At 37.1% G+C, this 57,671-nt stretch carries 58 protein-coding genes, 5 pseudogenes and 1 riboswitch (1 of these 64 cut by a window edge); of the genes and pseudogenes, 15 read left to right on the top strand and 48 right to left on the bottom strand.

The genetic code is table 11. The features are described from left to right. Positions 1-14: 14 nt before the first annotated feature. The 20 genes from AC4QJR_RS10530 to AC4QJR_RS10435 form a co-directional block, all read right to left on the bottom strand. Complete coding sequence (locus tag AC4QJR_RS10530; protein WP_496526120.1) at positions 15-812, bottom strand: hypothetical protein; 798 nt, start codon at positions 810-812, stop codon at positions 15-17. A gap of 100 nt (positions 813-912) precedes the next feature. Beyond that, positions 913-3,291: a polyprenyl synthetase family protein gene (locus AC4QJR_RS10525; protein WP_496526119.1), complete on the bottom strand. Its 2,379-nt coding sequence runs from the start codon at positions 3,289-3,291 to the stop codon at positions 913-915. 130 nt (positions 3,292-3,421) lie between these two features. Further along, positions 3,422-4,345, bottom strand: a complete 924-nt coding sequence (locus AC4QJR_RS10520) for an AEC family transporter (protein ID WP_496526118.1) — start codon at positions 4,343-4,345, stop codon at positions 3,422-3,424. A gap of 82 nt (positions 4,346-4,427) precedes the next feature. Next, positions 4,428-5,720: a CitMHS family transporter gene (locus AC4QJR_RS10515; protein ID WP_496526654.1), complete on the bottom strand. Its 1,293-nt coding sequence runs from the start codon at positions 5,718-5,720 to the stop codon at positions 4,428-4,430. A gap of 154 nt (positions 5,721-5,874) precedes the next feature. Beyond that, positions 5,875-6,561, bottom strand: a complete 687-nt coding sequence (locus tag AC4QJR_RS10510; RefSeq protein WP_251463439.1) for a response regulator — start codon at positions 6,559-6,561, stop codon at positions 5,875-5,877. Then, entirely contained in the window at positions 6,554-8,200 is a 1,647-nt protein-coding gene (locus tag AC4QJR_RS10505; protein ID WP_496526117.1) for an ATP-binding protein, read from the bottom strand. The genes AC4QJR_RS10510 and AC4QJR_RS10505 overlap by 8 nt, the downstream gene beginning before the upstream one ends. A 102-nt stretch (positions 8,201-8,302) precedes the next feature. After that, a complete protein-coding gene (locus AC4QJR_RS10500) occupies positions 8,303-9,262 on the bottom strand; it encodes an aldolase catalytic domain-containing protein (protein ID WP_098575207.1) in 960 nt (319 codons plus the stop codon). A 163-nt stretch (positions 9,263-9,425) separates the two neighbouring features. After that, positions 9,426-10,793, bottom strand: a complete 1,368-nt coding sequence (locus AC4QJR_RS10495; protein ID WP_496526116.1) for an FAD-binding oxidoreductase — start codon at positions 10,791-10,793, stop codon at positions 9,426-9,428. 276 nt (positions 10,794-11,069) lie between these two features. After that, entirely contained in the window at positions 11,070-12,287 is a 1,218-nt protein-coding gene (locus AC4QJR_RS10490) for an MFS transporter (RefSeq protein WP_496526115.1), read from the bottom strand. A gap of 250 nt (positions 12,288-12,537) precedes the next feature. Next, a complete protein-coding gene (locus tag AC4QJR_RS10485) occupies positions 12,538-12,891 on the bottom strand; it encodes a hypothetical protein (protein WP_098575204.1) in 354 nt (117 codons plus the stop codon). Between the two features lie 32 nt (positions 12,892-12,923). Further along, positions 12,924-14,300, bottom strand: coding sequence for an amino acid permease (locus AC4QJR_RS10480; protein ID WP_496526114.1), 1,377 nt, complete (start codon positions 14,298-14,300; stop codon positions 12,924-12,926). Positions 14,301-14,455: 155 nt separating this feature from the next. Next, positions 14,456-14,535: riboswitch (glycine riboswitch) on the bottom strand. Positions 14,536-14,777: 242 nt separating this feature from the next. Beyond that, positions 14,778-15,038, bottom strand: coding sequence for a hypothetical protein (locus tag AC4QJR_RS10475; protein WP_496526113.1), 261 nt, complete (start codon positions 15,036-15,038; stop codon positions 14,778-14,780). 67 nt (positions 15,039-15,105) lie between these two features. After that, the gene (locus tag AC4QJR_RS10470) at positions 15,106-15,594 is read right to left on the bottom strand and encodes a hypothetical protein (RefSeq protein ID WP_496526112.1); all 489 of its coding nucleotides are present in this window, start codon (positions 15,592-15,594) and stop codon (positions 15,106-15,108) included. 38 nt (positions 15,595-15,632) lie between these two features. Continuing rightward, positions 15,633-16,394: a YybI family spore inner coat protein gene (locus tag AC4QJR_RS10465; RefSeq protein ID WP_496526111.1), complete on the bottom strand. Its 762-nt coding sequence runs from the start codon at positions 16,392-16,394 to the stop codon at positions 15,633-15,635. Between the two features lie 258 nt (positions 16,395-16,652). Beyond that, positions 16,653-17,450 (bottom strand): DUF2935 domain-containing protein, encoded by a 798-nt coding sequence (locus AC4QJR_RS10460; protein WP_496526110.1) that lies wholly within the window; start codon positions 17,448-17,450, stop codon positions 16,653-16,655. A 215-nt stretch (positions 17,451-17,665) separates the two neighbouring features. Next, entirely contained in the window at positions 17,666-19,105 is a 1,440-nt protein-coding gene (glgA, locus tag AC4QJR_RS10455; RefSeq protein ID WP_496526109.1) for a glycogen synthase GlgA, read from the bottom strand. Between the two features lie 6 nt (positions 19,106-19,111). Beyond that, positions 19,112-20,128 carry a GlgC family sugar phosphate nucleotidyltransferase gene (locus AC4QJR_RS10450; RefSeq protein WP_098575198.1) on the bottom strand — a complete coding sequence of 339 codons (1,017 nt, stop codon included), beginning with the start codon at positions 20,126-20,128 and terminating at the stop codon, positions 19,112-19,114. 30 nt (positions 20,129-20,158) lie between these two features. Then, positions 20,159-21,289, bottom strand: a complete 1,131-nt coding sequence (locus tag AC4QJR_RS10445; protein ID WP_496526108.1) for a glucose-1-phosphate adenylyltransferase — start codon at positions 21,287-21,289, stop codon at positions 20,159-20,161. Beyond that, positions 21,237-23,171 carry a 1,4-alpha-glucan branching enzyme gene (gene glgB, locus AC4QJR_RS10440; RefSeq protein WP_496526107.1) on the bottom strand — a complete coding sequence of 645 codons (1,935 nt, stop codon included), beginning with the start codon at positions 23,169-23,171 and terminating at the stop codon, positions 21,237-21,239. The genes AC4QJR_RS10445 and glgB overlap by 53 nt, the downstream gene beginning before the upstream one ends. A gap of 125 nt (positions 23,172-23,296) precedes the next feature. Beyond that, positions 23,297-23,563 (bottom strand): hypothetical protein, encoded by a 267-nt coding sequence (locus tag AC4QJR_RS10435; RefSeq protein WP_098575195.1) that lies wholly within the window; start codon positions 23,561-23,563, stop codon positions 23,297-23,299. A gap of 169 nt (positions 23,564-23,732) precedes the next feature. On the opposite strand from AC4QJR_RS10435, the gene AC4QJR_RS10430 reads away from it, so the two are divergent. Beyond that, positions 23,733-24,512, top strand: a complete 780-nt coding sequence (locus tag AC4QJR_RS10430; protein ID WP_496526106.1) for a DUF5995 family protein — start codon at positions 23,733-23,735, stop codon at positions 24,510-24,512. 210 nt (positions 24,513-24,722) lie between these two features. Here the strand turns inward: AC4QJR_RS10430 and ftsZ are convergent, their stop codons facing one another. Next, positions 24,723-25,871: a cell division protein FtsZ gene (gene ftsZ / locus AC4QJR_RS10425; RefSeq protein ID WP_496526105.1), complete on the bottom strand. Its 1,149-nt coding sequence runs from the start codon at positions 25,869-25,871 to the stop codon at positions 24,723-24,725. Between the two features lie 482 nt (positions 25,872-26,353). Then, positions 26,354-26,512 (bottom strand): YuzK family famiily protein, encoded by a 159-nt coding sequence (locus AC4QJR_RS10420; RefSeq protein WP_483861185.1) that lies wholly within the window; start codon positions 26,510-26,512, stop codon positions 26,354-26,356. A 386-nt stretch (positions 26,513-26,898) separates the two neighbouring features. Between AC4QJR_RS10420 and AC4QJR_RS10415 the strand changes: the two genes are divergently transcribed. Beyond that, positions 26,899-27,474, top strand: coding sequence for a MerR family transcriptional regulator (locus tag AC4QJR_RS10415; RefSeq protein WP_496526104.1), 576 nt, complete (start codon positions 26,899-26,901; stop codon positions 27,472-27,474). Positions 27,475-28,067: 593 nt separating this feature from the next. On the opposite strand, the gene hxlR is transcribed toward AC4QJR_RS10415, so the two are convergent. Then, entirely contained in the window at positions 28,068-28,433 is a 366-nt protein-coding gene (gene hxlR / locus AC4QJR_RS10410) for a transcriptional activator HxlR (RefSeq protein WP_098575191.1), read from the bottom strand. A gap of 150 nt (positions 28,434-28,583) precedes the next feature. Here hxlR and AC4QJR_RS10405 point away from each other — a divergent pair, with 150 nt between their 5' ends. Further along, on the top strand, positions 28,584-29,573 hold the full coding sequence (locus AC4QJR_RS10405) for an NADPH:quinone oxidoreductase family protein (RefSeq protein ID WP_251455819.1): 990 nt from the start codon (positions 28,584-28,586) through the stop codon (positions 29,571-29,573). A 46-nt stretch (positions 29,574-29,619) separates the two neighbouring features. Here AC4QJR_RS10405 and AC4QJR_RS10400 read toward each other — a convergent pair. The 10 genes and pseudogenes from AC4QJR_RS10400 to AC4QJR_RS10355 form a co-directional block, all read right to left on the bottom strand. Continuing rightward, positions 29,620-29,781: pseudogene (locus AC4QJR_RS10400) on the bottom strand (ribose-5-phosphate isomerase A); the annotation flags it as partial. Positions 29,782-29,792: 11 nt separating this feature from the next. Further along, positions 29,793-30,128: pseudogene (locus AC4QJR_RS10395) on the bottom strand (DUF3231 family protein); the annotation flags it as partial. 78 nt (positions 30,129-30,206) lie between these two features. Next, a complete protein-coding gene (locus tag AC4QJR_RS10390) occupies positions 30,207-30,923 on the bottom strand; it encodes an SDR family oxidoreductase (RefSeq protein ID WP_496526103.1) in 717 nt (238 codons plus the stop codon). A 92-nt stretch (positions 30,924-31,015) separates the two neighbouring features. Further along, a pseudogene (gene yraA / locus AC4QJR_RS10385) lies at positions 31,016-31,279 on the bottom strand (cysteine protease YraA); the annotation flags it as partial. Between the two features lie 153 nt (positions 31,280-31,432). Continuing rightward, the gene (locus AC4QJR_RS10380) at positions 31,433-31,732 is read right to left on the bottom strand and encodes an iron-sulfur cluster assembly accessory protein (protein WP_192654929.1); all 300 of its coding nucleotides are present in this window, start codon (positions 31,730-31,732) and stop codon (positions 31,433-31,435) included. A gap of 140 nt (positions 31,733-31,872) precedes the next feature. After that, complete coding sequence (locus AC4QJR_RS10375) at positions 31,873-32,895, bottom strand: LLM class flavin-dependent oxidoreductase (RefSeq protein WP_496526102.1); 1,023 nt, start codon at positions 32,893-32,895, stop codon at positions 31,873-31,875. 37 nt (positions 32,896-32,932) lie between these two features. Next, positions 32,933-33,898, bottom strand: coding sequence for a TIGR03571 family LLM class oxidoreductase (locus AC4QJR_RS10370; RefSeq protein WP_496526101.1), 966 nt, complete (start codon positions 33,896-33,898; stop codon positions 32,933-32,935). Between the two features lie 11 nt (positions 33,899-33,909). Beyond that, positions 33,910-34,257, bottom strand: coding sequence for an ArsR/SmtB family transcription factor (locus tag AC4QJR_RS10365; RefSeq protein WP_101647966.1), 348 nt, complete (start codon positions 34,255-34,257; stop codon positions 33,910-33,912). Between the two features lie 234 nt (positions 34,258-34,491). Next, complete coding sequence (locus AC4QJR_RS10360; protein WP_496526100.1) at positions 34,492-34,776, bottom strand: putative quinol monooxygenase; 285 nt, start codon at positions 34,774-34,776, stop codon at positions 34,492-34,494. 263 nt (positions 34,777-35,039) lie between these two features. Continuing rightward, entirely contained in the window at positions 35,040-35,558 is a 519-nt protein-coding gene (locus tag AC4QJR_RS10355; protein WP_496526099.1) for a DJ-1/PfpI family protein, read from the bottom strand. A 148-nt stretch (positions 35,559-35,706) separates the two neighbouring features. Here AC4QJR_RS10355 and AC4QJR_RS10350 point away from each other — a divergent pair, with 148 nt between their 5' ends. Beyond that, the gene (locus tag AC4QJR_RS10350) at positions 35,707-36,096 is read left to right on the top strand and encodes a winged helix-turn-helix transcriptional regulator (RefSeq protein ID WP_496526098.1); all 390 of its coding nucleotides are present in this window, start codon (positions 35,707-35,709) and stop codon (positions 36,094-36,096) included. A gap of 180 nt (positions 36,097-36,276) precedes the next feature. After that, positions 36,277-37,374 carry a zinc-binding alcohol dehydrogenase family protein gene (locus tag AC4QJR_RS10345; protein WP_496526097.1) on the top strand — a complete coding sequence of 366 codons (1,098 nt, stop codon included), beginning with the start codon at positions 36,277-36,279 and terminating at the stop codon, positions 37,372-37,374. Between the two features lie 463 nt (positions 37,375-37,837). On the opposite strand, the gene AC4QJR_RS10340 is transcribed toward AC4QJR_RS10345, so the two are convergent. After that, complete coding sequence (locus tag AC4QJR_RS10340; protein ID WP_496526096.1) at positions 37,838-37,969, bottom strand: hypothetical protein; 132 nt, start codon at positions 37,967-37,969, stop codon at positions 37,838-37,840. A 54-nt stretch (positions 37,970-38,023) separates the two neighbouring features. On the opposite strand from AC4QJR_RS10340, the gene AC4QJR_RS10335 reads away from it, so the two are divergent. Continuing rightward, on the top strand, positions 38,024-38,269 hold the full coding sequence (locus AC4QJR_RS10335; protein ID WP_285850867.1) for a VanW family protein: 246 nt from the start codon (positions 38,024-38,026) through the stop codon (positions 38,267-38,269). Positions 38,270-38,331: 62 nt separating this feature from the next. Here AC4QJR_RS10335 and AC4QJR_RS10330 read toward each other — a convergent pair whose 3' ends face one another. Next, positions 38,332-38,907, bottom strand: a complete 576-nt coding sequence (locus AC4QJR_RS10330; protein WP_496526095.1) for a helix-turn-helix domain-containing protein — start codon at positions 38,905-38,907, stop codon at positions 38,332-38,334. Positions 38,908-38,998: 91 nt separating this feature from the next. On the opposite strand from AC4QJR_RS10330, the gene AC4QJR_RS10325 reads away from it, so the two are divergent. Further along, on the top strand, positions 38,999-40,228 hold the full coding sequence (locus AC4QJR_RS10325) for a benzoate/H(+) symporter BenE family transporter (protein WP_251455856.1): 1,230 nt from the start codon (positions 38,999-39,001) through the stop codon (positions 40,226-40,228). 95 nt (positions 40,229-40,323) lie between these two features. On the opposite strand, the pseudogene AC4QJR_RS10320 reads toward AC4QJR_RS10325, so the two are convergent. Then, positions 40,324-41,293, bottom strand: a pseudogene (locus AC4QJR_RS10320) (LLM class flavin-dependent oxidoreductase). Positions 41,294-41,378: 85 nt separating this feature from the next. Continuing rightward, positions 41,379-41,753 (bottom strand): ArsR/SmtB family transcription factor, encoded by a 375-nt coding sequence (locus tag AC4QJR_RS10315; protein WP_496526094.1) that lies wholly within the window; start codon positions 41,751-41,753, stop codon positions 41,379-41,381. Between the two features lie 127 nt (positions 41,754-41,880). Between AC4QJR_RS10315 and AC4QJR_RS10310 the strand changes: the two genes are divergently transcribed. Then, positions 41,881-41,991 carry an IS3 family transposase gene (locus AC4QJR_RS10310; protein WP_396953629.1) on the top strand — a complete coding sequence of 37 codons (111 nt, stop codon included), beginning with the start codon at positions 41,881-41,883 and terminating at the stop codon, positions 41,989-41,991. Positions 41,992-42,811: 820 nt separating this feature from the next. Beyond that, on the top strand, positions 42,812-44,839 hold the full coding sequence (locus tag AC4QJR_RS10305) for a sigma-54-dependent Fis family transcriptional regulator (protein ID WP_496526093.1): 2,028 nt from the start codon (positions 42,812-42,814) through the stop codon (positions 44,837-44,839). 266 nt (positions 44,840-45,105) lie between these two features. Here AC4QJR_RS10305 and AC4QJR_RS10300 read toward each other — a convergent pair whose 3' ends face one another. The 6 genes and pseudogenes from AC4QJR_RS10300 to AC4QJR_RS10275 all read right to left on the bottom strand — a co-directional run bounded on the left by AC4QJR_RS10300 (position 45,106) and on the right by AC4QJR_RS10275 (position 49,533). Next, positions 45,106-46,131, bottom strand: a complete 1,026-nt coding sequence (locus AC4QJR_RS10300) for an NAD(P)-dependent alcohol dehydrogenase (protein ID WP_375376179.1) — start codon at positions 46,129-46,131, stop codon at positions 45,106-45,108. Positions 46,132-46,154: 23 nt separating this feature from the next. Then, complete coding sequence (locus tag AC4QJR_RS10295) at positions 46,155-46,841, bottom strand: iron-sulfur cluster assembly protein (protein WP_257148553.1); 687 nt, start codon at positions 46,839-46,841, stop codon at positions 46,155-46,157. 31 nt (positions 46,842-46,872) lie between these two features. Beyond that, complete coding sequence (locus AC4QJR_RS10290) at positions 46,873-47,889, bottom strand: amidohydrolase family protein (RefSeq protein WP_098575180.1); 1,017 nt, start codon at positions 47,887-47,889, stop codon at positions 46,873-46,875. Positions 47,890-47,946: 57 nt separating this feature from the next. After that, positions 47,947-48,495, bottom strand: a complete 549-nt coding sequence (locus AC4QJR_RS10285) for a DJ-1/PfpI family protein (RefSeq protein WP_098575179.1) — start codon at positions 48,493-48,495, stop codon at positions 47,947-47,949. A gap of 611 nt (positions 48,496-49,106) precedes the next feature. Then, positions 49,107-49,229: pseudogene (locus tag AC4QJR_RS10280) on the bottom strand (LLM class flavin-dependent oxidoreductase); the annotation flags it as partial. A 22-nt stretch (positions 49,230-49,251) separates the two neighbouring features. Then, positions 49,252-49,533 (bottom strand): DUF3219 family protein, encoded by a 282-nt coding sequence (locus AC4QJR_RS10275; protein WP_251455883.1) that lies wholly within the window; start codon positions 49,531-49,533, stop codon positions 49,252-49,254. 423 nt (positions 49,534-49,956) lie between these two features. Here AC4QJR_RS10275 and AC4QJR_RS10270 point away from each other — a divergent pair, with 423 nt between their 5' ends. The 4 genes from AC4QJR_RS10270 (at position 49,957) to AC4QJR_RS10255 (ending at position 52,588) form a co-directional block, all read left to right on the top strand. Continuing rightward, complete coding sequence (locus AC4QJR_RS10270; RefSeq protein ID WP_180230166.1) at positions 49,957-50,115, top strand: hypothetical protein; 159 nt, start codon at positions 49,957-49,959, stop codon at positions 50,113-50,115. A 448-nt stretch (positions 50,116-50,563) separates the two neighbouring features. After that, the gene (gene hxlA, locus AC4QJR_RS10265) at positions 50,564-51,196 is read left to right on the top strand and encodes a 3-hexulose-6-phosphate synthase (RefSeq protein WP_098575177.1); all 633 of its coding nucleotides are present in this window, start codon (positions 50,564-50,566) and stop codon (positions 51,194-51,196) included. A gap of 8 nt (positions 51,197-51,204) precedes the next feature. Continuing rightward, positions 51,205-51,762, top strand: a complete 558-nt coding sequence (gene hxlB / locus AC4QJR_RS10260; RefSeq protein WP_496526092.1) for a 6-phospho-3-hexuloisomerase — start codon at positions 51,205-51,207, stop codon at positions 51,760-51,762. Positions 51,763-51,868: 106 nt separating this feature from the next. After that, a complete protein-coding gene (locus AC4QJR_RS10255) occupies positions 51,869-52,588 on the top strand; it encodes a 3-ketoacyl-ACP reductase (RefSeq protein WP_496526091.1) in 720 nt (239 codons plus the stop codon). A 256-nt stretch (positions 52,589-52,844) separates the two neighbouring features. Here the strand turns inward: AC4QJR_RS10255 and AC4QJR_RS10250 are convergent, their stop codons facing one another. From AC4QJR_RS10250 to phaQ, 5 genes are all read right to left on the bottom strand, one after another. Further along, positions 52,845-53,765 carry a patatin-like phospholipase family protein gene (locus AC4QJR_RS10250; protein ID WP_098575174.1) on the bottom strand — a complete coding sequence of 307 codons (921 nt, stop codon included), beginning with the start codon at positions 53,763-53,765 and terminating at the stop codon, positions 52,845-52,847. A 277-nt stretch (positions 53,766-54,042) separates the two neighbouring features. Further along, on the bottom strand, positions 54,043-54,219 hold the full coding sequence (locus AC4QJR_RS10245; RefSeq protein ID WP_496526090.1) for a hypothetical protein: 177 nt from the start codon (positions 54,217-54,219) through the stop codon (positions 54,043-54,045). A 105-nt stretch (positions 54,220-54,324) separates the two neighbouring features. Next, positions 54,325-54,501 carry a sporulation histidine kinase inhibitor Sda gene (sda, locus tag AC4QJR_RS10240; RefSeq protein WP_098575173.1) on the bottom strand — a complete coding sequence of 59 codons (177 nt, stop codon included), beginning with the start codon at positions 54,499-54,501 and terminating at the stop codon, positions 54,325-54,327. 196 nt (positions 54,502-54,697) lie between these two features. Further along, positions 54,698-55,342, bottom strand: coding sequence for a polyhydroxyalkanoic acid inclusion protein PhaP (gene phaP, locus AC4QJR_RS10235; RefSeq protein WP_496526089.1), 645 nt, complete (start codon positions 55,340-55,342; stop codon positions 54,698-54,700). Next, positions 55,323-55,763, bottom strand: coding sequence for a poly-beta-hydroxybutyrate-responsive repressor (gene phaQ / locus AC4QJR_RS10230; protein WP_098575171.1), 441 nt, complete (start codon positions 55,761-55,763; stop codon positions 55,323-55,325). Before phaQ ends, phaP begins: the two co-directional genes overlap by 20 nt. A gap of 478 nt (positions 55,764-56,241) precedes the next feature. Here phaQ and AC4QJR_RS10225 point away from each other — a divergent pair, with 478 nt between their 5' ends. Next, positions 56,242-56,811: a biotin transporter BioY gene (locus AC4QJR_RS10225; RefSeq protein WP_098575170.1), complete on the top strand. Its 570-nt coding sequence runs from the start codon at positions 56,242-56,244 to the stop codon at positions 56,809-56,811. Positions 56,812-56,921: 110 nt separating this feature from the next. Then, positions 56,922-57,671 (top strand): IS3 family transposase gene (locus AC4QJR_RS10220; protein WP_496523681.1). Its coding sequence is split into 2 segments (ribosomal slippage): positions 56,922-57,567 and positions 57,567-57,671, totalling 1,557 coding nucleotides; it runs 806 nt beyond the window's last position; the frame shifts between segments, so codons are not numbered across the junction.

The raw sequence follows: 57,671 nt of genomic DNA, 5'->3' as shown, positions 1-57,671 counted from the left end.
TGTATCCTTAGAAACTATTTCATATTGATACTATGTTTAAATTGATCATAATCCGTTTTAATAAAATGAAAGGCTGAAGCGTTTCCGCCGTGATCGGGGTGAGTTATTTTTAATAATTTTTTATACCTTGTTAAGACCTCTTTATCGCTCGCCATTTTTGAAAGTCCCAATTTTTGACGATAATCAATTGTGTGAGAAGGAGAAGGTGTATGGACTTTTTCTTCAAATTCAGGGTCTTTTTGTTTTCCTTTAAATAGTTCACCTTTTATTTTTAGCAGTTCATTCGTCAAATCAATATTCTCTTTTAGCAATTTCTTAGTTTCCATTTGAAATTCACTTTTCTCTTTTTCCAGTTTCATCAAATCTTTTTTTAAGATGTCTATTTGCTGGATTAATCTAGCTATTGAGGTTTGATGGAGATGTTCGATTCCTTTTATATGTTCATCCTGTGCCTTTAATTTTACTTTTAATTGACGGATCATCATATCCACATCGGAAGGACGATTAGTTAACGGTTTTGATGCTGATTCTTTAAGCGGATAGGTAGGTTTCTGTATTCCACTGCCCACTTTTTCAATCTGTCCTTCACGAAGCATTCGACGAACGATTTGAACAGCGGTGCTATCGGCAACCCCTGCGTCCTTTAATAAATGAAAGGCTTGATCTGTATTGTTAAGTATGTACCCCGTATCCTGTCCTGATCCCTTATAGGTAATCTTTCTTTCACGAAACCAACGTCTAACGGTTTGAATACTAGTATCTTCAGTGACTCCTGCTTCTATTAACAACTCGAAAGCTTGATCTGTGTTCAAAATGTTCCCCTTCATTCTCACTTTTTTATCATTATTTTATATGAGGAAATTTATAATGTGAATGGATAAAAGAGACTATCATTTTCGACAAAGACCACTATCAATGGTCACGATTTACTATATAATTTAATAAATGCTTTAAAAAAGAAATATTGCGCGGTATCTCCTGCAATGATTCCATCGCCTGACAGTAATGTTCCCACATTTCTTTTCTAGCCCCTTCAGAACCTAGAATAGACACAAAAGTCGAGTTATTGTTTTCTGCATCCTTACCAATGGGTTTTCCTAATAAATTCGTATCCCCTTCAACATCAAGCAGATCATCCTTTATCTGGAAAGCAATTCCGGCATGATGGGCGAATTTTTTTAAAGCGGCTATTTCGGACTCCTGCACTCGGGCAAGAATAGCAGGCATGATCAACGATGCTTCGAATGCTAAACCCGTTTTATAAAAGCACATTGTATTCAATTGTTCCAACGTCAATTGTTTCCCTTTAGAATCCAAGTCCATCGCTTGACCTTTACACATAACTGCCGTCATCTCTGCCGAATAGTGGATTAATTGAAGGACAATGTTTGAATCAAATTGGTCAAGAGATGCTTGTTCCTCAATAGCTTTCTGAGTCAGGAAGAGGCCCGTTAACTCCGCGATCGAAACGTTAAATACCTGATGAAGAGTTGGGCGCCCTCTACGGGTAGAGGCATTATCCTGGGATGGTAAATCATCGAAGATTAAGGAAGCCGTATGCATATATTCTAATGATTTCAAAAGCGGCACGATGGCAGACCTATTTAATCCATATTCGTTTACTCCCATAACCCAAGTCATGATGGGCCTTAATCGCTTTCCATCCCCTTCTAGACTGTAATTGGCAGCATCAATTAGTGGCTCAACGTCCTTAGTTTTATGGATTTTCAAGAATTGATTGATCTCACTGCGAATGGATTCAACCGTATCTTTAAAAATTTCCTGCTCGTTTCGTTGATTCCTCAGCGTTATTATCATATGGTCTCGGAGTAGTTTATCAAAGAAATCAACATCATCCGCTTTACGCACCATTTTTTGAATGACACGATTAAATCCAGGATTCCCAGCAGCAAAAAGCTGCATCACTTCTTTATATTTATTTCTGCCCATACGTTCTTTATAGCGCTTAAGGCCGTTTATTGCCCGATCGAGAATCACCTCACAGGCCTTGCTATCTGAATGATACACCTCATGGATCAAGTTGGAAATAACAGTCCAGTATAATTCAAACGGGTTAATCAAATCGGCACGTTGATCATGATATTTTAAATAATAGGTATAGGGTGTTACCCTGCCATCTTTCAAGTCTTCATACATATCAGCAAAATCATCCGCAAGCTGGTTGTAAATACCGTAAAAAAAGGTGCGATTATCAATGCCTTCATCTTCTGGAGCATTAATGACCGAGCGAACAATCAATCGAGATGAAGAGGATTTTAAAATGACTGGTATATATAATTCTTCATTTGTATAAGTTGGATTGGATAAATCCTTTATACGGTCTACTTCCTGAGAATGAAAAAACACGTAGGCCAGCTCGAAAAACTTCTGTCTAGTTTCTAGTCGCAGACTAGATGTTATGTACTCAAAGGCATCCCGAAGTTCGGAATGAATAAATCGGATCAGATTCACATTTTTTCCTGTCCAATTACCTAATTTAGGAACGATTCCTGTAATGAGACTGGTGCGTATCAAATTGGAATACTGTTTTTCCTCTTCTATAGATAAGATTCCTGCATCAAGAAGGTCGTCAATAAAGGGATAGGTCAAACCATAGGAATATCCTAGTCTAATTGCATCAGCAAGTTTCTGTGAGCGCTCTTCAGCTGATAACTCATCCCCCATTTCTTCCATTTCATTCATGAATACCCCAGCGATGATTTTAATGAGCTTGCGCTGAGCATTTTCAGCATCCATCCCGTTTGGAATATTAGCAGAGACAGTCTTGAGTTTGTTAAATACCCAAATCAGTGTGGATTCAATGCCCTCCTTTTGGGCCATACGGTATAATCCCGCCATACTAAACATCTCATTATTTGTCTTTCGTTTTGGAGAACCTGAATGAATCAGTTGATTTTTCAAGTTGTCAACAACACGTTTGACTCTTGTCTGTGTCTCTGGAGAATCAAGGGCCTTTCCTAAATCGCGCATGAAAATATAAGAAATGCTCCGATCTAAGTAATTATCTAATTTACCAGTGTAATTTAGCCATTGGATATAATTGTGGTAAGCTCGAGAATCAGGTTTTCCCTTGCCACGAGAAATGAAGGATAATATAGAGTGATGGATATGGTTACGTTTCCAGGATTGAATATCTTTTGTGATCGTCTGAACATAGCTTTTTTCTACAACTTGTTTATAAAGTGAATGAAAATAATGAGCAGCTTTCTGCTCAGCAATCTGATAGCTTAAATTTGGGTTTTTTATTAACTCCTTATTCATACATTCCATTACCCTCTTCTTAAGGTTGTTTTATTCTAATTAACTATCAAACTATTCTAATTATATTTAATGTTATAGAGTTTAACAATATAGTTATTAAATAACGAGACCGTTTAAATAATAAACGGTCTTCAAAAAGTTAAAATAAAATTGTCGATAAAAATACAACTGTGGTTACTGTAATCGCGCTAAGTAAAGTAGATAACAAAACAACTTGTGCAGCATATTCTGGATGATTCCCATATTCTAATGCGAACAAAGCACTATTCCTTGATGTTGGAAACGAGCTTGCTATAAACAACGCCTGTGCTGTAGTTCCATCCAGTTTTAAAGTTAAAATAATAATAAATGCAATGGCTGGAGATAAGATTAAACGACCAAATATACTTAAAAACAGCGGTAAAGAAAAACGACTGATTTTTATATAAGCACTTTGTGCCCCTAATGTAATTAGCGCCACTGCCAAAAATGCATTGGAAGTATTGTTTATTGGAGTCCATAGAAAAGTTGGGACGTCGATATGATACATATGGAGGAACAATCCTAATAAAAAGGCATATATGACAGGGTTTTTTAGAAACTCCTTCATTGCTTTCAATCCATTTTGATCAACGGAAACAGAATTCAGTAATCCATATGTGTAGGTAAGCAAATTTTGAAAAATCATGACAACAATTTGTATGGATGCACCCAATGGGTTATGTTGAAAAACGAGCTGACTGACAGGTAAACCAAAGTTTCCAGAATTATTTAGGACGACACTATTTTTAAAAGTGGAAGACAGTCCGTTATCAAATCTTGCCACTTTAGATATTAGACTACTTATAATCATTAAGCATGAACATTGTATTACTAAAAAGCCAAGAATATGCAATAGTGTTTCCCCGCCAACATTATTTTGATAAATATTGACAAAACTGACACAAGGCATGAGAAAGTATGTATTTAGCTTTGATAAAGTGTTCATATCAAACTTAAATTTCCGATGGAGAAAGATACCAGCTCCTATTAAGGCAAATACAGGCAAAATGACATTTAATACAATAAGTAAGAATACTTCCATAAAACTCTCCTTTATTCTACTCCCTTAAAATCAAATTTAGTCCAAAAACTCTTATATGAGTCTTTGGACCATGATCTAACTTTTAGATTGGAATAATTGACAATAGAACCGCAACTAAAATCATCACCGCAGTTGATCCGCATGCCCATTTTAGAAATGTGCGCTGAAGATCGCCGAAATCTTCTCCAACCATACCAACTAATAAATAAGTGGACGGTACTAATGGGCTTAATAAATGAACCGGTAATCCTAATAGTGATGCTCTTCCAATCATTGCTGGATCAATTCCATACACACTTGCCGCTTTAGCAAGCAATGGTAAAACTCCATAATAAAAGGCATCATTGGACATAAAAAATGTAAATGGAGCACTGGCTATTGCTGTAATGAGAGCAAAATGGGAGCCCAAAACATCTGGAATATGAGTAATCATCGAATGTGCCATGGCATCCACCATTTTCGTCCCTGAAAGAATACCCGTAAAAATCCCTGCAGCAAATACCATGGAAACAACAGATAATGCATTATCCGCGTAGTGCATGATTCGTTCTTTTTGTTCATTTATATTTGGATAATTAAGCGTAATCGCAATGGCAAAACCTATCATAAACAATACGGTAGAAGGCAGTAATTCTTGGATTAAAGCAACTAAAAGTAGAATAGTTAATAGATAGTTTACAAGAATTAGTTTTGGACGTTTTAGATAAGCATCCTCAGAAGTAGCTGCCATCATTGACATCGTGCTATAATCTATTTCTGCAACTCCTACACGTTTGCGCTCTTTTCTACCAAGGCAATAAGCCATAAATAATACAAACAACACGCCGCCTATCATGCTTGGGATTACCGGTGTAAAGATATCCCCCATCTCAAGATGAAGTGCTGTCATTGCTCTAGCAGTTGGTCCTCCCCATGGAAGTAGGTTCATCACACCTGAAGAAGATACAGCAATTCCTGCCAGGACCAGAGGTCTCATGCCAATACGTTTATACAAAGGAAGCATTGCTGAAATGGTAATCATATATGTAGTCGTTCCATCACCATCAAGGGAAATTAATAACGCAAGGACTGCTGTTCCAATCGCTATTTTTACAGGATCCCCTTTTACGACTTTCAAGATTGTCGAGATGATCGGATCAAATACACCTGCATCTATCAAAATTCCAAAAAAGAGAATGGCAAAAAGAATCATGATTCCTGTTGGTGCTACGCTTCTTATCCCCTCAAGCGCCATTGGTCCTAATTCTCTTCCAAATCCACCTATTAATGCAAATACAACCGGCACCACCATTAAAGCGATCATAGCTGATAGACGTTTTGTCATAATAAGTATCATAAAAATAAAAATCATTAAAAATCCTAAAGTTGCCAGCATCATCTTCACCCCTTTTGTTAGTAAATTAATAATAATCTAAATATTCTAAGGTGAAAACGTTTCCAAAATAAAGTTATTATCGTACATTATTCTATATTTAGTTCATTTTGTTCACGGCTATCATAACACGCAAAAAGGATGCCAATTAGCATCCTCACTTAACAGAATAATATTTTCTCTCTGGCCTCCCGACAATTCCATACACCACTTCCGCTTTTGCCTCTTTTATAGAGGAAAGATATTCAAGATATCTCCGTGCTGTAATTCGAGATGCACCAATTTCCTTTCCCACTTCTTCAGCAGAAAGACCCTGGTTTTTCAATTGAAGAGTGTTTTTCACCTTTTCAAGGGTAATTTCATCAATTCCTTTAGGTAATCCAGTACCCTTCCCCAACTTTTCAGTCGTATTTTTACCGAACAGAAGGTCAACATAATTCTGGTCAACCTCTTGGCCTGACGATAGGATAGAGTGTTTTTTAATAAATTCTAAGACCACTTCTTCAAATCTTTCTCTATTTACAGGTTTAATTAAATAATTTTCTACTCCGTAGCTTAAAGCTTTTTCGAGGAAAATCTTATCAGTCGCAGCTGTGACCATAATAATGCTTATCTTTGGGAAACGCTCTCGAATGATGGGAAGCAAATCAGACCCTAGCATATCTGGCATATAGACATCAAGAATCAATAAGTCGGGGATTTTCTCCTTTAGCAGGTCTAGAGTTTGCTCACCATTTAATGACTTTCCCACCACCTCGATTTCCTTAAACTTATTTAAAAATTTTTCATGGATATCGGCTATTCGGAAATCATCTTCTGCAATCGCTACTTTTATCCTATTCAAGTTTTTCACTCCTCTCAATTTCCTTCGGCAGGTATACGGTAAAAATAGTTCCACTTTCCTTGGTACTCTGCACCTCAATCATACCATTCATTTCCAACACAGCATCCTCTGCATTGGATAGGCCAAATCCCCTCGGCTCAGACCCTTCTTTAGATGTAAACCCTCTTGAAAAAAGGAGTGGAATTTCCACATCAGTTATTCCTTTCCCATTATCCGAAATCTCAAATATGATATCACTGCCAATATCTGTAGCGAAGAATTTTACCGTGGGAGAATCCACACCATAAACAGCTTCAAATGCATTGTCAATTAGGTTTCCAAGAATTACAATTAAGTTCGAAAGTTTAAAATGGGATGGCAATTCCTTTAAAAAGCTATCAGAAATGATCTCAAACTTTATTTTCTTTTCAGAAGCCTTACCCAATTTTCCTAACAGAATAGCTTGGACTTTCGTGTCTTTGATATGGTTAAAAACAATAGAATTCTGAAATTGCAACACCTGTGTTTCAGATTGGAGCATTTCAATGGCCTGTTCGGTTTCTCCTAGCTGCAGCAGTCCTAATAACACATATAACTTATTGGTATATTCATGTGTTTGCGCACGAAGATCTTCCGAATAGCTATTTACTTCTGATAGGGTGTTTAACATTTGCTCAATTTCTGTTTTATCACGAAAAGAAGCAACCACTCCACTTACGCCAGACTCTTCAAAGAGTGGAGTACAGTTGACAATAACAGTTTTATCTTTCCAGACCATTTCTTTATCAACTTGTGGGTTTCCTGATTTTAAAACTTCATATAAATAATCAGAAGGAAACAGGCCATCTACTTTTATATGACGGACTGACCCGTTTATTTGTAATAGTCTTTTAGCAGGCTGATTCATCATCGTGATGAATCCCTCTTTATTAATAGCTAAAATCCCTTCTTTCACTCCATGAAGTACAGCATTCTTTTCTTTATATAGTGCAGCAATTTCAAAAGGTTCTAGCCCCATGGTATCTTTGCGAATATTTTTTCCCAGAAGGATACTTCCAAAAAGAGAAACCAAAAATGCGAAAAGAGATACAAGAAGTACCTTGTTAAGATTATTTATAATTTGCTGATGGACATCTTCAAGCAAAAAACCTACAGAAACGATTCCGATCACTTCACCCTTTTTATTAAAAATAGGTGATTTCCCTCTTATTGAAGGCCCGAGTGAACCCTTAGCCTTAGACACATAATATTCCCCTTGCTTAATTGCCCTCTCGTTATCTCCACCTTTCATTTTCTTACCAATCATCGATGGTAAAGGATGCGAAAATCTTGTCCCCTCTTTGTTTCCGATGACAACAAACTCTGCACCGGTTTCATTCCGAATCTTCTCTGCTAAAGGCTGTATTGTTTTGGATGGATCACTTGTCTGAACCGAAGAAATAATCGTGGGTATAAAAGAAACCGTTCTTGAAATTTCAAGCGCCATCCTGCCCCTGTTTTCCTCTATTTGTTTACTTTCCATATAACTGAAAAATACTGTTAACAAAATGATTAAAAATAACCCTAGTAATAGAACAAGCCCAAATATTTTTATCTGTAGCGATATGTTTTTGGATTTCAGGTGGCATACCTCCTTATTGAACTGCGTGGAATCGCACAAAATTCATTATATCCTTTTAAGGCTCAGATTTCTTTGTGGAAGTTGCCGTTAGTAAAAATAAAAAAAGTACCCCTACGAAAGAGGTACATTGAGTAATTTAAACTATTTTAAAGTTGTAGCCACTGTACTTTCGGGTGATGTTACTTTGTCATAAAAATCGACGAATTTATCACGGTCGGCACTGTCACGGTAAGCCATAGCCACACGTGGATGTTCATTCAGTACACCTGAAATCATATAAGGAATGATATAGCCCCACTCCCACTTTTCACGCATTTCAAGCATATGTTTCTCAATAACTCCAAGAACTGGTTTAATCTCATAGCTTGATTTTTGGATGTAGCTAACGAGAAGTTCTGTATTACAGTTACCTGCTGCCCGGCCCATGCCATATACAGACGAATCCAAGTAGGTAACCCCATTTCTAAGTGCAGTTAAAGTATTGGCAAAGGCTAACTGCATATTGTTATGTGTATGGATTCCCAGTTGTTTGTTAGGGATCATCTCTTTGAATTTCTTTACTTGATGCTCAATATCTACTGGGTCTAGACTACCAAAAGAATCAACAATATAGACCACATCAACAGGGCTTTGCTTCACCAATTCAAACGCTTTAATCAGCTGTTGTTCAGGTACACTTGATAATGCCATAATGTTAAGGGAAGTTTCATAACCCAAATCATGGAACATCTGGACAAGTTCTAAGCCCTTATCCACTTCACGGATATAGCAAGCCACACGAATCATATCTAGAACACTTTGTTCACGAGGGAGAATATCGTTGGGATCTACACGCCCAATATCTACTAGAGCTGATAGCTTGGTGAACTTTTTCACAGGGATAATTTCCTTCAAGAAGTTATCATCAAGAAATCTCCATGGATTTGGCTCGGTCGCATTAAGAAGTTTAGGAGAATTTTTGTAACCAATCTCCATGTATTCAACACCTGAAGCACTTAGACCTTCATACAAGTCTTGAACAAATTCGACACTAAAGTCCCAATTGTTAACTAGCCCTCCATCTCGAATGGTACAGTCTAAAATTTTGCTACTTTGTTCCATAATCGTATTTCCCCCTGTATATTTCACTTTTTCAATATTATTTCACACTTTTATGCTTTTAAGCGCTAAAATTTCTTATTGTGTTTATATCACGGTTTGTCCAACGATGTCAACCTAATTTCCGAAAATTCGTAAAATCTTTGAATATATCAATATATTAGCCCTACTTTGATTTAAACATTTTCCCAGGATTTAATATACCAAGTGGATCAAATTGGTCTTTTATCATTTTCATTAGATGAATAGTACTAGCATGTTCTTTATATAGATAGTCAATTTTTCCAAGTCCAATTCCATGTTCGCCTGTAGCTGTTCCGCCACATTCAATCGCAAATTCTACAATTTTTTGGTTAACAGTATGTGCCATATCTGACTCAACATGGTCCTTCGGATCAATCATAATTAATGCATGAAAGTTTCCATCTCCTACATGCCCTACGATACCGCCAATCAATCCATACTCTTCAAGTAACGAACTTGCATGAGAAATGGCATCCGGAAGCTTAGATAATGGTACACACACGTCCGTACTCATATTTTTCTTCGCTGGATAACCATGTTTAAAGGCATATGCAAGGGTATGACGTGCCTCCCACAACTTCGCTTTTTTCAGAGAGTCTGTTTCGTATTCAAATTGAGAACAACCTTCTAAGTCTGCTAATTCTTTCGCAAATTTAACATCTGCCTTTATCCCTTCTTCATTTCCGTGGAACTCCATAAATAGAGTTGGCTGCTCAGGGTATATAGTTTCGTTATGTATATTTACTTGTTTCATAGAACGAGCATCTACAAGTTCAATACGGGCTATGGGGATGCCTGATGAGACCATAGCATTCGCGGCCTTAATCGCATGATCGACAGAAGGAAAGACAGCTCTGCAAGCAAGTGTCGCTTCCGGAATTCCAAGAACTTTTAAAGTGATTTCAGTAAAAACTCCTAATGTTCCTTCTGAGCCAACAAATAAAGGTGTTAAATTATATCCTGAAGAAGATTTTGCCGCTAACCCGCCTAGGTTTACTATTTCCCCATTTGCTAAAACTACTTCAAGTCCTCTAACTACATCTTTCATGGCACCATATTTAACAGTGGTTGTACCTGAGGCATTCGTACTCGTCATCCCGCCAATCGTCGCATCTGCACCAGGGTCAACGGGAAAGAAGAGACCATACTTTTTGAGTGCCTTATTTAATTGTTTACGAGTAACACCCGGTTGCACCTTTATAAGAAGGTCCTTTTCCCTAACTTCAATGATATGATTCATGAATTGAAAATCCATTGAGATTCCGCCTGAAACAGGGATTGGATGTCCTTCTAGGCTGGAACCTGCCCCAAAAGGGACAACTGGTATTTTATACTTATATGCTATTTTCATAATTTCTGAAATCTCTATTTTACTTTTAGGGAAAACCACGATATCTGGTTTTACAGGTTGATGATACGATTCATCCTTGCTATGATGTTCTAAAATGGTAGGATTTTCACTTATTTGTTCATCAGGCAGAAGGTCTCTCAGAGCTTTTTTCCATTCCAAAGATTATACATCCTCTCATCGTAAGTAATTATTAATTCATTATTACTCTATTATTATCTTTTTACAAATAATTCACACAATTCTCCGCAATGTTTTTCTATAATCCAAATAGATTATGAAAAAACAGTGTTATTTTATCTTATGTTTACTGGTCTAATTGTTTGGAGGCGACCAACTAATATAAAGGTAAATGTTAACGAATAATTTGCTATTAGACTAGTTGAAAAAGGCATTGGATTTTAAAATCCCAATGCCTGAATGTTTCCTTCTTTCATTTTAAACTGCTTTAGATAAGCTAATGTCTTGTACTTCAGTAGTTTTTCCTTTTTTCAAGCTAATCATTGCGATAAAGGAGATACAGTAGAGTAGTGCGAGATATCCCATTGCTGCCGTAACATTAGCATGCTGCAAGATATATCCTACTAATATTGGAGATAATCCTCCTAATGCTCGTCCAAAGTTAAAGATTGTGTTGGTTGCTGTGCTTCGAATTTCTACTGAATAGAAACTGCTTATTAATGCCCCATAACCCGCAAACATACCATTCGAGAAGAACCCGACGATTGCACCCCCGATTAATAGACCAGCACTCCCTGACGCATAGGCATATAAAAAGACAGCGACTGCTGATGCGAATAAGAAGATTCCATATGAGCGTTTCATCCCAAAGCGATCGATAAAGTGTCCAAAGGTTAACATTCCTGCAATCATACCAGCCGCAGTGCTAATCGTCCAAAGGGCAGAGTTTGAAACCGACAAACCTTGGGATTGTTGCAGCATAGATGGAAGCCAAATCATCAAACCATTATATCCAGCAATTTGGACAGTTGCCATGATCGCTAGAGCAATCGTTGTTACTGAGGTTCTTGGCGTCGCAAACAATTGCTTTAATTTCCATTCTCTGGGCACAAGTTGTTTTTTATTCTGGGTTTTCAACCATTCAGGTGATTCATCCAATTTCTTTCTGACGATAAAGGCGAAGATAACCGGAACCAATCCGGTGAAAAACAATCCCCTCCAGCCCCATGAAGGAAGGATGATTGCACTAAGAAGAGCAGCAAGAATCACACCGTATTGAGCACCAACGCTGACATAAGAAGAAGCTCGTCCTTGTTTATTTTTTGGCCACGCTTCCGCTACAAGCGCCATACCGATCCCGTATTCCCCTCCTGCACCTAAGCCGGCAATAAATCGAAAGATGTAAACTTGTTCAATATTTTCGGCTAAGCCGGTTAATGCGGTCCCGATAGCAAATAGTAGAATTGTGTAAGTAAAGATTTTAACTCTCCCAAATTTATCTGCTAATATACCGAAGATGACTCCCCCAGCTAGCATTCCTAGATTTGTAATAGAAGAAATGAGACCGCCTGCCACCATGTCAATATTAAACTGAGCAATAATCATTGACATGGCAAAGGAGATAAACATGATATCCATGCCCTCTAATGTTAACCCTGCAACTGATGCGACTACTGTTTTTCTGCGATAATCCATTTCTGTCGTTCTCCTTTCAAGCCTCTCTGGACTATGATTAAAAGATAGTTGGCAAAAATAAAATGCCCTTTCATCCAAAGGACAAAAGGGCATTCATATACGTAACAAAGTATACATGAATTTTACTTTTGCCTTTTTGGCCTCTCTGGACCAATTTAAAGGAATTTAATTTCATCTAATAGTATCACGATAATTTTCATGTGACAATAAGAAATAACTAGTATTTTCTTTTGGAAAGAAGGTCATCACATTATTCACTTCTATTAAATGATTCACTGAGATTCTTTAACGTGTAAAGTCTGCCAGTTAACAGAAATAATTCATCGTAACTATTTTTTACGTATTCCTCAATAATTTTGAGCCCTTCTTTAAATTGATCCACTAAATAATACGTATACTTTTCATCCCAATCAAACTTATTAATTCTAAACAATTCATCTGAAAGGATCTGAAACTTATACTCTTCTATAAGAAGTTTTATTTGAAACAATTTGTCTGGTGTAAACCTGTTGCTGTTTTTATTGATATGACTTTTTTGAACATATGTTATAAATCCATTAATATTTTCAGCAAGCAAATTCGCCTTTTGCATCTCAAACTTCATAACGCACACTCCTCACTATCGAAAAAACATTATTATGAAGAGTGTATGTTTTGAGACATCAGTCTGACACCCTTTTTCTTTTTAAATGAATATAAAATGAATAAAAGAATGAACCAAACAGGTGTTAATAATAAAGCGGTACGAGTTGCTTCGGCAAATAGCATAATAATAAGAATGAGTGCAAATAACGTTAGGACGACATAATTGATAAATGGTGTGAACGGTGCTTTAAAAATCGACTTTTCATGTAAATCAGGACGTGATTTCCGGTAACGCAAATGACAAATTAATATGATGCTCCAAACCCAAATAAAACAAATCGCACTGATCGTTGTCACGATACCAAAGGCTTGTTCTGGAATCAGTTTACTTAAAAGAGCACCGGCTGATAGAACAAGAGTGGAAATAAATAATGCGTTACTTGGTACATGGTTTTTATTTAATTTAGCAAATTTAGCAGGTCCCTGTTTATGACCACTTAAATTAAACAATATTCGGCTGGTTGAAAATAATCCGCTGTTACACGCTGAAGCAGCTGATGTCAAGACAACAAAATTAATAATTCCTGCTGCAATTGGAATACCTACTAAGCTAAACGTCTTAACAAATGGACTATTAGCTGCATTCAGTTCTGTCCAAGGATTGATACATAAAAGAATGAAAAGGGCTCCCACATAGAAAAATAGAATTCGCAACGGGATTTTATTAATGGCAGATGGAATATTTCTTCGAGGATTAGATGTTTCCGCTGCGGAGACACCCACTAATTCAACACCTACAAATGCAAAAACAACCATTTGAAAAGACAAAAAGAAACCTGATATCCCATTTGGAAAAAGACCACCGTGTCCCCAGAGATTCTTGATTGAAACTGTTCCCGAATCGGTTTGAAATCCAATAACCAATAAAATGATTCCTATTACGATTAAAGCTAGAATGGTAATTACTTTGATGATTGCAAACCAAAACTCTAACTCTCCAAATAGCTTTACGGTTAGTAAATTTAATCCCAATAATACAATTAAGCAGATTAAAGCAGGTATCCATTGCGGAATATCGAACCAATATTGCACATATACCCCCACAGCAATAATATCAGCCATGGCGGTCATGATCCAACAAAACCAATACGTCCATCCTGTCACATAACCAGCCCACGGTCCAATGTATTCTTCCGCAAAATCCGTGAATGATTGATAGCCCGCATTCGATAATAGCAGTTCCCCAAGTGCCCTCATCACAAAAAAACAAGCAATACCGACGATTAAATAAGCAAATATGATAGATGGCCCTGCTAACTGGATCGCTCTTCCTGAACCAAGAAATAAACCTGTCCCAATCGTACCGCCAATCGCAATCAGTTGTACATGACGATCTTTTAAATCTCGTTTTAATTCTTGCTGTGCCATTTTCATTTCCTCCTTATTTTTGTAAAGTTCAAGTTGTGAATTGATGAGCAAAAGGTTAAAAACCATAAAAAAAGAGACTGGATCAGCTCCAATCTCATGGTCAAAAGAATAACAAATAATATTTATTACTCTTTTATTAGAATAACAAATAAAATATGTACTCTTCTGTCCTTTTGCCTGAGATTGTGAACCCTTCGGCGCCGCAGATTTCTGCGGTCTCTCCAGAAGCTGCTCCTGCTATAGTTTGACCCATAACAATCATAGCTTGCTTATTATTTAATTTTCAATAGAAGAACCAAAGGTTCAAAATCCCCGCTAAAAATTATTCAACCATCATCAAATCTTAAAATTTACATTATTGTTAAATAATTTTTAATTTTAGTAGTATTCAATCACTTTGTCAATACATATTTTCGGGACCTAGATTGGAGAACAAAAAATAAACCCACCTCATTCGTGAAGGGGTTCATTTTTTTCTTAATCTCCTAGGACCAAAAAATATTGAATATGATTGGCTGAGATGGGAGTGACCGCCATAATGCGATAACCGATACTTAGTAATTGTGACAACGTTTCTGCACAATTTTGCCGTGGCGGCTCAATTGGAGCATGGTAACTTTTATAAAGATTTAAGAATTGATTATGGTTTGTACAATGGAGCAAAATCACATGTCTACCGGTCCATGCTTGACCAATCATTGTTTGTGGTTGACCTTGAATTTCCCTTTTACTTCTCATAATGAACACCCTCGTGGATTGATACTATAGATTATGGAAAAAACCTTGTACAATGTTCTTACCATTCCTAACACAAAACGATAATTCTATAAGGTGTGCTTTGGGCGGGGATACTTTTGGTGGCTGGTCCATAAATGACAATAAGATCCCTGTTCGCGGGGTTTCTTGTAAAGGGTTGCCCATTTGTTAAAAGTATTTGGGTATATGGAGATATATTTAATCGTAACCGTCCATCACTACTCTCTAATTCACTATTAAAGTAATCAACTTTTACATTCTGATATGGGCTATCTTTAACCATGACAAGCGCTGGATATTGTGGAGGGTAAATAAGAATAGCAGGTGCATTTCCGTCATAATAACCAGTCACGCGATCTCCTATAGCCACAATTGCATGGTCAACAAAATAAGTCGTTGATGACACCACGAAATTCACAATTGCTCCCGTGCCGTTTTCTACAGATATTAATTTATTACAGCCTTCTCCTGTACCATTTTGACCTACAAGGTCAGTAATCATGGTGACAGTTCCATGAAACGAAAAAAATTTTGTCATCCATTTACCTCCTAGCTGATAAAAAATTCAGCTCGACACTAGTACGTACTGCTTAACTTTGTTCCAAAAATCTCTGTTGCCAATGATGTGGATATAAATTGAGTTCCATTCCATGTTAAAAGGTTTTCGACATAACCTAATGTATCCGCATTAGATGTACCAATAATCCGTTGAAGAACGAGTAAATCATAATTTATTCCTTTTCCATTTGTAACAATGGGATATAACGCAGTTGCTGCAAGAACCTCGCCCAGAACTGGCTGTTTTAATTTTCCATTTTCATCATAGAGCTCAGATAGATAATCATAACCTTTGTAACTAATGTCTAGGGTGAAAAGCAAATCTAACGAAGGGCTTCCTACAGTCACTTTATAAAAATCCTCATAATTGACTTTGAATCTATAACTTTTATTATATTTTTCAACATCAAACAATAGCATAGGGATATTATTTCTATAGGAGTAAATATAGAAAATACCGTATCCTCCGCTTCCCCCCGTTTCAATACTTACCAAAATATCCAATATATTATCATTAGAAAAATCCCCGAGAAAAAGCTGAGCATTGTATCCAGCATTATTTTGAAGATTAATAGATGAAATCCGTTTCGAACGCCCGTCTTGAATGACGAGTGTAATTTGATCAGCGAAGACTTCAGTTTCACCGTTTTTTCTTCCATATAAATAGACGTAATCTGCTATACCGTCACCTGTAACATCACCTTTCCTCATGTCAAGCAACATAAAGTTTCCAGGATAAGTATCATTAACAAAGGTTTGTTCTTGAAATTGCCTGTACAAATAGATCCCCCCTTCAAACATTTGTATGACTTGATTTACCATATGCAGGTAAATGCCTAGATGACACCGTTTTTAGGTCTGGAAGGGGTTTTACTGAAAAATAAATACACTTATACGAAAGTACAAGTTGATAGGTAAATAACTAATGAATAAATAAGCTTACGACAAATCCAATCGTTTACTTGCTTTTAATAAGGCAACAGAAACTCAAAAGAGAGCGGATACTTTCCCCCCCCCTCTTTTATTGATGCTTAGTTTTCATTCTTTTAGTCTAGGTTTAGCAGGATCACAGTTGGGTGGATCAAGTTTTGTCGATTCTGCTAACTTCATTAGATAATAACATTCTTCACGGTACATATGATCCGCCATTAAGGGGGCAAAGGTACCTAATGCTTGCTTACTTAGTCTAAGTTCTTCTATTTCCTGTAGAAAGTTTTGAAATAACTTAATTTCTAATTGACTGTCTAAGTTCATTTTATCCAAAGCAGGAAAAGACGCTAAATTGGTTCTTAAATACCCTGCAAGCTCCACGGATTTTAAGTAGAAATTCTCAAAATTCTTCAAATATGAATTACTTTTTTCTCTAAGTTTTTTTTCAACACCATCTAAATTGGTGGATATTGCTTCTGCATGCCCCGCTGCATCCAATAACCATAATAGGTGATGGTGGAGCTCGTGATACACAGGCGGGACTTCCCCAGCCTTTAAGTGCTCTAAAATTCTTAAATACTCCTCTAATTCATTTACCATATGATTTATAAAGGTAGGTGAAAGGTGAATTTTTATTTTTCCAATCAGATGTTTTCTTAATAATTCCAATTTAAATTCTCTTAATTTTATAACTTCGGATTCAGCTTCCCTGGATAATGTCCATAAATTTGCGGATTTCGTACGCTCAAGTAATGTGTCAAATTCTCTTATAAACGTTAAAGCCGTTTCAATTTCCTCTGTTTGAACGGCGGCTAACGATTCGTATATAAACCTTGAATGATCACCTAATATTTGGAGCCAGAATCGGTGTTCGAATCTAGCAGTTTTCTCAAAGACATCATTCATGTTTATTCCTCCCAAATAGTAATCAACACGCTATATTGATGTTATTCTTCTAACTTGCTTCTTATGAACAAAGTTAGGAAAAAGAATCAAGCATAACCTTGCCGCGAAAAGGTATAAACATCTTCTTGAAGGACATGCATATGATTAGTAAGTAAAAAGGAGACCTATGTTTATTGACATTGGTCTCCCTTTAGTTTCATAATTTATTTTGTATATTATTTTATGTCCTTCAGTAAATCCTCATAAATTTCGTTATATTCCTTAGCAGATTGCAACCAACTATAATCTTGACCCATTGCCTTTTTTACTAAGTTAGTCCAATATTCATTTTGATGATAAAAATAAATGGCTCTTTTAATGGTATGGAGCATATCATGGGCGTTGAAATTCTTAAAAGTGAAGCCGTTACCATTACCAGTAAATTCATTAAAAGAATGGACGGTATCATTTAAGCCACCGGTTTCTCTGACAATGGGGATTGTTCCGTACTGTAAGGCAATTAGCTGTCCTAATCCACAGGGTTCAAACTGTGAAGGCATTAAAAATAAATCAGCCCCCGCATAAATTTGATGTGCCAGCGTTTCATTAAAGCCTAAGTATACTCGTACTTTATCCGGATACTTATGTGCCATTTGCTTTAAGAAGTTTTCATATGTAGGGTCTCCTGAACCAAGCACTATGAATTGGATATCTTCCTGAATCATATTTTGAAATACATGGAGTACTAAATCCAAGCCTTTTTGACTTGTTAAGCGTGTGACCATGGCAATGATTGGCGTACTTTCTTTTTCTGGCAGCCCAAAATATTGCTGTAATTCTTGTTTATTTTCCACTTTGCCTTCTAGGGATTCGAGGTCATAAGGTAGAGCAATATCACGATCTATTTTAGGATTATAGGCTGTATCATCAATTCCATTTACAATTCCAAATAGCTTATGACTATATTTTCGTAATAACCCATCAAGTCTTTCCCCAAAATATGGATTTTGAATTTCCTCTTTATATGTGGGGCTGACAGTGGTTACAATATCAGATGCAATAATACCACCTTTCATAAAGCTAATATTCCCATAAAATTCAAGTTGTTCACTATTAAAATATTGATGCCCTAATCCTAGCTGCTCACTCATCACCTCATATGGAAAAATCCCTTGAAATTGTAAATTGTGAATCGTAAAGACTGTTTTAATATCCTTATACATTGGTATATGACGATAATTAGCATCTAATACAAAATTTACCATTCCTGTATGCCAATCATGGCAATGGATCACATCTGGAATGAAATCGAGATGCGGAATACACTCTAGAACGGCCTTAGAGAAAAATGAGAATCGTTCACCATCATCATAATGACCATATAAGGAATCACGAAAAAAGTAAAATTCGTTATCAATCAGATGATAGGTTATTCCATCATGCTCAGCAGTTAGGATACCGCAGTATTGACTGCGAAATCCTACCTGTACATTTATCGCTTGTTGAAAATGAAATAAATTTTTAAGTTTCTCAGGAATTAAACTGTAATTTGGTAAAATAACACGTACTTCAGTCCCTAACTTTTTTAACGCCTTAGGAAGTGCACCCGCTACATCCGCAAGGCCCCCTGTTTTGACAAACGGAACACACTCTGATACTGCAAATAAAACTTTCACGTATTCTCAACGCCCCTTTTGGACTTTCCCTTTTTCTACTAGGTAGGGTTTCTCTCTCGTACCTACCAATTGTACACCATTATCAATCTTGACATCCTTATCCAAAATTACACTATCTAGAATACAATTCTCTCCTATTTGACACTTCTGCATAATAATAGAATTACGAATCACAGCTCCTTTTCCAACTTTAACCGAACGGAAAAGAATACTATTATCTATTTCTCCTTGAATAATACAACCATTTGCAATCATCGAGTTCGTAACCTTTGCAGCATTTTTATATTGTGTTGGCGGCTCATCCTTTACCTTCGTAAAGATTGGCTCATTCTTAGTAAAAACCTGCTTCCATACGGTTGGCTGCAGCAAATCTAAACTATTTTGATAGTAGCTTTGGAGAGAGTCAATTGTGGTAATATAGCCAGCCCATTCATACATATTAATTTTAAATTTATGACGTTTATCATGTATAACATCAAAAATCGTGTAATATCCTTGATTTTTGTATTGTTCAAACAGAGAGAGTAATAAATTCTTATCCAAAATGTAAGTTTGCAGCGATTGTCCATTATGAAAAACCTCAGTAATATCTGCTTCATTTTCGATATGATGATCTAATATTTTACAAAAATCAATAGACCCGATTGTATTGCAATTCGTAATTACTACGTATTTTTGTTTACTTCGTAAAAAATAAGTAATATTTTTCGCAAAATGGGCAAAGGAACCAAATCGCTCGATTCTAGAAGTGCCCTCAGGAGAAAAGACAAACAGACCATCACGCTTTCTGTCCAAGTCCCATTGTTTACCGGATCCTAAATGATCTATCAGTGAACGGACTTCTTTCCCCGTAAAAATAGCCACATTCGTAATGCCTGAGTTCACCATATTTGATAACATAAAATCGACTAATCGATATCGGCCGGCAAACGGAAGTGATGCGAGAGACCGATGAGCAGTTAGGTTTTTAAACGTGTCAAATTCATTAGTTGCATTAATAATTCCAAGCATTGAGCACGGCATAGAATCGCCCTTCCTTTTCTGAATTTTTAACTAATCTTCCTCCGCATACAATATGACGGCATCACTGTTCTTTGAAGGGCGAATAACGGCATTGTCCTCCACTTTCATTCCTGGAGCGATAATAGCGCGCTCAATCACCGCATTTTTCCCGACTCGGGCATCTGGCATGATCACAGAGTCATGGATCACACTTCCTTCTTCCACTTTAACTCCTTGGAACAAAACGGAATGCTTAATTGACCCTTCTACAATACAGCCTTCATTTATTAATGATTCTTCGATGTGAGCAGTCGGCGCGATATATTGTGGCGGCTGGTTTGGATTAACCGAGTAGACTCTCCAATTCCGGTCATAAAGATCCAAGTCCGTTTCCTCTTTTAATAAGTCCATATTAGCCTCCCACAGGCTGCCTACAGTCCCAACATCCTTCCAGTAACCCTTGAATGGATAAGCCACAACCTTTTTCTTTTCTTCGAGTAGTAGTGGAATTATATCCTTGCCAAAATCATTGGATGATTCAGGGTTTTTATCATCCATTTCTAAAAAGGTTTTTAAAACCGGCCATTTAAAAATGTATATACCCATCGATGCTAAGTTACTTTTTGGATCTTTCGGTTTTTCCTCAAACTCAATAATGTCTAAATCCACATTTGTATTCATAATCCCAAAACGGCTTGCTTCCTCCCAAGGGACCTCAATGACAGAGATGGAAACATCTGCCTCCTTATCAATATGATAAGCGAGCATTTTAGAATAATCCATTTTATAAATATGGTCTCCAGACAGAATGAGGACGTATTCTGGATTGTATTGTTTTAAATAATTTATATTCTGATAAATCGCGTTTGCCGTACCTTTATACCACCTAAGACCTGCCGTCTCCGAATAGGGAGGCAAAACGGTAACGCCGCCACTAATTCTATCTAAATCCCAGGCGTTTCCAATTCCTATATAAGTATGCAATACAAGGGGCAGATATTGAGTCAATACTCCAACCGTATCAATTCCTGAATTTGTGCAGTTACTTAATGGAAAATCAATAATTCGATATTTCCCTCCAAATGAAACCGCCGGCTTTGCTTTATCTCTTGTTAATGCACTCAATCGGCTACCTTGACCGCCTGCTAGCAGCATGGCTACGCACTGTTTTTTCTTTACCATATCTTTTACTCCCCTTTCTTGTTTTCACTGGTCGTAAGATGGATATACCGAAAGGCGGAATAGTCATTTCTAGATGACTTGTCTGGTTATGAAACGCTTTATCAACGGATTTGATCTTCTTTTTATTTATTTGCCCAGAGCCACCAAAGGAAACCGCATCACTATTAAAAATCTCATTGTAATATGTGTAGGCTGGTACCCCAACTTTGAAGTTTTCATAGACGACCTCTGTAAAATTACACACGATAACAAGAAGATCACTTTCTTTTTTTCCTTTTCTTATAAAAGAGAAAATACTTTGATCTCTGTTATTAGCATCAATCCACTCGAATCCTTCAATTGAATGATCAAGCTCCCACAATGCTTTCATACGTTTGTAGAACCGCATCAATTCTTTAAAGTAACCATTCAAAACCCGGTGCATCTCAAAATCGTGTAATTCCCAATCTAAATCCTCTAAATCCTTCCATTCATCAAACTGACCAAATTCTCCACCCATAAATAGGAGCTTTTTACCGGGGTGTGCCATTAGAAACCCATATAATAAGCGTAGCTGGGCAAATTTCCGCCAATAATCGCCCGGCATTTTATTTAAAAGTGACTTTTTACCGTGTACAACTTCATCATGTGAGAAAGGTAGGACGAAGTTTTCAGAGTAAGCATACATAATGGAGAAAGTTACTTTATCATGCAAATACTTTCTATCCCGAGGTTCCGCCTCCATATATTTCAAAATATCATTCATCCAACCCATATTCCATTTATAGTTAAAGCCTAAACCACCTTCATAAGTAGGTCCTGTAACAAGCGGCCAATCTGTCGAATCTTCTGCAATCATTAAGACTGTAGGATCTGTCTCAAAAACCACTTTATTCAGATTTCGTAAGAAGGAAACTGCATATTCATTTTTTTGAAAAATCCCCCCTGCATTCCAGTACAACATATTGGCAACCGCATCCACACGAAATCCATCAACGTGGTAGTATTTCATCCAAAATAAGGCGTTAGAAATTAAAAAGCTTTTTACTTCACCTTTCCCCAAATCAAAATTTGCTGTTCCCCACACCTCATTCTCTCGGACAAATACATCTTTATATTCATAGACAGGCCGACCATCAAACATATATAAACCATGGGCATCCTTACAGAAATGTCCAGGAACCCAATCAAGAATAACACCGATACCGTTTTGATGGCATTGGTCGATAAAATACATTAAATCGTGTGGGCTGCCATATCGACTTGTTGAAGAAAAGTATCCTGTTCCTTGGTATCCCCATGAACGATCATACGGATGTTCAACGAGCGGCATCATTTCAATATGTGTAAAATGATGCTCAAGCACGTATGGAATCAGTTCATCAGCTAACTCTCTATATGTATAAAATGTTTCCTTATCCTTTTTCCTCCAAGAACCTAAATGAACCTCGTAAATGGCAAGTGGTTCTTCGTAAACACTTTTCTTTCTTTTATTTTCGAACCATTTTTGATCCTTCCAATTATATCCTTCAATATTATAAATAACAGAAGCAGTGTGAGGCCTGAGCTCTGAATAAAATGCATAGGGATCTGCTTTTAAGAACGTATTTCCGGCGGCTGTATAAATTTGATACTTATAGATTTCATCTTCTAGGAGGCCTGGTATAAATATGGACCATATTCCTTCGTTATTGAGCTTAGACATTCCATGATTGCTGCCATCCCATTTATTGAAGTTTCCGACCACTTTAACTTCAATAGCATGAGGAGCCCAAACAGAGAAGCGAGTACCCTTTACCCCATTTTGCGTTTCAAGATGAGCACCAAATACTTTGTAGCTTTCATACAAACTTCCTTCATGAAAAAGGTGTACTTCATAATCTGTAGGATTTGTTACATTCACATTTTCACCTCTTTCTTTCAATGTTTTGGCTCTCTTGTAGTTTTTCATAAATGAAGTGTTTAATGCATAACAAATAGAGTTTGCAAGAAGATGAAAACGACTCCGAAAAATCAGAGTCGCCTATATTAATTATCAGTATTTTTCAAGAAATAATTTATTACTTTTCTATACCGCCAAATATCTTTAGTATCAACTGGGAATTCCTTTATATCCCAATACGTTTGATATTTCCTATGTGCAGTCAGTGTACCATCAGGATATTGCATAAACGTAAGTACTCCATTATTTTCTTCATCTTCTATGGCGATGTAGTGTTTAGAACCATCCCAGCTCGCCAAATCACCAAATCTCTCACAAAACTGCTCCACATTCGCTTTGCTTCGAATAATCATAACATTCCCTCCCGCCTCATTTTAATTTGATAGTATTATAACATACTAGAATGGTATTGCATTATTACAAGAGTTATAAAAGTCATAAAAATTCGCAATATTCATTAGATTTAATCATAGAAATAGTACAGAAGTATTAATTCGTTCCGTTCAAGCTCCAGGAGGGGAAATGAGCATGGGATTGGCAAGTAAACAGACAGAGTCAATGCAAACGATTAATGAGGTAATTGAGGCAATGAAAGAGAAACTTGTGGTTTTTCAAAGAAATGAAGATCATCGGGTTGTATTCCATCATGTCTATCTTCTAATGACCAAGGAAATGCAAAAGCGTCTTTCATCTGATTTTTTCTTAGATTCAGTTTGGATGGAGCGTGTTCTTGTGGGATTCGCCCATTACTATTTTAATGCAATTGATGCCTATGAAGCAGGTTTAGCATGCCCTCCAGCATGGGATCTTGCCTTTCGTTTGGCTTCTGAAAAGCAAGGGTTAGTCCTTCAGGACGCATTACTTGGCATAAACGCTCACATCAATAGCGATTTACCCATGGTGATGTATAAAGTACTTAACGATGATCATGTATGGCCCGATGCTCGGATTATGCTGCGACGCCGCAAAGATCATGATCGACTAAACGATGTACTAGAAGATTTAATTGATCTTGTACAGGATGAGTTGTCCGCTCATTATGGACGGTTCATCCGAATTATTGACCATCTATTCGGCCAAAGAGATGAATTACTGTCCTCCTTCATCCTGACTCACTGCAGGACAAATGTTTGGTACAATACGGAACTTTTACTTGATGCTTCTGATGAGGAACAAAGGAATATGCAACGGCAACGCATAGAAAGCGATGCCCATACCATTGGTTTAAAGATTGCCAATTCTCGCTCCTTTAAATTCACAAAATACCTTGCCCCCTTTACTAGAAAAAGACGTTGGCTCTAACTTTTTGAGAGAATCGAGAACGATGAAATAAAAAAACTAATTCGTATCCTCTAAGCATATTGTAGTAGCATCCTTTAGAACTAAAACAAAAATCTCTTCTTAAACAACCATGATATCAGCAATGAAAACCGTACCATATTAATACTGACAATAAAAAATCCCAAGCTAGATAGACTTTGTATATCTACCGCTTAGGGATTTTCTATTATATCAAAATCTTCTTCTTCGATTACGCAAGAACGCTGGAATATCTAGAGATTCTTCAGACTGTTCTGGGTGTCTGTCATAATCTTGCATTGGTTCACTTCGGTGGATTTGATTACGTTGTACTCGTTGCTCCCTTTGATATGGATTGGGTATTTCTTCAATTGACGGCTGGGTAGCTGTTGGAATTATTATATCTTCTTTCTCAGTGAAACCAGTGGCAATAACCGTCACAATAATTTCTTCTACTAAGTTCTCGTTTATAACTGAACCAAAAATCATATTTAATTCTTCATGAGAAGCAGAAGCAACGATATCTGCTGCCTCCTGTACTTCAAACAGACTTAAATTATTCCCCCCAGTTATGTTCATGATTACACCATGAGCACCATTAATCGAAGTTTCAAGTAATGGACTATTTAAAGCTTTCTGTGCAGCCTCAACAGCACGATCTTTACCTTTGGCAATCCCAATACCCATTAACGCAGTTCCCTTATGGGACATAACCGTCTTCACGTCAGCAAAATCTAGATTGATTAAACCTGGTACAGCAATTAAATCGGAAATTCCTTGAACACCTTGTCGTAGTACATTATCCGCTTCACGGAAAGCTTCAATCATCGGTGTCTTTTTATCTACTATCTCTAATAAGCGATCGTTAGGGATAATAATCAAGGTGTCTACCGCTTCCCTCATACCGCTAATTCCATTTTCTGCGTTCGTTGCACGCTTTTTGCCTTCAAATTTAAACGGACGTGTTACAACCCCAATTGTCAGGGCACCAAGATTTCGGGCAATTTCAGCTATGGCAGGCGCTGCGCCTGTTCCTGTACCTCCACCCATTCCTGCTGTAACAAAAACCATATCTGCGCCTTCCAGCACTTCCTTGATTTGCTGTTTACTTTCTTCCACAGCTCTTCTGCCTATTTCCGGATTTGCTCCTGCTCCCAAACCCCTTGTCAATGCTGTACCGATTTGCATTGTGACGGCTGCTTTTGATTGATGAAGAGCTTGTGCATCGGTATTAACGGCAATAAATTCTACACCCTCAACGCCTTCTTCAATCATACGATTCACGGCGTTATTTCCCCCGCCGCCTACACCGATGACTTTAATCGTGGCGAGTTGGTCCATAGATGTATCAAATTCTAACATGTTCATTTCTCCTCTATAGTAATTTAGGTGGCAGGATTTTTCCTGATGCTTTCCAATAATCGCAGACCAAAAATTTTTTTCCAGATCGAAAAAAAAGGCGGCATTTTTGATTTAGTTGTAGTCTACTTAACTATAAATATATTGTCCAGTTAAGATACACCTATTTATCTGATAAAAAAATAGTAAAAAAAACTCACCTTCAATTACTGAAACTGTCTTCTCTTTTTTATTATTTGGCTGTGTTAAACAAGTCTGTTGATTTCCGTTCCAGGCACTTCGCTTTCCGCGGGCGTGCCGGGGAGCCTCCTCGTCGCTTTGCTCCTGCGGGGTCTCCCCTGCCCCGTACTCCCGCAGGAGTCTTCGTGCCTGAAACGAAGGTCAACAGAGTGTTAATATCAACATTAATCTTTAACACAGCCTATTATTTAAAAGTAAAAAAAGGGAAACCAGTGTGGTTTATTCACATTGGTTTCCCTTTTCATTCATACCTTTAAGCGATTATTATAATGAGCAAGTCTGTCTAAATCCGCAGTCATTCTACGACACCTAATATAGTCCTTTTTACGGCGTTTTTCGACTCTCATTCTCACTGTATGATTTCTACTGTAGTCTTCATAACCTACTCCATGGGCACTACGCATCGCTTTTTCCATTTCGCTCGTATAACTTAATTGTAAATGATTAATAACAAAATCATTCCTTTCAGTTTTTTTCACTTGGCGAATTGTTCTTTAATGTAGGTTTCATCTTATCATTGAATGCTGGGTCACACAAAGTCGAAAAAACGGTGTATTTTGCTGTATTAAGGAATGTCATCCAAACTCGAGAATATATCTCAGACATTCTAACTTTTTTAGCCATATCCTTCCATATAATGCTTAACCTATAAATCCCATTACTGATTATCAGTGACTGAATTGACCATCAAATAAAGAAAACATCTATATAGTTCAGAAGATTGATTTTCTAACAAATAAAAGGAAATTCTCAATGAATTATAGAAATGTTAAATTGGAGGTGCAGTGTTATGACGATCATTTATACACCTAGTGACGTACAGGAATTGCTTGGAATTGATGCAATTACATTACGGAAGTATGCTACCCACTTGGAAGGTCATGGGTATCTCGTTCAGCGTAATAGTAGAGGACATAGAACATATTTTGATAAGGATGTTCTCACCCTCCGCAAAATAATCGAATTCACTAAACAAGAGGGTATGACGATGGACCGTTCTGTCGAAGCAGTACTGGCATTGGCCTATGAAGAAAATAATCTGGTTACTGAAGAAAATAATTCGGTAACCTTTAAGGAAGAAGTGCCCATACAGTCAATTAATGATGGCGATGCTGAGCAGAATACTAATACTAATGAGCTATTGAATCGTATAGAACATTTGGAGGAAATAAACGTAGAATTAATCAAGCTTTTGAAGGAGAAGGCAGTACGGGAAGCTAAGCAAGAAGAGAAAATTAATCAAATATGGAAGTATGTAGACCGGATGGAGCACCAGGAGAAGGAACGCGGGCTAATGATTGATGAAGAAACAAGAAAGCAAATCGCAGCCGCAGAGCAAAAGAAATGGTGGCAGTGGTGGAAATGAGAAGAGCCGTGCTAAAGATAAGCATGGCTTCTTTTTACAAGCATAAGTCAGCAATGAAAAATTTTTTCATCCCGGGCATTAGTCGCCCCCACTTGTTAAAGGTGTTTGTTGATTTCTGGTTTCCACTAGCCGGCTCCGGCATTTTGACCTTCCCACCTGGCTCATACACAGTCACTACACTTATAAAAATAACAACAATCCCCCAAATTAATCCTTTACTACCTAATACCTTTTTCCTCGATTCAAGAGCTAATGGTATGATGATAATACCGAACGGCTGATACTCTCATTTGCATACAATCCTTTGTAAAAATCATTTAATCCTATCAATAGCGAAATGAAAAATTTGAACAAGTACGCACTTCTTCATTACATAGTGAAAAAAACTATACTGTAAAATTTATTTAGTTTCCCCTACCTTATTTTATTAGGAAAAAATTATCTTTTCTTTTCCACACTAAAAAGAAGAATTATTATTATACTTTTTCTAAAGTGAACAAGGCACTACAAAATACTAAAAATAATTATTAAATTATCATGAAATTAGGTTGCCCCCCCTTGGCCGGAGTCAACCTTAGATTACCAGTTAAAATTTATCTAATCGACTCTTGACTTACTAAAGGTTTCAACCCAGCTGTTTCCATATAATCTTTTCCCCAGTTATACATAGCATCGAGAATCGGCATCAAGCTTCTCCCTTGTTCAGTAAGGGAGTATTCTACTTTTGGAGGAACCACGGGATAGACTTCGCGTTTTACAATCAAGTCTTCTTCCAGTTCTCGCAATTGATTAACTAGCATTCTCTGTGTGATCCCTGGCATAAGAGCTTTCAGTTCACCAAATCGCTTCGTTCCCTCTTTGCCTAGATGCCATAATATAAGCATCTTCCATTTACCACCGATAACGGAAAGAGTTAATTCTTTTTCACAATTAAACATTTTATCCTGCATTCGTGACATTTCACTTCACCTCAATATTTATTATAACTCACAGTATACTTTTTTCACTATATGAAATAAAAGTATGTACTTGTAATATACTTCCATACATTATATATTAGCAGTGAATACAGAATTCTATTCTGCTGCTCAAGAAAGGAGTTAAAAAAAATGGAACAATTTAAAGCATTGATGATTGATAAAAATGAAAACGATTTTTCTGTTCAAGTCAAAAATATTACCTTAAATGAGTTACCTCAAGGTGATGTTTTAATCAAAGTTGTTTATTCTGCTATAAACTATAAAGATGGTTTAGCAAGTATTCCGAATGGGAAAATCATTACAACCTATCCCTTTATTCCAGGTATTGATTTAGCAGGGGTAGTCGTATCCTCTCAAGACCCACGTTTCCGTGAAGGGGACGAAGTCATTGCAACAAGCTATGAAATTGGTGTTTCCCATTATGGTGGTTATAGTGAATTTGCCCGAATTCCTGGTGATTGGATTGTCCAATTACCCAAAAATTTAACGTTGAAAGAATCAATGATTTTGGGGACAGCAGGTATTACTGCAGCCCTCTCCATTCAAAGGTTAGAAGATAACGGTTTAACACCAGAAAAAGGCAAAGTTCTTGTTACAGGAGCAACTGGCGGCGTAGGTAGTTTAGCTGTTTCCATGCTTTCAAAAAGAGGATACGAAGTAGTCGCTAGTACTGGTAAAAATTCTGAGCATACTTTTTTACATAAGATCGGTGCAAAAGAGATTATTTCTCGTGAAGATGTCTTTAACGGTAAAATCAAGCCCCTTGATAAACAAATATGGGCTGCGGCGGTTGATCCAGTAGGGGGGGAGACACTTGCATCCATCTTAAGTAAAATCCAATACAATGGTTCTGTTGCGGTCAGTGGTTTAACTGGTGGAGGAAGCATTCCTACCTCCGTGTTTCCGTTTATTTTACGTGGCATAAACCTTCTCGGTATTGATTCTGTTTATTGTCCAATGGATGTTCGGCAAGAACTATGGAATCGCATGACAACCGATTTAAAACCTTCTACTCTTTCTGAAATTATACAGAAAGAAATTACACTTAAAGAATTACCTCAAAACTTGCCTACTATTTTAAAAGGACAAGCAAGAGGTAGAATCATTGTAAAGATATAAAAAAAAATAAGAGAAGAGAGGGACTCAAATTCTCTCTCTTATGTTCTTACCTACTTAACATGACCACATTTTTTAATTGATCTAAAGTGATCACCAAGTCAGTCATTCCAACAAACAACCCATTTTCAACGACTCCCGGTATCATGTTAAGCATTCGTTCTAACATTTCAGGCTGAACGTGCTCAGGAATTTGGCAGTCAAAAATATAGTTCCCATGATCTAATTCTTTGCCAAACTTTCGTGATCATTGGCAGAGGGAGGTTGTTCCATCCATCCCTTTTCTATTAATAGATTTATACTTATACCATCTTCAGCAATTAAGGCAACTTCGTTAATCATTCGTGCGTAATCTGCCGTTAAGTCTCTTCTTTGTCCCATTGAATCTCGTACCTCTTTAGATTAACAAACTTGACTGAATCCTAACTCCAATACCATTTTCACCATTGTTTTCTGCATTTTAAGATGCACACCACTGATTTTAATTGCGTTAATAGGTCTACGTTTCCCGAACCAACCAGTTAAATAATTTTGCTTCCTAACAAAATCAATCTTTTGTTGAAAACTTATTTCTATTTTAGTTAGAACCGCTGCCTGGCAGGGTGATAAGCTTCAATTCAACATCCATTTAGGCCATTATACTAAGTGGGCTCCACCATCATTAAGAACAGCCGTACCAGTAGTAAAACCATTTTTAGCAAGGTATACATAGGTTTCAGCTATGTCTTCCGGCTTTGCAATCCGTCCAACAGGGAGCTGTTGTGCAATGCCGTTGAACAGTGCTTGCCTCTGATCATCTGGCATTCCTGCATAGATTGGAGTGTCTACAATTCCAGGTGAAACCACGTTTACCCTAATAGGGGCTAGGTCTACGGAAAGTCCTCGAACCAATCCTTCAATGGCTGAATTGATTGCCGCTAACGTAGTAGCGCCTTGAGGAGGACGAACGCCATATACACCAGAGGTTAAGGTGATTGAGCTCTCATTGTTTAAATATGGAAGTGCTGAGCGGACGGTAATATATTGCCCCCAGAACTTACTATCAAACGCCTCTTTAGCACTTGCCACAGGCAATTCGCTAAAGTGCCCCATTGCGCCTTCTCCTGCTGTTACCACAAGGTGGTCAAATTTTCCAACCTTGCTGAAAAATTCTGCTACTTTTTCTTCGCTTCGAAAATCGATTTCATTTCCTTCTACATTGCCACCAAGAACTTGTTTTGCTTCATTTAATTTGGAAACAGAACGGCTGGCAATGATCACTTGAGCTGATTGATCGAGAAACGCTTTGGCAGTTGCTAAACCAATACCAGAAGTACCCCCTAAAACAACTACTCGTTTACCATTTAATGACATAGTAAAACCCCTTTCTTATTAAAACCTTTTTTGTATTGAAATTTATTGTGAAATATTAATTTCTAAAACGATACTATTGAGTACTTACGCTATTATTCAGCTAATAATTTTAAGGATTCACGATTAAAGGCAGGAATGTCATCCGGAAAACGGCTTGTTACAATATTATTGCTTACCACAACTTCTTCATCTTTGTAGTTAGCACCTGCATTTTTGAGATCATTCCTTATTGATTTGAAACCTGTTATGTCGACGCCTTTTAATAGGTCTGTATCAATTAATACTTGTGGGCCATGGCAAATGGCAAAAACAGGTTTACCTTCTTGTATAAATGCTTTTGCAAATTCACGATTTTTTTGCTCATTATGATGAGCCCCCTTATAATTGTAAATGCATCGTTGGTATTATTCTCATTTAACACAATAAATACAGTAATCTACTGTGTTTAGTATATGATACTGCTAGATATATGAAGGTATAAAAACATTTAGTATCTCTCTGTCACGTGTTTAATGATGGTGATGCCCTTTGGAAGAATTCGTGATGTCAAATCCTGCTTGCGGCACATAGAAATACTTGATCCAAACCCCATCTAAAAACGGTTCCCTTTTATCAAGTAAAACATCAATGCCTTTGTCTGTTTTCACAATTTCATCATGGTCCGTGGGCGTATCAAGTTTTACTTCATAATGGGCATGGTCCCCATGGTCCAATGTAACGTAGACACGAACCATTTTCCCTTCAGCCTCTTCACTTTCCAACATTTGTTTCAGCACTTTAGCAGCATTTCGGTTAATTTTGCAGTTCATATCATTGTCTCCTATTCTAACAACTTTTATCTTTTTAATTAAGGAATCCTGTAAACAACCTCATAACCTGATTTCACGGTTTCATCCATATTCAATTCCCTAGAAAAATCAAAAAGGTTTCCTTGCTGATGTCCTCCTTTTTACCTTTCGCTTTTTGTAATTTCTGCCAGAAGCTCGTATGAATGCAGGCGAGCTTTGTGGTCGTAAACTTGGGCAATGGCCATGATTTCATCTGCCTGGCTCTCCTCCAAAAATGTATGCAGCTTGTCCTTTACCGTCTGCTGGCTGCCAACAATCGATGAGCCTAATTGCTGCTCGAGAGCCTTTAATTGGTAGCTGCTGGCCACTTCGGATATGTCATCTACCGGTGGTTGAAGCGATGTAAGGTTGCCACTCATCAGATTCAAAAATTGCTGCTGTATTGTTGTAAAAAGGCGCTTTGCCTCTTTATCCGTTTCTGCTGTAATGATATTCAATGCCACCATCGCATACGGCTTATCGAGAACATTCGAAGGCTTAAACGCTTTGCGATAGATCTGTAGAGCACCCAGAGTGTTAAGTGGCGAGAAATGGGCGGCAAACGCGAATGGCAAACCCAGTTCTCCAGCCAGCTGCGCACTGAAGCCGCTTGAACCCAGCAGCCAGACTGGAATATTCAAACCTTCACCTGGAATCGCTTTTATAGGGTTCCCTTGTGCCAGTGATGGATCAAAGTAACCGCGGAGTTCCGCTAATTGCTCAGGAAAGTCATCTCCGGTACTTCCCAAGTCGCGTCTCAATGCACGAGCGGTCCCCTGATCTGTACCGGGTGCCCGCCCCAGACCAAGGTCAATTCGCCCAGGATATAATGATTCAAGAGTGCCAAACTGCTCAGCGATGACGAGCGGTGCGTGATTCGGCAGCATGATTCCTCCTGAACCAATCCTGATTTTTGATGTACCTGCTGCCACATGGGACATCACCACAGAAGTGGCGGAACTGGCGATAAACGGCATATTATGATGTTCTGCGAGCCAAAAACGGTTGTAACCAAGTTTTTCAGCAAGCTGTGCGAGTTCCAATGTATGGCGGAAAGAGTCAGCAGGAGTACTTCCGGCTGTTATCGGTGAAAGATCAAGTACCGAGAATGGAATTTCGTTTAGTTTATTTGCATGTTTAGACATAAGTTCATCTTCTTCCCAATCTAATTTTTTTAAAAAACTAATCTAATACTGGAATTTTATGCGTCGGAAAGTAAGGCAACACAAACTCTCCAAGCTCCTGGATGACTTCCTCGGGAGGGCGCTTTGAAAAATACAATACAAATGCCAGGTGATTGACACCAATGGATTGAAATTGATATAGAATTTCTAATAACTGTTTGCGCCCTACACGAAATCCTAACGGAATCGGAACAGGAAACGAATCGGCATTTTCCGATAAATCGATAAATAAAGTCTGAGTGAAAGGTTTAAACACTCCTGGAGCGTGAATTTCCGACAACTCGCGATATTCGTTAATCAATTGAGTTTGTTGTGGGAAAATCCTCGGGTACTGGATCCAGCCGTCCCCATTCTGGGCAATCCATTCAATCGATTGATTGCTGAATCCTGTCACCATGGTCGGAATCGAAGAAAAAGGTTTGGGGATCATTCTCATATCCGTTCCATCGATGATGCCTAAATCGCTGTTGATTGTCGGATTGTCCTCCTTTAACAGCCGTTCAAGGGATGCATAATTCTTTTTAAACAGCCCTCCACTTTCCAGCTTGGATATTCCCAAAGCTGTGAAATCTTTATCCCGGTCTCCTGAAGCCACTCCCATGATCAGGCGTTCAGGAAACAACCGGTCAATAGATGATGCTTCCTTTGCCACTCGGACAGGATGGCGCAGCGGGAGGACCACACTCGCCGTCCCAAGTGCAATATCCTTGGTATGGGCCGCAAGATAGGTCAAATAAATCCATACATCATACATTTGACCATTATCATCAATATTCAAATTCTGAATCGTAACGTCACGAAGCCACAATGCCGCGAAACCATGGTTTTCAATTTTGCGGGCAAGCGACAGCTGATTTTCCATAATCGGATATTTGGACATCCTTGCCGTCGGAATCGCGAAACCAAGCGTCATTTTATCCTGTTGGTACAATCTGTTAAATGCTCGATGCTGTAATAAACTCACTTCAATTCTCCTTATATTTTTGTACCAATGTATTTTTCGAACTTTTTAATCGTCTCCTCATTACGGCGATAATACGTCCATTGTCCGATTCGCTTCATTTCAACCAGTCCGCTTTGCAGCAGAATCGATAAATACTGTGAAGTAGTGGATTGCGAAATCCCGGCCTTGCTTCGGATATCCCCTACGCAAACCCCGCCTTCAAATCCTTCATCAGCAATAATATGGGCTTGCGGTGAAAAATGACTGTCGGGATCTTTTAACATTTGAAGAATGCTCACCCTCGTCTGGTTCGACAATGCCTTAAAAATTTCAACGGCTTGTTCATCATTTAAGCGTTCCAATTCCTGCTTCAATGTCATTTGCCTCTTTCTATATCGATTATCACTATCCCAATGGAAGCTGGATAGATGATCTGAAAGCATCACGCCAAATCGGTAATTCGCGATATTACTATATTAGCCATCTGGTCCGTCCAAATCAAAAGATTTGTTTCGAAGGAGATACGGCGAAAAACTCCCATCTTAAAAAAGACGACTAAAAAACCTGCATATAACAGGTTTTTCCGACGGTTCCGCCACTCAATCTTTGTGAACTTATTCCATTATTTTTAGCTTATACACTTCTCTATTTGATACAAGGTCTGCAATATTGTTCCTGTATTCCTGATAATGAGCCGACTGAATATGGTGTTCCAGCGCTTCCTCATCCTTCCACACTTCATATAAAACAAAAGTTTGGTCTTCAGATTGGTGCAACTCATACTTTATACAACCCGCCTCTTCCCTTGATGCAGCTTGGACCTTTTTGAGTTCTGATAATAGTTGCCCCTGCAGGCCTTCTTTTGGTTTTAATACAGCAGTAATGACAATATGCTCCATTTTCATCCCCCTTAATAATGAATAGTTTGTCTTTCTTTTATAAAGTTTTTAAGGTGGCGGTGGAGTTTATGTCCCTCCCAGCATCGTGTAAAAAATATACCTTTAAAAGACGACCTAGTAAAACTTTATAAATATCGTAACACGGTTCATATTGAATCAGAGTTAATTTTTGGTGTATTTTTCTTACATTTGGATAGCCGAAAGCCTACGAATTAATTCCGCAGGCTTTCGATTATATGAAAATTCAGGGAGGAAATGTAGAATTAGCTTAATGCTTTTACTAAAGCTTCTCCAAATTCTTTAGCGCCATCTGGACCATCACCAGTGATAATATCATCATGAGCAACAACATGTTTTTCAACATATGTTACTTTATTCGCTTTTAATTGGTCTTTTTGTACATCTACTGGATAGCAAGTTGCTTCTCTTCCATTAAGTAAACCCGTTTTAGCTACAGTAACCGCACCTGCACAAATTCCTGTTACAAGAACTTTATTAGTATACGCTTGTTTCAAGTAGTCTTGTAATTCTTTATTTTCCCATAGATGATCGTTCGTACCAGATCCACCAATAACAGAAACAACATCATAGTCAGAAGCAAAAACGTCTGAGAAAATGACCTCAGCAGTTGCTTTACCTTCATAATCCCCTATGATTTCACCTGTTTTTGTACTTGCAATTGTCACATCAATTCCGTTGCTTTCCAATTCCGCTTTTGGTTGAAATAATTCGTCTTCATTGAAACGTTCTGGTGGTATAATTAAAAGTGCTTTTTTACTCATTTGTAGTTCCTCCTCATTAATGAAAAAGATTTGCCGGTAAGACGACCATTTCATTCTACTGCTTGTTTTCTTCACTGTGAAGAATGCACTTTTTTGTAAGTAGGTTACCGACAGGTTACAAATGATACAAATAAGGAGGTAAGAATTTATGCCTGATACATTTAGAGATGAAGTTAAAGAAAAGATCATAAATGGTGATTATAATTGTGAAAAAGAACTTACCTTATCAATTATAAGTGGTAAATGGAAAATTGTTATTTTATGGCATTTGGGGGTAGAAGGACCACATCGATTCAGTGATCTCCAAAGGCTTTTTCCAAAAATATCTCATAAAATATTAACGAATCAATTAAGAGAACTGATGGAAGATGGAATAGTTCATCGCGAGGTTTATCCAGAAGTTCCACCGAAAGTGGAATATTCCATGACTGAATTGGGGATGACTTTACTTCCTATCGTTGAAATGATGTATGAATGGGGAAAAATTCGGATAGCAGAAATCATAAAAGAAATGGATATTTCGGAATTAAACAATTAAGCATAAGCTTACTACAATGTTGCTTTACAAAACCTATTAGAAAAGAAGCACCTTCACTTAACTGTTGAACTATAACCCGAATAATGGACACTTAAAAAAAGTCCCTTATTCGGGTTATTGTGTTCGCTGGACAAAAACCCGTTTATAATCATTTAGAGGAATAACCGGAGGAAATTTAAAATGAGTAAAATTATATTTAACGAGATTCAGATAAAATTATTAGAGAGTAATCCGAATGTGGACCATGTGTCCGAACGTTCTATTTCTTATACACCCGACTTTAAGATAAGAGCTGTAAAAGAGAATTTTAATGGAAAGGGCCCCGCACAAATTTTTATTGAGCAGGGGTTTGACCTTCAAGTTATTGGTTCGGCCATATCGGTCAATCCTGTTGATACAAAGGTACGAGCTCCTAAGGAAAGAGTTGAGGAAGTTCCTAAAATTCTAGGTTGGGATGTAGCAGGAGTCGTCGAAGAGACAGGACCGGACTGTTCATTGTTTCGTCCGGGAGATGAAGTTTTTTATGCTGGCAGTATTGCACGACAAGGAGGAAACAGTGAATACCATCTGGTCGATGAACGAATCGTTGGGCGCAAACCTGTTTCCTTAAGATTTGTGGAAGCCGCAGCTCTTCCCCTAACCTCCATTACAGCTTGGGAAGCGTTATTTACCCGAATGTCTATTTCCCAAGATCCGGGCCCTAACAAAGGAAAGGCTCTGCTGATCATTGGTGCAGCCGGGGGTGTAGGTTCCATTGCCACTCAGCTTGCAAAACAAGCGGGGCTTACTGTAATCGGGACTGCTTCCCGGTCGGAAACTGTTAGCTGGGTTAAATCAATGGGCGCGGACTATACCATTAATCACCATGACCCGCTCCTTCCACAACTTCAAGCAATTGGATTTACAAACGTTCCGTACATTTTTTGCCTTAATGCTTTGGAAAAACACTGGGCCGGTATTACCGAAGCTATTTCTCCGCAAGGAGTTGTGTGCGCAATTGATGATCCAGCCTCTCCGCTGGACCTCAAATTGCTTAAGCAAAAAAGCGTCACCTTCGTGTGGGAGTTTATGTTTACTCGCCCTGTTTACGAAACAGATGATATGATTGAGCAGCATCTATTGCTTAATCGTATTGCTGATGCTGTGGACCATCAAAAATTAAAGACAACACTGGCCGAAGTCCTTGGACCGATCTCAGCAGAAAATCTCCGTCTAGCCCACAAACTTTTGGAGAGCAATAGGACGATTGGTAAAATTGTACTAGAAGGTTTTGTTTAAAAACCTGTTTGCAGAGAGTATAAAAAACAATGAGGTTTCCCGATAAATAGGTGATTCGATAATTGCAATTGGATATAAATATAAAGCCGACTGATCGCAGCCGGCTTTAATTACACAAAGAAACTTTCTTTTACTTATGATATGGTCCAGATGGTACTTCTTTAAAGATACTTCCTATACTGATTGATTCCAACGTTCTATCCCAATCTGAAACACAAAAATAAGATCTTTTTTAGGATATACATTAAACCTAAACTTTGAACTTAGAGTACTCTAGTTTAGGATACTATGTTTAAGGGGTCTCTGCTTGGGTGTTGATGGCTGACCATACTAGAGGCCGCATTATTTAGAATAGCGCATTTCACACCGGATGAACAATACTCGCATTTAAACTCCCAATATAAGCTCTATGTAACCCCACTACGTATTTTTTAAGCATTAACACAAGGAGCACTTCCCGGTCTTACGCTATGTAAGAAGCCGCTAAATTTTGAGGATCCTCAGGTGAACGGATAGAATATTTTACAAACTGTTCCTGCGATTCCTTAATTTCCTGTTTAATTCGTACTACTTCAAAAATTGACATAGATTCCATTTCTCCAAACTCCCTTTCCTTCTTGTTTTTCGTTTTTCCATTTTTTCTTTTGCTTTGCGAAGCGAGTCGGGAATAAATGTGATTCAACGCTCCTCACACAGCAGGGAAGGTTCATACGTTCCTCCTGGACGAGATGCCCAAGTGAGCTGGAATGGGCCTGATTTAATTTTTAAAAATAATTACAACCAGCCTATCCTCATTCAGGCGAAAACACTAGAGGACAAATTGATTGTTAATGATTATTCTTCTGATGTCATTACTTATAGGCCTAAAAATGTTCCATCTCTTCCAAAGGATTGAAATTACATGCCCAAGTGAGGTTGCTTACTTGGGTTTTTATGGAAATTTTAATCTTTGAAGTGTTAAGAAGGATATCTCACCACTACATGTAACACGGCCTCTTCATCACCGATATTCTTATAAAGATGTTTGCTCGCAGCTTCAAACTTAATGGAATCAAACTGTTTGAGTTGGTATACCCTCTCCTCGACTTTAAAGCTGATATTTCCCCTCATTACCGTCACAAATTCCATTGCTCCTTTATGATGCGGCTCCGGCGAGTACATGGCTTGCAGTCCAAGAAATGCTCGATATATTTCCATTGTTGGTCCATCTGTATTCCGAAAAACTGTCTCTACTCTCCATGTTTGGTCTGGCCCATAAATCATAAAGCCCTCTCCACATCTCGAAAGATCGACATGATCGTCCATTACTAAAATTCTTGTTAAAGGGATCGATAACCCTTCTGTAATTTTCCATACAACTCCTAATGTAGGATTCGTTTCTCCCCTTTCAATCTTTCCTAACGTGAGCTTGCTAACACCTGTTTTTTCGGCAAGCTCCTCGAGGCTCAATTTTTGTTCGCTTCTAATTTTCCGAAGCAGCCCGCCCATTTGTTGAATTAATTTTCTTGCTTGTTCATCTTCTAATCCCATCATTAGGTCCTCCATATTTTCGTATATTATTATATACATTTTATCAGTTTTAATATATTATACTATACTGTAGCTTATTTTAGGAGTGAGTACTTTGTGGAAGAAGAATATTGTTGAATTTCCCCGATTATTATCGATTGGAAATATTTCAAATGGTTTTGTGGCCTGGCTATTCGGCGCAACTGGACCATTACTGATTGTTTTACAAGCTGCTTCGAAAGGCCACCTATCTGATTCAGCGATTACATCCTGGATCTTTGCTATTTATGGAATTGGGGGATTGCTATCGATTGGTCTCTCCTTTTATTACCGCCAGCCGATTGGATATGCTTTTTCAATTCCTGGTGCAATTCTTGTCGGAGCATCCTTATCTCATTACACATTTAGCCAGGTAGTTGGTGCCTATCTCGTTACAGGCATCGTCATTTTTCTTTTAGGAATATCTGGAATGATCCATAAATTAATGAAGGTCCTACCTATGCCAGTCATGATGGGAATGGTTTCCGGCGTCCTTCTTCCCTTTGGTACAGATATGTTTCGTTCTGTTCTCGACAATCCCTTGTTAAATGGAATTCCTTTTCTAGTATTTCTTGTTATTTCTTTTTTCGGCAAGCTGTCAAAAAAATTCCCTCCCATTGTTGGGGCTATTCTCACATCTATTGTTTTATTAAAAGTATTACCAGGAATTCAAGTTCATGGTGTATCATTTTCTTTGGCGGTACCGCACGTGGTCTTTCCTTCCTTTAATCTATCTGTGATGGGAGAACTGGTTATTCCGTTAGTGCTTACGGTCATCGCAATACAAAATGCTCAAGGAATTGCTGTTCTGGAGAGTGCGAATTATCTCCCGCCCATTAATTCTATGACGAGTTGGAGCGGGATTGGATCGATTCTTAATGGATTTATGGGCGGCCATTCTGCTTGTATTGCCGGTCCAATGACTGCCTTATTAGCAAGTAAGGAATCTGGATTGAAAGAAAATCGTTATGCCGCTGCAATCGTATTAGGAATTTTGTCATGTTTATTAGCTGTTTTTGCACCAATGGCAGCAGCCGTTCCCCATTTGATTCCCTCCTCATTAATTAAAATGCTGGGGGGGCTGGCCATGATTAATGTCCTGATTGACTCTTTGAAGACGAGCTTTTCAGGGCGTTTTAAAACAGGTGCTTTATTTTCATTTTTGATTACGATTTCTGGAATTTCTCTCTTTCATATCGGGGCACCTTTTTGGGGATTGGTTGGAGGAACCTTAGCTTCCTTCTTCTTAGATCGAACAGATTTAAAAACTTCTGCTTCACAGGATCAAACAACTCAATCGGTTTAATAGTCACAAAAAATGGCTTGGAGTTTCCTCCAAGCCATTTACCATTATTCCCCTTTTGTAATATCTGCCAAAATTTCATGAGAACGAAGGCGGGCTTAGTGATCATACACCTGGGCAATCGCCATAATTTCATCAGCCCCGCTTTCCTCTATAAAGTTCTGAAGCTTTTCTTTCACTGTTTTAGGGCTGCCCACAATAGATAAACCTAATGAATTTTGAAGAGCCTCTATTTCATAGTTGCTTGCCATTTCATGAATGTTATCAACTGGTGGTTGGAACGGCACATCCTTACCACGCATTAAATTCAAAAACTGCTGTTGGAGAGTAGTTGCAAGAAGCTGTGCTTCTTTATCCGTTTCTGCTGCAATCACGTTTAACCCGACCATTGCATACGGCTTGTCCAGTACTTTAGAAGGTTTAAATGAACGTCGATATAAGTTTAGAGCAGGCAGCGTGTTATGTGGTGAGAAATGGCCGGCAAATGCGAATGCAGACCAAGTCCTCCGGCCAGCTGGGCACTAAATCCGCTTGAACCTAACAACCAAATTGGAATATTCAAACCTTCAACTGGAACAGCCTTAACATATTTGTTTCCTTGTACTAAGTCAGGATCAAAGTAACCGCGGAGTTCAGCTAACTGTTCTGGAAAGTCATCTCCAGTACTTCTCAAATCACGTCTTAATGCACGGGCAGTAAGCTGATCTGTACCTGGCGCACGGCCAAGACCAAGGTCAATTCGGCCAGGATATAAGGATTCAAGGGTCCCAAACTGTTCAGCAATCACGAGTGGCGCATGATTCGGCAGCATGATCCCGCCTGAACCTACCCGGATTTTTGATGTACTTGCAGCGACATGTCCTATCAATACAAAAGTGGCAGAGCTGGCGATAAACGGCATATTATGATGTTCAGCGAGCCAATAGCGTTATACCCAAGTTTTTCAGCAAGCTGTGCTAACTCCATTGTATTGCGAAATGAATCAGCTGGTGTGCTTCCGGCCACAATCGGTGAAAGATCTAGTACCGAGAACGGAATTTCATTTAGTTTTTTTATATGGTTAGACATACGTTCATCTTCTTCCTTAATGTTTGATTTATAGAGGATAAATACCTGGGTTAATTAATAGACTTTCTTTCTCCTTTTTTAAGGGCTATATATTCATACCGATGTATTTTTCGAACTGTTTGATCGTTTTCTTATTACGCCGATAATACGTCCATTGTCCAATTCGTTTCATTTCGACTAGCCCACTCTGCAGTAGAATCGATAAATACTGGGAAGTTGTGGACTGTGAGATCCGGGTTTTGCTGCGGATATCACTTACACAAACACCACCTTCAAATCCTTCCACTTTTACAATATGGGCTTGTGTTGAAAAATTATTATCAGGGTCTTTTAGCATTTGAAGTATTTTTATTCTAGTCTGGTTGGACAATGCCTTAAAAATTTCAACGGCCTGTTCGTCATTTAATCGTTCTAATTCCTGATTCAATATCATAAATGATGTCATGATCAAAAGTTTCAATCTTTTTTTACTCTCTAAGCCAATACACTGTCTATTTATCTCCCAAACTTGATAATAATAAAAGGGTTTAGCAAAAGTCTTTTTCTCCTTTGTTTCTTCGTCCTCCGTCTTTTTCCAAAGCCAATATATGAAAGAATTAGACGATTATATTTACTATTACAATCACAAACGAATGAAGGCAAAATTAAAAGACCTGAGTCCATTAGAATACCGAACTCAAGTCTTAAAAGTTGCATAAAAATATTTGTCTAACTTTATTAGGTAAAATCAAATTTACGTTGCCTTTCATTTTTTAAGCAATAGGTAACCTAACCAGGCATTCTTCACTAATTCCTATCCCATTATCAATAATTTTTATAAGTATATTTTCCTTTTCAAGACTCCCAACAGCATCGTTTGAAAGGAGAGGCTCGATGCAGAGCTTTTCAATTAAGAAAAGCGATTTTTATTCAATAGGATTTCGAAGAAAGACTTCGAAGAAAAAGAGCGTACTGTCTCCTTGCGTCAGCATGGAGGCAGTCGGCCTTTTTAGGGGTCCGATGCCCCTAAAAAGCCGCCAACACACTTTTAGTCATTAGGAGCAATGCATAGCGAGCGACACGATTCCTGGCGTAGCCGGGAATTTTCCATGCTCTTAGGTACACTAAAACATCCGATTAACATCTTCCCATTCGTCCAAACAAAGCTACTCCGGTCTGTTGTTGTTTTAGAGGATCCTTCATTAACGCTATCGCGGCAACAACTGCCATAAATGCCTTTTGTGCTGATTCTCAATCCTGAGCAAATTTCTTACTGTCGGGTATGTTCCTATCCTTATTTTTATTTCTTCTCCCACTGCTGAATTTGATGGATGCTGCTGAAGTCGCTGTATAAATTCAAATTTTTTTGAATTTTGTTGAATTTTAGCTTATAATTATTGTCGACTGATTTCATTAAAAATTTACATTGTCCTAATAAACGAATATTTCTAAACAATCCTCTTTTCTTATTTAACGCACTTTATGACAAAAAATGTAAGCGTATACACTATCCCTAATTTTTAAAAGAGGTGATATAGAATGAAAAGTCAATTTATTTCATTAAATGTTAACGAATCTCCAACCGATGAAAAAGTGAGGCTTTCAAAAGTTTGGGAAAATTTTGTTTCCGGAAAAGAATTGGATGTAAAAGTGAGACCTCTAACCCAGCAATCATGGATTCGTTCCTTAGAACATGGTATCAATCCGATAAGAGGAATAGCCCCATTTACTTTAACAGAGGAAAAGATTTTAGAATATAAATCGTCTATGCCTCTTTATTCCATTATAAAACCTATATTTTCAGAATTAAAAGAAGTAGCTATCGACTCAGGTCATCTAGTGGTTTTTTGCAATAATAATGGAGAAATTATTGATTTAGAAGGAGATTCGTTGCTTAAAAGGGCAGCGGAAAGAATGAATTTTACAGTTGGAACTTCATGGTTAGAAAATAATATTGGAACTAATGGTATTGGTACTGCTCTCGCTACAGGTTCTCCTATGCAAGTTTTTGCTAGTGAGCATTTTTGTGAACCCGTCCATAATTGGACATGTTCAGCCGCTCCTATTAGAGATCCTGCAACAAATGAATTTATTGGAGTAATTAATTTAACAGGGGAATGGAGGCTGATACATCCTCACTCGTTGTCTACTGCTATTTCAATAGCACAGACCATTGAAGGGAAACTTCTTAATATACTTGAACTTGAACGGTATAAGTTATTGGACCATTATATTGAATCAAGTATTAGAAACCCAAATAGAGTAACAGCAATACTTGATCGTGCAGGTCAAGTAATAAAGGCTAACCATCTTTTTTATGCAAATGGATGGGTCGAGGACAATAGCAACTGTATAACTGATCTAGAAAATCTAAATTTAATAAATGAGCAAAGATGGCAGTCGAAAAAAAGTGAAGGTTGGTGGTTCGAATTAGTTCCTTTTTATTATAGGAATAAACGAATCGGATCCGTTGTACAGGCTATTTCACCAAAGGTTTCCGCGAAGATTTCTGAAAATAATGTAAAATATTCTTTCTTAAATCTTATTGGTGAATCTAAAGATTTTCAATCTGTGATTTCAGAAGCTCGTACTATTGCAGACCTAAATTTACCGGTACTTATTGAAGGAGAAAGCGGAACCGGAAAGGAATTATTCGCACAATCTATTCATGCTGCTAGTTCTCGTTCTTCAGGACCCTTTATTGCTGTTAACTGTGGGGCAATTCAAAAAGACCTTGCAGAGAGTGAATTATTTGGTTATGAAGAGGGAACCTTTACAGGAGGACAAAAGGGAGGAAGATCAGGGAAATTCCAACAGGCCGAAGGCGGAACTATATTTCTAGATGAAATAGGGGAAATGCCGTTAAATTTGCAAACCATTTTACTACGAGTTCTTGAAGAAGGAGAAATTGTTCGCCTTGGTGGTAAGAAGCCTATAAAATTAAATGTAAGAGTTATTGCAGCTACCAATCGTGATTTAAAAAAAGCTTCACAAGAGGGAACATTTCGTCTTGATCTTTATTATCGACTGAACATTCTTTCGCTACAGATCCCACCATTGCGTGGTAGATCGGAAGATATTCCTCTGCTACTAGACCATTTGTTAAAAAACGTTTGTAGGCAGATGGGACGCCCCCAACTTAAGATCGATAATGAAGCATTACAATTCCTTGAACAATACGAATGGCCTGGGAATGTTCGAGAACTGCGAAATTTCGTTTATAAAATGGTTGTGAAAGTACTAGATAATAATCCAATAACTATTTCTGATCTTCCAAAAGAAATTATTGATCATAAAAACAATAAACAGCATGACTATAATACTTCAAATCATAACAATACTAAATATGGGCAATCTCTCTTAACCCCACAATATGATTCCAAAACTAATATCCAACTTTTAAAAGATCAGGAACTACAGACAATATTAAAGGTGCTTGATGACGTAAATGGTAATGTTAAAGAGGCTGCTAAAAGACTAGGAATACATCGAAGTACAATATACCGAAAGCTCTCGCGTCTTAATGAACTTAAAAATCAAGGGAATGTTACTACGTTTACTACATAAAGTACTTACACGAAAAATGTTGTGAATTATATAAATTTATAAAATAAAAAAATCACAAAGTCATTTCAGAGAAGTGATATTATTCCTTTTGTGTAGACAGTTTAGACCTATGGCTATCCTAGGATTACAGCTGTCATCAGATAAAATTCCTATTCTTTATTTTTTAGAACTTGACATAATCCTGCAGACTTTTCGGTGAATAACTACCTTTTTAGAATTAAGGACAGACGTAATTTCTAGCGTCTGTCCTCAAGAAATGTTCAGTTTTATGGTACTAAGATAGCTCGGCCATTTATTTTACCTTCATGGAGTAATTGTAGAACTTCGTTCACTTGATCAAAAGGAAACTTAGTAGAGTGAAGTTTTACTTTACCTCGACCAAACAGTACCATAAGTTCGTACAATTCGTTATAGTTACCAACTAAGCTACCAACAATGCTATATTCATTATTTATAATATTTAAAGATGGGACGTTTACAGTTCCACCATAACCAACCACAAAATAATGCCCACCCTTTCGAAGCATCTTCATACTATCAGCATGGGTTTGGTCCGATCCCACAAAGTCTATAATGATATCGGGTCCTTTGTCTTCTGTTAATGTTTTTATGTTTGGAATCATGTTATGGTCTGCTTTTACTGCGTTGGATGCTCCTAATTCCAACGTCGCATTTAAACGTGCTTCATCTCTATCAACAGTGATAATGTCAGCGTTTCCAAGTTCGCGCATGATTTGTACACCAATATGTCCAAGTCCGCCCATCCCGATCATCACAACTTTAGTTCCAGGCATAGCTAATGGTGCTGCTTTACGAACCGCACGATAAGCTGTAATGCCTGCATCTGCGAATGGAGCTACATCCGCAGGATCCACAATATCAGGTAATTTAATTAGTGCACGTTCAGAAGTTTTTAGGTATTCTGCATATCCTCCATCAACGGTAAGTCCGGAAAATTTTAATTTTTCACAATGCATATCTTCTCCAGCTCTACAACTCAAACATTTTCCACAACTAGATACAGGATGAAGAATTACTGGATCTCCAACTTTAAAATCAGTAACAGCGGAACCCACTTCATGAACCCATCCAGCATTTTCATGTCCAATAATATGAGGCAATTCAGTTTCTAAGGTTTCAGCCCATACGCCTTCTATTAAATGTAAATCGGTATGACAAACCCCAGCGCCAGCAACTTTAATAATGACATCCGTCGGGTCGGTTATCACTGGATTGGGGACCTCTTCAATAACTAATGGTTTGTTATATTCATATAATCGTGCTGCTTTCATTCATTTCCATCTCCTTTTTCTGATTATTTTGTTTGATAACGTGTATCCAGTAGGCCACGACAATAGATACCATTAAACTCCATTGACATACGTGTTCTTCTAGCTTCTAATAGATAGTCTTTAAGTTCTAACGGTTCGATTCTTTCTCCTGTATGCTTTTTAAAAGCTAAATCATTAGGATGACTACTTAATCCTAAATCTTTATTAAGGGTTAAATAACGATTTAAAACTGCTCTATCTTGAATAGCAGAATGGGATTCTAGTTCATTTATAGTAAGGCTTAATAATTCCTTATCCATTCCAAAGTTAATCAAGTCACGAAGTAGCTTCTCTTGTCTTGCAATATACGATTTGATTTGGAACTTTTTCCGCACTTCATTTAAATCTCCTGATGCCATATCACTAAAAACTTCACTGAATGATTTTCCTTCAGCCACTCCTTTATTTATTGCCTCTGAAGCAGAATGATCTTTAAGATTAAAATTGAAGTTTTTTACCCAGGGAATTTCCATTACTCGATCCCTGATGTCTTCGGCCATTATAAAAGCGAAATTTGGAGAACACCAATAAGTGGGAAGACGCATTGAAACACTGACATTATCTCCTTCAATATTCACTTCATCTATGAAATTCATCTCTACAACAGACTTGTCAAGCTCAGGGTCGTATACTAAATTAAGTTTCTCCATAACTATTTCGTGATGTCGCAATTGGAATTCTCCTTTCCTAAACTGATTTCTATTATAGAACAGCTAATTTTTCCTTACGTAATAGTGCTTTCTGTGTTTCAATATCAATGTTATAGAGGGCAGCCGCGTTTTGGCCTAAAATTTTCTTCTTTACATTTAGATCCAACTTAGCTCCTGTCTCTTGAGCAATATCATCAGGTAATTCAAAGGCCATAAATTTCTCAATTAGCCAACCTGGTTCCCAAATCGCATAATCACTACCAAATAGAATTCTGTCTTCACCTACCCAGTAAAGTAACTCACTTATGATTTCTGCAAAATATCGAGGTCTATCGTGAATGAACGGCATAACCACAGCCAATCCGGCATACACATTTTTTTCCTGAGTAGCGATCCAACAAAAATCTTCTAATCTAGGAAGGCCGCAATGCTCTACTATAAAATTTAATTCAGGATAACAACTAGCTGCATCGTCTACGTCAGCAACATCAAAAGCATCTCTATTTAAAGGAGTAACTGTTGGTCCTTTATGAACATGAATATTTTTAATTCCTAGTTCGATACATTTCTCAAGATATCTCTTAGTCCGAGGTTCTGATAATTTATAACCTTTTGATTGCCCATACCAGTCAGCGGTATAAAGTTTAATACCTTGCCAACCATACTTTTCTATATTTTCTTCTAATTTTTCTAGGCCAAGTTCACCGTGTCGAGGATCAAGCGTACCGTTACAGATAAAACGATTTTTATACTGTTTAGCTAAGCGGTCATTGGCTTCAAAATCTCCGAATCCATTTTTATAAAATTCATTAAGCCAAACGGGTTGAAAAATAGCCATGTCTGCGTAGCCTTTTACTAAAACATCATTAACTAAATCAACAGGATTCATTTTTCTAAACTTTTCATAAGGCCATAAAAGATCTTTAGGAGTATGATCTTTATGGTAGTCATAAAAACAACTAATAAATTCTTCACCATGTCGATTTAATTGGTTTTCTGGACTTCCATCCCATAGGGCTATATGTGCATCAATAACAAAAATTTCTTCTCCATTAGCAGTTTTAAACATTTCAATTCCTCCCGGTATTATTTTACGAAAATTAAATTCTAAGAAAATTCACTACAGTTATTTTAGTAGTTTTATAAATTCCTTTATAAATTCGGGATGATCAATCCATGCGCGTGATGTAACAAAGTTTCCATCTACAACCACTTTTTCATCAACAAACGTTGCTCCCGCAGCCTTTAAGTCTGGCTCTAAAGACCAAAATGCTGCACATCGTTTTCCTTTTAGATAGCCTAACGGAATAAGAGCAATTGCTGCATGACATTCGAAGGCTAATGGTTTATTAGACTCTACAAAATGTTTCACAATTTCATTAAAAGATTTATCATTTCGAATATATTCAGGAGCTCTTCCACCAGGAATGACAGCGCCTTCATATTCACTCGGATTAACTTCGCTAAAAGCGAGATTCGCTTCTACACGGTATCCAAGTTTTTCTGTAAAAGTATCAATTCCTGGTTCAAAATCATGAACAACAGTTTGAATGACCTTTTTTGTTGGTGCAGCAATATGAACCGTATATCCTTCCTCTTGTAACCGATGTAAGGGGTACATAACTTCTTGAGACTCTGCCATGTCCCCTGTAATAATTAAAATTTTCCTATCCAACTTAAAAACCTCCTTCCTGTTTCATTAACCTCATGTATATTACTTGCAATTAACGTGCCAATTTAAAATTGAAGATCTTTACTATTGAAATACCATAGATACCGACACTGTCACAGATAAAGATTTCAAAGGATCTTTCCATTTTTTTAGATAATTGAGACAACGAAATGCATAAAGGAACATCATTATTATGTTGTTTTTATAAATTTAATTTCGTGCATGTTTATAAAATAAAACTTTAAAAAGTAGTAAATAATACTTTTTCCAAATTCGCAATATTCAACTTTTGTCTTAAAATGCTACATTAATTACTTTATTTTGCGACAAATTTTAGTTATTAATCTAGTGAAAATGGTTTAAATGCTAGATAAATATTTGCATAAAACTTGCTAATATAATTTACGAAAGAGTTTTAACTAAAACCTATGAAATCAACAAGACGAAATAACGCTTACTTAGAAATTCCTCAAATAATTAGAAATAATAAAAAAATGATGATTTAGGTATGGTTAGGTTACTGGTTCACTATCGGTCACTAGGGAGTATTTAGCCTTAACATCCATAGATCAGGACTAATTTGCGGTAACGGAGAAGCCTCTTCATTATCTATGTATCCAATAACGTGAATATCCTAATGTCTCCCCAATGCGTGCGAGATTCATTGATTCCTGTAATGCTTCTTTTGCCGTTTGATTAGTTGAGATGGGAGACTGATCTAAAATGCTTAATTTCATAAGATGAAAATCCCCTTTTCTATTATTCCGCTTCTTTCAATGTCAGTTTATATTCACCAATTTGCCCTTTTTCGTATAGATTCGTAATTGATGTTGAATATTCTTGAATCGTTCCGCGGAACTCAAGATGTCTCTCGAGTACGATTACATCAAATCTTCCTTTGTATAATAACGTTGCTATGTCATGGTAGTCGTCACTTGTAACATAAAAAGTTAACGATATCTGAGTTTTACCTTCTATCTTTTTTTCATCATATTGTGTGATTTTAATTTTAGTATCATTTAGTTGGATTTCTGTAACCATTTCATCATCGTCCCTTTCTAAAAGATAACATCTTCCTTATACATTTAACGTACTCTAACTTAGTTAGAAATGACGCCGTATGATATGATTTTTCTAGAATATCGTGACGAACGTAAACTTTCTACGTTCGTCACAACCATGTAAAAAGTTAATCAACCGGTAATACACCCGTTCGTAATATAAGGTTAGCCAGAATTTTCTGGTTGACCTTTTTGTTTATGGTCTTATTATTACGGTAGTCGGGGTAGAACGTCGCACCCGTGGAACTCGATTCCGTCAGCTAAACTGTTCACCCCCTACTTGTATAAACATGTTTCAGGCTGGTTGGGACCATGATCCCGTTTAACAAGCGAACCTATGACATTACAAGCAGCTATAGGGGATACCGACTAATATGTATTTCTAGGAGGAGGAGAAATCAATATGAATCCAGTGATTGGTCTGGATGTATCAAAAGGAGAAAGCCAAGTTCAAGCATTTTTAGATAAAGGTAAACCATATCGTAAGAGTTTTAGTATTAAACATGCCAATTTGGTGGATCTTTCCGTTTATACCAAAATACCCAGTAGAATACTAAGTTAGATTAAAGGTAAATGATGATATATTCCTATTAAGTACTCTTTTGCTTTAATAAGTGGTTTGTATTCTTCCTCCATCAAATAGTCGAGAATAAATCGATCGTTTTCTTTTTTTATATCCCTAAGAGTAAAGAAATAAGGTGAATCTTCTTGTAGATCTTTTAAATCTTCAATTCGTTCCGCCAACACTTTGTTTTAAAGTTAAATAGTAAGACTATATAAGCGGTTTGTTTCATAGTATACTTTTTAACACTATGTAAAAAAAAAGTGCGTACTTTTATTGTTGTTATATACGTTGTATACTTGCAGTTGTCAAGCGGGAGAGCATGATATCCCTTATTGCTGGCAGGTACAGATAATGCCTATAAGGATAATATTACAGTAAAAGTATTATTACCCTTTGGGAACATTATCACTGTACAACAATAAAAAAATTATAGGAGTGAATATAGATGGAATTACAATTAGCATTAGATTTAGTCAATATCCCAGAAGCAATTCAGTTGGTAAAAGAAGTGGAGGAACATATTGATATCGTAGAAATCGGAACACCTGTTGTTATCAATGAAGGTCTCCATGCAGTAAAGGCAATAAAAGAAGCATTCCCTAATTTAAAAGTTTTAGCAGACCTAAAAATCATGGATGCAGCTGGTTATGAAGTAATGAAAGCTTCTGAAGCAGGTGCAGATATCGTCACAATTCTTGGTACTGCTGAAGATATGTCTATTAAAGGTGCTGCTGAAGAAGCGAAAAAACAAGGTAAAAAAATCCTTGTTGATATGATTGCTGTAAAAGATCTTGCTGGACGTGCAAAAGAAGTGGACGCTATGGGTGTTGATTATATTTGTGTGCACACTGGCTACGATCTACAAGCTGTTGGAAAGAACTCATTTGAAGATTTACAAACTATTAAAAGTGTTGTAAAAAATGCTAAAACTGCAATCGCAGGTGGTATTAAATTAGACACACTTCCAGAAGTCATCAAAGTACAACCAGACCTTGTCATTGTAGGTGGCGGGATAACTGGACAAGCTGATAAAAAAGCTGCTGCTGCCAAAATGCAACAAATGATTAATCAAGGGTAATTCAGATCATGAATACAACTCAATACCTAGCTGAAATCATAAAAGAGTTAAATCGCTCCGTAGATTTAATTTCGGATGATGAAGCTGAAAAATTAGTAAATGGGATTCTTGAATCAAAAAAAATCTTTGTTGCAGGCGCAGGTAGATCTGGATTTATGGCCAAATCATTCGCCATGCGAATGATGCACATGGGGATAGATGCCTATGTGATTGGCGAAACAGTAACCCCTAACTTTGAAAAAGATGACATCTTAATCATTGGATCAGGTTCAGGAGAAACAAAAGGTTTAGTTTCCATGGCTGAGAAAGCAAAAAGCATCGGTGGGACGATTTCAGCTGTAACCATTTTCCCTGAGTCCACTATTGGACAATTAGCGGATATCACAATTAAGTTGCCTGGCTCACCTAAAGATCAGTCGGAGAGTGATTTTAAGACGATTCAACCAATGGGCTCATTATTTGAGCAAACACTTTTACTATTTTACGATGCTGTGATTCTTCGGTTCATGGAGAAAAAAGGTTTGGATACCAATAAAATGTACGGTAGACACGCCAACTTAGAATAAATATATTATTCCTCGAGGGAAAGACCTAAAGCTGTTTCCATGCAAAATTGCGGTCTTTCTGTTAGAATGAACTACTTCAATTTGTAATAATTTTAGGAGTGATAAAATGATTTCTTTAAATGGAAAAACTGCAATAGTAACTGGTGCAGGTAGAGGCATTGGACGTGCTACTGCTATCGCCTTAGCAAAAGAAGGCGTTCATTTAGGCCTAATCGGCTTAAATATGGCTAATCTAGAAAAGGCAGCTGCTGAACTAGCACAATTTGATGTAAAGGTTTCTGCAGCAACTGCAGATGTGACCGATCTTGAATCTGTTACCCATGCTGTTGAACATATCAAATCAGACTTAGGCCCAATTGATATCCTAATCAACAATGCTGGTGTTGCTAAATTTGGTGGGTTCCTTGATCTAACACCAGAAGAATGGGAAAAAATCATCCAAGTCAATTTAATGGGTGTGTATAATGTAACAAGAGCAGTATTACCAGGAATGATCGAAAGAAAATCAGGAGATATCATCAATATCTCTTCATCTGCTGGCCAAAAAGGTGCTCCAGTTACAAGTGCTTACAGTGCTTCTAAATTCGCTGTTTTAGGGCTAACAGAATCACTTATGCTAGAAGTAAGAAAACATAATGTCCGTGTTACTGCTTTAACACCAAGTACGGTCGTTACAGATTTAGCCATTGATACAAATCTTGTTAAAGGCAATGAAGAAAACGTGATGCACCCAGAAGACCTTGCAGAATTAGTCGTGGCTAGTTTAAAATTTAATCCAAGAGTATTCGTTAAAACAGCTGGATTATGGTCAACAAATCCATCATAAAACGAAGCAGATCCAGTGGGGTCTGCTTCTTTAGTTCGTACAAAATACTCTTATATGTATCTATGATACAAGGACATTACTTTCTATAAATCAACAATTAACTGGTTAACTTCATTCTGTGCTAAGCGTACAAGTATTTAATCGTATAAAGTAATAATTTGCCCATCCATGATTTTAATTAAAATATAATTTTTCCTATTAGTTCTTCCCTTTTATATTTATATCGCAAAACTTTTCATTTACATGGCCTTTTCAGCTATTTATTCTTTAATCTATTAAATCGATTAATTTTATATTGTTCAAAATCCCATTTCGATAAAAATTCTTTTGTAGAAAAATAGCCCGACCTATAGAGAAAATCGACTTCATCCCTATCCAAGTCAAAATCAGTAGCATTGATGTCACCTGTTGGAATTTGAATGGTCCGTTCAATTGCATCCTTGTTCAAATATCGTAAGTCATGGGCCTGAATCATTGTTTTAATTATGTTTTTAAAAAGGTGGAGGGGGGTTGGAATAACAGCATCTATGTTCACTTTATCTTTAACAAAACGAAAGCCGAACGTTGGAAACCGAGGATTGGCCGTATCAAATAACCATATTGGGAAGTTACTAAGTAAACCGCCATCTAAAATATAAGATTTTTTGCGGTCTTTTGATTTCCAGATAACAGGACGGTAAAAAAATGGCAACGATGCACTCATCATAACGGCGGATGAAATTTTTAAATCAGCAGGAGTCATCCCATAGCGGTCCAGATCATCTGGTAAAATAAGCATTTGCCCATTCGAAACATCAGAAGCAATTATTTTTAATTTATCTTTTGGAAGATCCGCAAACGTCTTAATCCCTTTATCTGTAAGAAGCGAATCCAGCCATGTTTCCAAATAATCATTTTTATAAATACCAAGATGAAACATTAGTTCTAATAAGGAGCCAAAAATAGGAATTCGATTCAAGTACGTCCTGCCTCGAAGCTTTGAAAAATCTAGTTTACTTAATTGATCTCTAATTTCATAGCTTTTATAACCGCTGGCCAAAAGTGCAGCGATGATAGCTCCAGCTGATGTTCCAGCCAATCTCTGCCATTCTACTTTTTCCTCTTCCATCGCATGAATCGCTCCAATAAAAGCAATTCCCCTAGCCCCACCACCTTCAAAAACAGCATCTGCCTTCAATATTTTTCCACCTCCCTATTTATTCATTCATTATATATCCTACCTATTTCACTATTTCATTGATAAGTAAGAATCAAACGAATTAATAACTCTATAATAGTATCTTTATAGTATACTGCCTGTGATTATACGTCGAAAGTCATATTTCCCATTTCTTTCTACCTCATCTTTTTTAAATAGTAAAATTAAACCTTCCATGGAATATACAAAAAAATGAAGGATTAACATCCCTCATTTTTTTGTATATTTCATCGAATAGTTTTTGGTTGCTCAATTCCTATTCTTGATCCGGCAATCTGACATCTTCTGTTTTTGATTCTATTACATGAACAAGTTCTTCAATAATATCGTTTAGTCTCATAATGCTGGTATCTTTTCTTAAAATATTTGAAGTTTTATATATTAAAGTCATTTCTTGTTCACTCATAAATAAAGTCTTTTCTTGGTCACTCATAAAAATGCCTCCACTTTTATTAGATATCAAAAAGTCAATTGAATCTTCTTACGGTGCAAGTAATCTATGACTGAAATACATTCCACATATCTACGAGAAAGGTTTCTAATCAGAATTAATATACTGATCTAAAATTTTTCTATAATCATTTTTAGGTGATGATTCATTAATAAATCGTGTATTTAACTCATTAGCCAATAGCAGAACAAAATCTTTGCAGAGATTTAACTTAATAGCAGAATCAAAGGCTTCTAGCAATTGTTCAGTGCTAAGGTTATGCATACTTGCTCACTCCACTTTACTCAATTACCTACATTCAAGTAATAATATGAAGATGGAATACTCAGTTGTAAAATCGTTATTATTAAAAAAAGCAGCTTGCCTTGAAGGTAAAGCTGCTTTTTTGTGCAATTTAGGTTATCTATTAACAAAGAAAGGCACATCTTTAATAAAATGTTGTTTCTTTTAGAAATGTATATTATTTACTTGGAGCTACAAGTCCACGTACGCTATCTTCCAATCTACGAGCAATATCTTCATGCGTTTCTCTAGCTTGTTTTAAATAGTTGTCTGTTACAGATTCCCAAGCATTCAGTGCTTCATTTGTAGATTCGATGAATGCCTCGCTGCTTTGTTCTAAACGCTGCTCTGTTTTTTCAATTAATTCAAATGCAGAGTTAATTGGAGTTAAATAAAGCTCCTCTAATTTACTAGCTGCCTCATTTACTTGACTTTTTAAAGATTCAGTCATTACTTCAGTAGATTCATTTCCGTTAATAACATTGTATTGGAATATCCCATTACGCAAATTGCTATTTATTGTTGTAGCTTGTTCAAAAAGACCCTTTAAAGTATTGCGGTACACTCCATTGAACTTGGTTGTTTCTTTTATAGCCTTTAAGTAAAGTTCTTGCTGTTGTTCTCTAAGTTCTCTTGTACGAGAAACTGCAGATTCAAATTGGCCCCAAAAAATATTAATAAATGAATCCGTAACATAGCTTGTTTCGTTCTGCTTCTCTACTTTTAGAACTTCCACTTTTGGTACTTCCACTTTTTTAACCTCTCCTTTTTTAACTTCCTTTTTTAGGACTTCTTCTTTTTGATCAATCACCTTTTGGCTCATCTTCGTTCCTCCTCATTTGTTTCGTTAATTTCTCTATTTTATCCTCCATATGAAAAGGAGGAAGGTAGAGCTCGAGAAAACTCATGTACATGTTGAAGAATTTATCGAGCATGGATTGGTATTGCTCGAGTTGTATTGCATGGCCCTTTAAATAACCTTTTCCAGTATCAGTTATTGAATAACATCGTTTGGCAGGACCACTTCCATTTGTATGCCACTCTGATTGCACAAGATTGTCTTTCTCTAGTTGTCTCAATAAACGATACAAGTTTCCTTGGTCAAGAGTGTTAAAACCGAGAGCTTGAAGCTTTTGAATGAGTTCATAGCCATGAAGTGACACCCTACTAAGAAGCAATAATATAAATGGAAGGATAAATTGCTTAGATGGAGTAACATTTTTTTCATTATTGTTATTTGTCATGACTACACCTCAATAAAATTACTATAGGTGTATTTTACACATATGAGCTAGATTTCGTCAATAGCACAAAGACAAAAAATGTATAATATTTATACAATTTAATAATGAATAAATTTTATGACTATTAAAAACAGATCTGTAACAATAGCTTATGAATTAGGGGAATTGCTGTCTAACTCCCCTCTTCATTATTTCATATTTCCGTAAGTTATTATTAAAAATTATCTCATGAATTTGGAACAAATTGAATATATAGTTAGAGTTACTAAAGCAGGATCATTATCAAAGGCAGCTAATCAATTAATGGATTTATCCTTTGAGCGCAATCTCATTATGTAATAGGTATTACACCCTACTCTTTAATTCTTACATTTTTTCATCAGAAAAATAAGATTGACAAAACTTTGTTGAAAAACTTATACTTCAATTGTTAACCAATAAATAACTTGAGTTTACATTAAATGAATAGGGGGATATAATGCTTCGATCACACAATCAATTAAAAATGTGGATTTTGAGTGCTTTATTTGCTGCCATTATCGGCATCTTGGCTCAAGTTACAATCCCATTACCACTTGTTCCGATTACAGGACAAACACTTGCAGTTGGTTTAGCTGCGACAATTTTAGGATCTAGATACGGCACTCTTTCTGTTATTTTTTATGCCTTACTTGGGTCTATAGGCATTCCTGTTTTTAGTGGAATGTCAGGTGGATTCGGGGTGATAGTAGGTCCCACTGGGGGTTATATTATTGGCTTCATCCCAGCAGCATTTTTAACAGGCTATATTTTAGAAAAAACTAGCTTCTCTGTCATGAAAGGTATGATTGCAAATACAGTCGGTATGTTTGTCACTTTGGTTATCGGGACCATTTGGCTAAAACTTTCGGTTGATATGACTTGGACGGCTGCCTTTACTTCTGGGTTTTTACCATTTATCGTCGTTGGTTTAATTAAAGCATTTTTAGCATCATGGATTGGGATTACGGTCTATAAAAGACTTGTATCAGCAAAATTGTTATCTTCATCTAATCAAATAACTGGTTAAAATATTCGAATCAAGATAGAAAAAGGCACCTACCACAAGTATGATATGCTCCCGATAAAGTAGACAGATGAAATAATAAAAATCTGTTTACTTTTTTGGGGGCTTTTTCTATGGGGAAATATTCATCACAAGAAAAATTTGAGATAATAACGGCTTATGAAAACAGAAAAATCTCAGTTTCAGACTTTTGTAAACAACACCACATATCTTCTAGAACTCTGAATGATTGGATTTATCAATTTCAGACATATGGAACTGAATGGCTTCAGGGTTCGGGGGAATGGAAGCGGTATTCGAAGAAAGTAAAAACAGCTGCGGTTAATGACTTTCTTTCGGGTCAATTCTCTCAAGTTGAGATTGTACGTAAGTATGAAATATCAAGTCGTTCAGTGTTACAAGGATGGATTAGGATTTATAATGATCATAGAGAAATAGAAGAGACGAAAAGGGAGAAGAACTCTATGATTAAAGGCCGATCCACGACATTAGAGGAACGATTTGAGATTGTTATGTATTGCATACAGAACGGGAAAAACTATCAACAAACATCTGATCACTTTAATGTTTCCTATCAACAGGTGTATCAATGGATAAAGAAGTTTGAGAAGGAAGGACCGGACGGTCTAGAAGATAAGAGGGGGAAGCGTAAAACGGAATCAGAGTTAACCCCTGAAGAGAAAATACAGCGCGAAATGAAGCGGTTAGAGCAGGAAAATGAACGCCTTCGGGCGGAGAATGCATTCTTAAAAAAGTTGGAGGAACTCGAAAGGAGGCGGTTAAAGAGATAAGCCAGGTCCGTTTGGCCGATAAATATACAGCTATTCAAGAACTTCATGAGAAAGAGAAATTCTCCATTGTGC

It is taken from the genome of Neobacillus sp. BP17 (assembly GCF_059579525.1).
This window is presented reverse-complemented; position numbering and strand designations above follow the sequence as displayed.

Coding starts and splice junctions, on each gene's coding strand:
- AC4QJR_RS10525 (WP_496526119.1), bottom strand. CDS start 3,291: ATGGAATGTATGAATAAGGAGTTAATAAAAAACCCAAATTTAAGCTAT.
- AC4QJR_RS10520 (WP_496526118.1), bottom strand. CDS start 4,345: ATGGAAGTATTCTTACTTATTGTATTAAATGTCATTTTGCCTGTATTT.
- AC4QJR_RS10515 (WP_496526654.1), bottom strand. CDS start 5,720: ATGCTGGCAACTTTAGGATTTTTAATGATTTTTATTTTTATGATACTT.
- AC4QJR_RS10500 (WP_098575207.1), bottom strand. CDS start 9,262: ATGGAACAAAGTAGCAAAATTTTAGACTGTACCATTCGAGATGGAGGG.
- AC4QJR_RS10490 (WP_496526115.1), bottom strand. CDS start 12,287: ATGGATTATCGCAGAAAAACAGTAGTCGCATCAGTTGCAGGGTTAACA.
- AC4QJR_RS10485 (WP_098575204.1), bottom strand. CDS start 12,891: ATGAAGTTTGAGATGCAAAAGGCGAATTTGCTTGCTGAAAATATTAAT.
- AC4QJR_RS10480 (WP_496526114.1), bottom strand. CDS start 14,300: ATGGCACAGCAAGAATTAAAACGAGATTTAAAAGATCGTCATGTACAA.
- AC4QJR_RS10475 (WP_496526113.1), bottom strand. CDS start 15,038: ATGAGAAGTAAAAGGGAAATTCAAGGTCAACCACAAACAATGATTGGT.
- AC4QJR_RS10470 (WP_496526112.1), bottom strand. CDS start 15,594: ATGACAAAATTTTTTTCGTTTCATGGAACTGTCACCATGATTACTGAC.
- AC4QJR_RS10460 (WP_496526110.1), bottom strand. CDS start 17,450: ATGAATGATGTCTTTGAGAAAACTGCTAGATTCGAACACCGATTCTGG.
- AC4QJR_RS10450 (WP_098575198.1), bottom strand. CDS start 20,128: ATGCCGTGCTCAATGCTTGGAATTATTAATGCAACTAATGAATTTGAC.
- AC4QJR_RS10445 (WP_496526108.1), bottom strand. CDS start 21,289: ATGGTAAAGAAAAAACAGTGCGTAGCCATGCTGCTAGCAGGCGGTCAA.
- AC4QJR_RS10435 (WP_098575195.1), bottom strand. CDS start 23,563: ATGATTATTCGAAGCAAAGCGAATGTGGAGCAGTTTTGTGAGAGATTT.
- AC4QJR_RS10430 (WP_496526106.1), top strand. CDS start 23,733: ATGAGCATGGGATTGGCAAGTAAACAGACAGAGTCAATGCAAACGATT.
- ftsZ (WP_496526105.1), bottom strand. CDS start 25,871: ATGTTAGAATTTGATACATCTATGGACCAACTCGCCACGATTAAAGTC.
- AC4QJR_RS10420 (WP_483861185.1), bottom strand. CDS start 26,512: ATGCGTAGTGCCCATGGAGTAGGTTATGAAGACTACAGTAGAAATCAT.
- AC4QJR_RS10415 (WP_496526104.1), top strand. CDS start 26,899: ATGACGATCATTTATACACCTAGTGACGTACAGGAATTGCTTGGAATT.
- hxlR (WP_098575191.1), bottom strand. CDS start 28,433: ATGTCACGAATGCAGGATAAAATGTTTAATTGTGAAAAAGAATTAACT.
- AC4QJR_RS10405 (WP_251455819.1), top strand. CDS start 28,584: ATGGAACAATTTAAAGCATTGATGATTGATAAAAATGAAAACGATTTT.
- AC4QJR_RS10390 (WP_496526103.1), bottom strand. CDS start 30,923: ATGTCATTAAATGGTAAACGAGTAGTTGTTTTAGGGGGTACTTCTGGT.
- AC4QJR_RS10380 (WP_192654929.1), bottom strand. CDS start 31,732: ATGAACTGCAAAATTAACCGAAATGCTGCTAAAGTGCTGAAACAAATG.
- AC4QJR_RS10375 (WP_496526102.1), bottom strand. CDS start 32,895: ATGTCTAAACATGCAAATAAACTAAACGAAATTCCATTCTCGGTACTT.
- AC4QJR_RS10365 (WP_101647966.1), bottom strand. CDS start 34,257: ATGACATTGAAGCAGGAATTGGAACGCTTAAATGATGAACAAGCCGTT.
- AC4QJR_RS10360 (WP_496526100.1), bottom strand. CDS start 34,776: ATGGAGCATATTGTCATTACTGCTGTATTAAAACCAAAAGAAGGCCTG.
- AC4QJR_RS10355 (WP_496526099.1), bottom strand. CDS start 35,558: ATGAGTAAAAAAGCACTTTTAATTATACCACCAGAACGTTTCAATGAA.
- AC4QJR_RS10350 (WP_496526098.1), top strand. CDS start 35,707: ATGCCTGATACATTTAGAGATGAAGTTAAAGAAAAGATCATAAATGGT.
- AC4QJR_RS10345 (WP_496526097.1), top strand. CDS start 36,277: ATGAGTAAAATTATATTTAACGAGATTCAGATAAAATTATTAGAGAGT.
- AC4QJR_RS10340 (WP_496526096.1), bottom strand. CDS start 37,969: ATGGAATCTATGTCAATTTTTGAAGTAGTACGAATTAAACAGGAAATT.
- AC4QJR_RS10330 (WP_496526095.1), bottom strand. CDS start 38,907: ATGATGGGATTAGAAGATGAACAAGCAAGAAAATTAATTCAACAAATG.
- AC4QJR_RS10310 (WP_396953629.1), top strand. CDS start 41,881: ATGAAAGAATTAGACGATTATATTTACTATTACAATCACAAACGAATG.
- AC4QJR_RS10305 (WP_496526093.1), top strand. CDS start 42,812: ATGAAAAGTCAATTTATTTCATTAAATGTTAACGAATCTCCAACCGAT.
- AC4QJR_RS10300 (WP_375376179.1), bottom strand. CDS start 46,131: ATGAAAGCAGCACGATTATATGAATATAACAAACCATTAGTTATTGAA.
- AC4QJR_RS10290 (WP_098575180.1), bottom strand. CDS start 47,889: ATGTTTAAAACTGCTAATGGAGAAGAAATTTTTGTTATTGATGCACAT.
- AC4QJR_RS10275 (WP_251455883.1), bottom strand. CDS start 49,533: ATGGTTACAGAAATCCAACTAAATGATACTAAAATTAAAATCACACAA.
- AC4QJR_RS10270 (WP_180230166.1), top strand. CDS start 49,957: ATGAATCCAGTGATTGGTCTGGATGTATCAAAAGGAGAAAGCCAAGTT.
- hxlA (WP_098575177.1), top strand. CDS start 50,564: ATGGAATTACAATTAGCATTAGATTTAGTCAATATCCCAGAAGCAATT.
- hxlB (WP_496526092.1), top strand. CDS start 51,205: ATGAATACAACTCAATACCTAGCTGAAATCATAAAAGAGTTAAATCGC.
- AC4QJR_RS10255 (WP_496526091.1), top strand. CDS start 51,869: ATGATTTCTTTAAATGGAAAAACTGCAATAGTAACTGGTGCAGGTAGA.
- AC4QJR_RS10245 (WP_496526090.1), bottom strand. CDS start 54,219: ATGAGTGACCAAGAAAAGACTTTATTTATGAGTGAACAAGAAATGACT.
- sda (WP_098575173.1), bottom strand. CDS start 54,501: ATGCATAACCTTAGCACTGAACAATTGCTAGAAGCCTTTGATTCTGCT.
- phaP (WP_496526089.1), bottom strand. CDS start 55,342: ATGAGCCAAAAGGTGATTGATCAAAAAGAAGAAGTCCTAAAAAAGGAA.
- phaQ (WP_098575171.1), bottom strand. CDS start 55,763: ATGACAAATAACAATAATGAAAAAAATGTTACTCCATCTAAGCAATTT.
- AC4QJR_RS10225 (WP_098575170.1), top strand. CDS start 56,242: ATGCTTCGATCACACAATCAATTAAAAATGTGGATTTTGAGTGCTTTA.